Origin of the sequence: Pseudarthrobacter sp. BRE9 (assembly GCF_031844305.1) — a bacterium.
Taxonomy (GTDB): Bacteria; Actinomycetota; Actinomycetes; order Actinomycetales; family Micrococcaceae; genus Arthrobacter.
The window spans coordinates 1-57671 of sequence record NZ_JAUZUY010000003.1 but is presented as its reverse complement, the minus strand read 5'-3'; the positions used below and the strand labels follow the sequence as shown (position 1 = coordinate 57671).

The following is a 57671-nucleotide window of genomic DNA, read 5'->3' as shown; positions in this document are numbered from 1 at the left end:
TTCGGGTTTTGCGGCCGCACTATTTGGATAACTCTGGACAGGTTTGTTATGTCGTGGTGAATCCTGGCGGGGCTTATCTTGGGGCTGACCTCTTTGTGCTGGATGTGGAGGTGGGGGACGCTGCTTCTCTGTTGTTGACCACGCAGTCTGCGACGAAGGTGTATCGGACTCCCGGGTCTTTTGCTGAGCAGCGGATGACTGTGCGGCTGGGGGAGGGGGCGCGGCTGGAACTCGTGCCGGACCAGCTCATCGCCTACCGGGAGGCCAGCTACCGGCAGCGGACCTCCGTGACCCTCCGGCCGTCGTCGAGCCTCGTCATGGCCGAAGTGGTGACGCCCGGCTGGTCGCCCGACGGGGCCGCCTTCCGGTACGAGGAAGTCCGGTTGCGCAACGACATCCATGTTGAAACGGATCAGGACACCCAACTGCTGGCGCTCGACAACCTGCTGATCCGTCCGCCGCTCCACGACGTCACCGGGCTGGGCTTCATGGAGGGGTACAGCCACCTGGGCTCGCTGGTGGTGGTGGACGGGCGGGTGGACCAGGCGCTCGCCGATGAACTGCACGCGCTGACCGCCGGCCGCGAAGCACTGACCGGCATCTCCCTGACCCGCACCGTGTCCGGAAGTACCGGGCTGGTGCTGCGGAGCCTTTCCAACAGCACGGATGAACTGAACCTGCTGCTTCGATCCTGTACGAACCAGCTGCGCGAACGCTGGTACGGGCAGGGGCCGCTGGACCTGAGGAAGCACTGATGACGAACGTCGCCGCGCTCTACCGTGAGCGGGACGCCCTGCCGCTCCGGACCCGCCTGTTGTGGATGTTCGCTGCCGTGGCCGCACTCCATGCCGTCGCCGTCGTACTTGTTCTTTCCGGAACCGTCACCGCAGGGAGCCGGCCGCTGACCTTGGGACTGGCCCTCACCGCCTACCTTGCAGGCGTGAAGCACAGCTACGACTGGGACCATCTGGCCGCGATCGACAACTCCACCCGCAAATTCGTGGCACAACGCCAGGAGCCGGTGAGCGTTGGATTCGCCTTCAGCCTGGGCCACAGCTCGGTGGTGACCCTGGCAGGCGTGCTGGTGGTTGCCGGTGCATCCTTCGTGGGCGGGCTGATGCAGGAGGGTACTGCCGGAAATGTGGTCCTGGGCCTGGTCGGCGGTGGTGTGTCCGGGCTGTTCCTGCTGGCCATGGGCCTGTTCAACGGTTCTGCGTTCACGCGTTCGCTTTCTGCCTATCGGCGCTCCCGTCGCGGCGCCGCCGTCGATCCCGGGGACCTGGAGCCGCAGGGCCTGGTGGCGCGGCTCCTCGCCGGGCCATTGTCCGGGGTACGGCGGCCGCGGAATATCTTCGTAATTGGCTTCCTGTTCGGCCTGGGGTTCGATACCGCCACCACCATCGGGCTGCTGATGATGACGACGGCGGCATCGCTGGCCAGGGTGCCGCCCTTCGCCCTGCTTGCGCTGCCATTTGCCTTCGCTGCCGCCATGACATTGTGCGACTCGTTGAACGGGATGGCCATGATGCGGATGTACCGGTCAGCCCTGGACGACCCTCAGCGGAAGCTCGGCTTCAACGCGTTGGTCACGGGCATATCCGCACTCTCGGCGCTCTTCATCGCAGTGATTACTTTGGGCGGGTTCTTCCACGCCGCTTTTGCCCTCAACGACCCGCTCACTGCGTGGCTCGGATCCATCGACCTGGGTGACGCCGGCCTGCTGATGGTCGGACTGCTGCTCGCGGTGTGGGCCGCGGCGGCCCTGAGGCATCGGAAGGCAGGTTGACCTAGGCCGCGATCCCGCCCTTGGTCTTCCGGTGTTGCCGGTGCCTTGCCGGTGCGAGGCGCGAATGCGCGCCAGCGAGCACCTCGCTGCCGTCAGGCACCGTGCTGTCGGTATCCAGGTGGACGCCGTGCTCGATCAGGACGCTGGAACCTATCCGCGAGTGGCTGCCAATGTGCACCCGGTGGCCGATCACGGTGCCCCGGCCGATGCGCACGCCGTCCCCGATCACCGTCCGGTCACCGATGGTCGCGTCCCGGTCAATCCAGCTCCCGTGTCCAATCCGGCAGCCGGAACCTACCCTGGCGCCGTTTTCCACGTAACTCATGGCACCGATCCTGGCGCTGTCAGCCACCGTTGCTCCCGGTGCGATGAGTCCGCCGCCGTTGTCGTGGCGGGCATACCGGGTGACCTTCCCGGCGTCGTCCTCGAATGACACAAACTTTGCGGTCATACCATCCCTCATTAACGCCGCGGCTGTTTACCGCGCAGTAGGTTAACGGGCGGGAGCGCTTTGAGATTCCCGAAAGGGCCGGTGAAGGGGCGGAAGCTACGCCACCAGGTTGGCGGCGGCGGTGTCCATGTGTTCCAGGATGGTCTTGCGTGCAAGGGTGGCGTCGCCCGTGTCGACCGCTGCCACGATGTCCTTGTGGCGGTCCACGCTCATGTTGCTGACACCCTTCTCCAGGCCTGCGAACATGATGGACATCCGGATGGAGCCCTCCAGGGATTCCCAGGAGTGCAGCAGCGTTTCGTTTCCGGTGAGCCGGCAGAGGGTGCGGTGGAACTCAAGGTCGGACTCGATCCGTTCCTCGAGGCTGCCATTGGCTGCGGCGTCCATGGCGTCGATGGCCTTGTGCAGGGATTCTGTGACCTGCTGCCGGTCCGGCAATTCACACAGGGTCCGGGCGGCGAGGGACTCCAGGGCAGCGCGGACGGCGTAGATGTCCCGGATTTCCTTTTCGTCCAGGTGCCGGACCGACAGCCGGCCGCGGGGCCCCGCGGACAGAAGACCCTCCTGCTCAAGCTGGCGGAGGGCTTCGCGAAGGGTACCGCGGCTGATCTGCAGCATCTCGGACAGTTCGGTCTCCACCAGGTGCCGGCCCGGCTCGAGCTCGCCGCTGGTGATGGCGGTCCGCAGCGCGGCGAGTGCCTGCTCACGCAGGCTCTTCCTTTCCAGTCCCAGCAGCGGGGCGGTCAATCCGGCCATGGCTATGTCCTCAATGTCATAAGTCGACTGTTTACAGTCGGTAATGGTTCGATCTTACGGCAGAAAGCACGGCGCCGGCCGGGACCGGTGCCGTGCTTTCTGCATTTCTGGTTTCCCCTAGCCCAGTTCGGCGAGGACTTTGGCGACGATGCGGTCCACAGCCAGGCCGTAGCGGTCGTGCAGGGTAGGCAGCGCGCCGGCGTCCAGGAACTGGTCCGGCAGCGCCACGGGAACCACGCGCTTGCCCAGGCCGGCAGTCACGACGGCGGACGCAACGGTTTCGAACAGCCCGCCCACCACGGAATGGTTTTCCAGGGTGACGGCCAGGCGGTCGGTGTTGACCTCCGCGAGGACCGTCTCGGCGTCGAACGGCTTGATGGTGGGGGTGTGGACGACGGCGACGTCCACGTTGTGTGCCTCCAGCGCCTTGGCTGCCTGCAGGGCGCGCATGGTCATCAGGCCGGAGGAAATGAACACCACGTCGTTGCCGCCGCGCAGGACTTTGGCCTTGCCCAGCTCGAACGTGTAGTCGTACTCGTCCAGTACTGTGGGGACGTTGCCGCGCAGCAGGCGCAGGTAGGTGGGCCCCTCGCTCGCTGCGAGCTGGGGCACTGCCTGTTCGATGTCCACCGAGTCGCAGGGGTCCACGATGGTCAGGTTGGGCATGCCGCGGAAGATCGCCATGTCCTCGGTGGCCTGGTGGCTGGGGCCGTATCCGGTGGTCAGGCCGGGCAGGCCGCCCACGATGTTCACGTTCAGGTTAGGCTCGGCCGCGTCCAGGCACAGGAAGTCATAGGCACGGCGGGCTGCGAACACCGAGTAGGTGGAGGCGAAGGGAACCAGCCCGCTCTCAGCCAGGCCGGCGGCGGCACCGAACAGCAGCTGTTCGGCCATCCCCATCTGGAAGAACCGCTCCGGGAAGGCCTTGGCGAAGATGTGCATGTCCGTATACTTGCCCAGGTCCGCGGTGAGGCCAACGATCTTGTCGTTCTCCTGCGCGGCCTTGACCAGGGCGTGCCCGAACGGTGCGGAGGCCGTCTTCTGATCCGGGTCCGCGAAGGATGCGATCATGGCCGACGTCTTCAGCTTCGGCTTGGCCGCTGTTGTGGTGTCCGGAGCCTCGGTGGTGGTGCTCATGCTGAAGCCTTTCCTTCATAACCGGCGGTGAGCTGCTCGCGGCAGATCTGCCATTCGTGTTCTTCGATGCGCATGAAGTGCGCCTTTTCGCGGTTTTCCAGCAGCGGGACGCCGCGGCCCACCTTGGTGTCGCACAGGATCACGGAGGGACGTCCGACGGCGGCCGCCTGGGCAGCTGCGTTGTCGAACGCTGCCAGCAGCGCGCCGACGTCGTTCCCGTCCACCCGCTGGGTGTACCAGCCGAACGATTCCCACTTTTCGGTGACGGGCTCGGTGCGGAGCACCGTGTCGGTTTTGCCGTCCGCCTGCAGGGCGTTGATGTCCACCATCGCGGTGAGGTTGCCCAGCTGGTGGTGGTGGGCGCCCATGGCGGCTTCCCAGGTGGAGCCCTCGTCCAGCTCACCGTCTGAGAGGAAGTTGAACACCCGGGCACTGGAGCCCTGGTAGCGCAGTCCCAGGGCCATGCCGACGGCGATGGTCAGGCCGTGCCCCAGGGAACCGCCGGAGATTTCCATGCCGGGGGTGTAGGTGGACATGCCGGACATGGGCAGCCGCGAGTCGTCCGAGCCGTAGGTTTCCAGCTCCTCGACCGGGACGATCCCTGCCTCTGCCAGGGCGGCGTAGTGGCCGATGGCGTAGTGGCCGGTGGAGAGGAGGAACCGGTCGCGGTCCTCCCAGTGCGGGTCCTCGGCGCGGAAGTTCAGCTGGTCCCCGTAGACGGTGGCGAGCATGTCCGCGGCGCCCAGGGCCTGGCCCACGTATCCCTGGCCCTGCACCTCGCCCATGTTCAGGGCGTGGTGCCGGGTCCGGTAGGCGGCGGCGCTGATTTTGTCCACCCGTTCCGGGGTCACTGCGGTCTGCAGTATTCCTCCCTGCGGGGCGGCGTCCTGGACGGTATCTGTAGGCATTACTGGCTCCGTGATCGTTTGGTGCGTGACGTTATTCAGGCGTTGACGGTGTTGGGGGTGCTTTTGGTGGCTTCGTCAGCCAGCTCGCGCTCCCGCTTACCCCAGGTTTCCCGGGTGGCGATGGCGGCCCAGAGACCGATCAGGGCGTAGGTGCCGAAGAGCAGCGCCGGGCCCATCCAGCCGAAGCTGACGAACAGCAGGGTGGTGATGAACGGGGTGAAACCGGACACCATGGCGGAGATCTGGTAGGCCAGGCTGGCACCGGAGGCGCGGGTCTTGGCCTGGAAGAGCTCGGGGAACCAGGCGCCCTGGGCCCCGGCGAGGGAGTTCTGGCAGACCGCATAGGAGATCACGATGGTGAGGATGATGGCGATGAACAGGCCGGTGTTGACCAGCAGGAACATCGGGATCGCGAACAGGGCGGCAAAGGCTGTGGACCAGACGTACAGGGGACGGCGGCCAATGCGGTCAGTGAGGGCTGCCCAGGCCTGGGTGGCGAAGATCCCGATGGCCGAGGCGATGCAGAGGGCGATCAGGGTCTGGCTCTTGTCCGCCAGGTGCTGGCTGTTGATGTAGGAAATCATGTAGGTGATGGACACTGCATAGCCGGCGGTTTCGGCGATGCGCAGGCCGATGCCCTTAACGATGTTGCGCCAGTCCGTCTTGATGACCTCGACGATGGGGGCCTTCACGATGGCGCCGCTGTCCTTGACCTCGTCGAAGACGGGGGACTCCGGGACCTTGGAACGGATGATGAGGCCCACGATCACCAGCAGGATGCTGGCCAGGAACGGAATGCGCCAGGCAAGTTCGTTGCCGAGCTGGACGCTGAACAGGAAGGTCAGGTTGGCCAGCAGCAGGCCCACGGGGAATCCGGCCTGCACGATCCCGGTGTACTTGCCCTTGGCTTTCCAGGGCGCGTGCTCATAGCTCATCAGGATGGCACCGCCCCATTCGGCGCCGAAAGCCAGGCCCTGGACGATGCGGACGAAGACGAGCAGCGCGGGGGCCAGCAGCCCGACCGCGGCGTAGGTGGGAAGCAGGCCGATGGCGAAGGTGGCCAGGCCCATCAGGATCAGCGAGGCGACCAGGACGGGCTTGCGGCCCACCTTGTCGCCGAGGTGGCCGCCGATGATGCCGCCCAGGGGACGGGCCGCGAAGCCGACGCCCAGGGTGGCGAAGGAGGCAAGCGTGCCGGTGACGGGGTCGCTGCCCGGGAAGAATGCGGTGCCGAAGTACAGTGCGGCAGCGGTGCCGAAGCCGATGAAGTCATAGGTCTCAATGACGGCCCCCACGCCGGATCCGATGGCAACACGCCTGGCGTCCTTGGTGCCGTGGACCGGACCGCGCATGGTCAGAGCATCTTTGCTCATGGTGGTTCCCTTTCGAAGAGCGGCTGGAGGAAGTCCGCCGCTGTCGACTGTTAACAACTTGATAGCAACCAGTGTGACCCACATCATCTTTACTGTCAACAGTCGACTTTGAGAGTTGACTGTTGACAGTTGACGCAGCTATTGTGGTCTCCATCACTACTGCCCGGCACGAACCAGAGGATCAAAGATGTTCCATTCCAGACTCGGGTGCTCATCCATCAGCTTCCGGCACCAGGACCTGGGCACCGCCCTGCGCACCATGAAAGGGCTGGGTTTCGAGGAGATCGACCTGGGTGCCCTGCCGGGGGTGTGCGACCACGTTCCCTACGAACTGACCGAAGCAGCTGTTGAGGCCGTCTCCGCGGAGGTTCTCGCCTCGGGCCTCCGGGTCCGGTCCGTGAACGGCGACATCGGGGACCTCAACGCAGTCCTCGACGCCGGGGGCGAAGCCGCCCGGCAGCGCCACCTGGACGCCCTGCTCACCCTCACGGCAAACACCGGCGCCAAGGCGCTGGTCCTGCCCTGCGGTGCCCTGGACCACAACCCGGTCCGGAGCATCGGGGAGGACCTGGACCTCATCGCCGCGCAGCTTGTTGGTGCCGGCCGGCGCGCTGCTGAGTTCGGCGTCGAACTCTGGACCGAATCACTGCACTTCCTGCGGTTCTGCTGGAACCTGGAGCGTGCGGGGATGCTGGCTGACCGGCTGACGGGGTCGGGCGTCGGAATCGTCATGGACTTCAGCCACATCGTGGCGTCCGGCGAGGACATCCAGGCGTACCTGGACCGGCACCGTGGCCGCATCAGCCACGTCCACCTGCGCGACGCCGTGCCGGGCAACATCAACCTCAGCATCGGCAACGGCGACGCCGACTTCGCCGGCGGCCTGAAGCGGCTCGCCGCCGACGGCTACACCGGCCACTTCTCGCTGGAGCTGGAGACCCGGGACATCACCAACGACGAACGCCCGGCCGCCGCGGCCAAAGCGGCAAGCTTGATCACCGACCTTCTCTGATCGATCCATTGCTCCGTTACTGCCGTTATGGGCCCTCATGGCAGTTACGGAGCAGTCGATCCACCAAACAAGCGATCCACCCAAACAATTCAAGGAGCACCACCATGACCACCATCCACCGCACCGCCGTCCTCACCGGAGCAACCTCGGAACGCGGAATCGGCATCACCACCGCCCGCCGCTACGCCCGTGAAGGCTGGGGCATCGTCATCCTGGACCTCGACGGCGAGAAGTCCGCCAAGGTTGCGGCCGAAATCGGCAACGAATTCAACGTTCCTGCCTTCGGCCACGAGATCGACGTCGCCAACGAAGCGTCCGTGACCGCCGCCCAGGCCGCCGTCGCCGCCGAGGTGGCCGCCGGCAACCTCCCGCCCGTGGGTGCCCTGGCCAACATCGCCGGCATCACGTCACCGGTTCCGTTCCTGGAAACCACCCTTGAGCTGTGGCACAAGGTGATGGACGTCAACGCCACCGGCACCTACCTGGTGACCAAGGCTTTCCTGCCGAACATGATCCAGAACGGCTGGGGCCGCATCGTGAACATGTCCTCCGTGTCTGCCCAGCGCGGCGGCGGCGTCTTTGGCAAGGTTCCCTACTCCGCCGCCAAGGCAGCGATCCTGGGCTTCACCAAGGCCCTGGCCCGTGAGCTCGGCACCACGGGTGTCACCGTCAACGCCATCACCCCCGGCGCCGTGGACACCAACATTCGCGTGGGCAGCACCGAGGAGCAGGAGGCCGCCATCAACGCCGGCATTCCGCTGGGCCGCAACGCCACCACGGAGGAAGTGGCCTCCGTGATCACCTTCCTGTCTTCCGAGGACTCCGCCTACCTCACCGGCACCACCATCGACATCAACGGCGGCAGCCACATCCACTAGCAGCCCCAGCCACAAATGATGGGGCTACTGCTCGTTGTCGCCTCGCCGCCCACGATTCCTTCTCCGTGGAGCGTCCGACCCTGTCCAATGACTGCCAGGTGCTCACCATGAAGCCGTACCCCTATCCCGACTGGACGCGCTTGATCGGGGTTCCGGTCGAGATCCGGAAGGACTTCCAGGTTGTCCGGGCCGGGTTCGTGGATGACGCCATGCGGGAGCCGGCGGTGCTGTGGCTCGCCGCCGACGCGACTGGCGGCAGGGCATTGTTTGCCGCCGCCGAAGGCTATGAGGCATGGATTCGGCCGCAGGAGCTGGGCGGAAAGCTGTGCTTCAAAATGGCTTCCGCCCAGCTGCAGGTCCCGGCGCCGTCCGCTGGGCGGCGCCATCAGGCCTGAAATGTTTTGGGCCTAGCCGGCCAGTTTGGCCCGCAACCCTCCGATGATGACGTCCAGCCCGAACTCGAAGGCATGGCTCCCGCGTTCCGTTGACGGGCCGGCATGGCTGACGGCACGCTTCAGCGTGGGATAGCCTTCGGCAGGCGGATCCCAGACAACCTCCGGGGCGGCGAGGTCCAGTGCCGCGCCCAAGGCGAAACTGTCGATCGTCGAAATGGCCGACACCACATCCCTGCCCCGGAATCCGGCAGCCTCCAGCGCGAGCGCCAGGTCCTCATAAAGGGCAATGACCTCGGGGTCGGTAATGGACTGCAGCACCAGGAGGGGTGCCAGCCGCGGATGCCGGGCAAAGGCATCGCGATAGGCGCGGATGAGGACACGGAGGGCGGCTTCCCAGTCCTGGTGCTCTACCGGGGGATACGGCTCCTCCGTGATGATCCGGTGCCTTAGCAGCTCCAGGATCTCGTCGCGCCCACTTACATGGTTATAGATCGAGGACTGACTGACGCCGATCTTCCTGGCCAGCTTGGGGAAGCTGAAATCCCCACTCTCATCAACCAGTTCCAGCGCGGCCGTCGTAAGGGCCTCCACGGAAATCAGCGGGAGGGGCGGGCGGCCCATCGGTTCTCCTGACTGCAGCTCTCGGACATCGGGATCCAGCCTAGCTGCACGACATAAATTCCCCCTGCCCAAGAAAACTATTGTGCTCCGGACCACTTGGTCCCATACTAAACGAAAGCCTTTCGTTTAAGTGGGCTCCAAGAAAGGACCGAGCTGTGCCTGAGACCAAAACCAGACCAAAGACGCCGTCCGAAGACGGCGCACTCAAACGCAATGCCCTTGGCACCGGAGGTATCGCCTTCCTGGTGATCTCGGCGGCCGCACCCCTGACAGTGATGGCGGGCGTTGCCCCGGTGGCGATCGGAGTCGCGGGCATCGGCGCCCCGGCCGGTTACCTCCTGGCAGGCATCGTGCTGACCCTCTTCGCCATCGGATTCATGGCAATGACACGCCACGTCAAAGCCTCCGGCGGCTTCTACACCTATATTTCGATATCGCTGGGAAAGACCGTGGGGCTGGCGTCCGCCATCCTCGCCATCGTCTCCTACAACTGCCTCCAGATCGGCGTCTACGGGCTCTTCGCGGTACAGACGCACGACATGCTGCAGGTCCTCTTTGGGCTGGAGGTTCCCTGGCCCGCCATAGCCCTCATCGCCGTCGTGGCCGTCTGGTTCCTGGGATACCGGGGGATCGACGTCGGCGCCAAGGTACTCGGCGTCCTCCTGGTCGCCGAGACCGGCATCCTCGCCGTGATGGGGGTGGGCATCCTCGGCAGCGGAGGCGCGCACGGCATCAGCCTGGAGTCCTTCAACCCCGGACAGGCCTTTGGGCCGGGCGTCCTGGCGATCCTGGGCATCTGCTTCGCCGCCTTCATGGGCTTCGAGTCCACGGTCCTTTACCGCTCCGAAGCCCGCAACCCGGACAAATCCGTCCCGCGGGCGATGTATATCGCGGTGGCGTTCATGTCGGTCTTCTATGCATTCATCGTCTGGGCCGTCATCCAGGCCTTTGGTGATGACCAAGTGGTTGAAGCCGCCGGGGAACTGTCCGGCGGAATGTTCTTCCAGACCATCGCCCAGTATGTAGGTCCGTGGGCCGAAACCGCCATGTACCTGCTGATCGTGACCAGCGTGTACGCGTCACAACTGGCCTTCCACAACGCCATCAACCGCTACGTCTACATGCTCGCGAAGGACGGGGTCCTGCCGGCATTCCTTGGCCGCACGCACTACCGGTTCCGGTCGCCGCACCGCGCCGGGCAGCTGCAGACCCTGCTGGCCGCCGTCGTGATCACCATCTGTGCCATCCTCAACGCGGACCCCTACCAGCAGCTCCTGATCTGGGTTAACACTCCAGGGATCTTCGGAATCGTGGGTCTGCAGGGCCTGGTGTCCGTGGCCGCGTTCCTCTACCTGCGCCGCAACCCCGCTGCTGCCAACAAACTGATGGCGCCGCTCAGCCTTGTCTCGGCCATCCTGCTCTTCGGCGTCGTCCTGCTCATCGCACTGAACATTGAACTCCTCACTGCCGCGGACGCCGTGACCAACACCGTCCTGATCCTGGTCACGCCTGTGGTGTTCGCCGGAGGACTGCTGGCCGCCCGGTGGGTGCGCCGCCGTCGTCCTGCCACTTTCGACCGGATTGGAAGCTTTGAAGCACATGAATCCTGACCTGATCATCCTTGCCGGCACCGTGCACACCCTGGACGGGGAGCCCGGCAACCCCGCCCCGCAGGCGGTAGCCGTCCGAAATGGACGGATCCACGCGATCGGAACCCGGCAGGATGCGCAATCCTGGGGACCGGCCGAAGTGGTCGATTTCGGCGATGCGGTCCTCACGCCCGGCCTGGTGGACTGCCACGTCCACCCCGTCATGGGCCTGGACATGACACGCGGCTGCGACCTCTCCGGCATCACCGATCTGGCAGCCGTCCGGGCGCTGCTAAGAGCAGAAGCGGAGGCAACCCCCGCAGGGGAGTGGGTCCGCGGGTGGGGTCTGGACCCCAACGCTTTCGGATCGCTCCCGGTGCACCGGGAGCTGATCGACGACGTCGTGTCCGGCCGGCCCGCCCTGATCCGGCTGTTCGATGCCCATTCCGCCCTGGCCAACACCGCTGCGCTTGAAATCGCCGGAATCACCGGGCCCCGGCACTTCGACCAGGCTGCAGAAGTGGTGTGCGACGGCAGGGACAAGCCCACCGGGCTCCTGCTCGAGGCGGCGGCCCTGGACCTTGTCCTGAAGCACATGCCCCAGGAGACCTTCCAGGAACGGAAGCGGCGGCTGGGCGGACTCTTTGAGTCATTCTCCCGGGCGGGCCTGACGGGCATCCATGTCATGGACTGCGGCGAAGGAACCCTGGAACTCCTCTCAGCGCTCGAAGAGGACCTCGCCGGAACCGGGCGGGGGCTTCCGCTGCGAGTACGGGTTTCACCCTGGTGCATGCCGGGCAGCGACGAGGCCGAGTGGCAGCGGCTGGCCGTGCAGGTCGCCACCGCGCGGGGCGCCCGGTGGGAAGTGGCCGGGATCAAGCTGTTTGTTGACGGCACCGTGGACAACGGCACAGCGTGGCTTTTTGAGCCCGACAGCCATGGCCAGTCCGTTGCCCCCTTCTGGCCCAGGCCGGAGGAGTACAACCGGGCCATCAGGTTCTTCGCAGGCCAGGGCATCCCCACCGCGACCCATGCCATCGGTGACGCCGGAGTAGCGGCCGTGCTGGCAGCCTTCGAGGACCTCCCGGCGGACCTTCCGCCGGCACCGCACAGGATCGAGCACATCGAAACAGTCCCCGACGAACTCATCGAAAGGTTCGCCAGGTCCGGCCTGATCGCCAGCATGCAGCCCAGCCACTGCACCCACTACTCCCGGGCCGACCAGACCGACAACTGGTCAACCCGGCTGGGGAAAGAACGGGCGGACCACGGATGGCGTTCCGCGGACCTCCGGTCCGCAGGCGTAACGCTCGCGCTGGGCTCGGATTGGCCGGTTGCCCCCTTCGAACCCCTGCCAATCCTCGCCGACGCGCAGCTTCGACGGCGGTCCGGCCGCCCGGAGGAACAGCCGATCAGCCCTGCCCAGGCGCTCACCGCGCGCCAGGCCCTGGAGGGCTACACCTCCCACGCAGCCAGGGCTGCGGGAGAGTGGGCTGCGGCGGGTTCGATAACTGTTGGCAAACGTGCTGATTTCACGGTTTTCGACCTTGATCCCTTGTCTGCGGCCCCGGATGACCTGGCGGCGGGGCGCGTGCTGGCTACTGTCGTGGAGGGCCGGTTCCAGCATCTCGCCATTGGAGTCGCCGGCTAACGCACCGCCCCAGTCCCGGCGCCCACCCCCGTTTTCAGGGGGCGGTCGCCGGGAAAACAGGGCTGCAAATGGCTGCCGCGCGGCGCCGGCGTACTCCTAGACTGGGGTGATGATCACAGTCACCGGAAGTGTGGAAACCAAGCTGTCCGCGGAGAAGGCGTTTGCCTTCATGAGTGAGTTCGAGAACACCAGCAAGTGGGACCCCAACACCCCTGTCATGGACAAGCTCACCCCGGGCCCGGTGGCCGTGGGGCACAAATACCATGCCGAGTCCGAGTTCCGGGGAAAGCGGCAGACCCTCATCTACGAGGTCATCGAGCTGACCGACAACCACATCAAACTGCGCGGCGAGAACAAGACCGTGACGGCCTTCGATTCCGTCGATGTCAGCCCCAACGGGACCGGCTCCGTGGTCAAGTACACGGCCGAGTTCAGCATCAACGGGCCGGCCAAGATCATCCAGCCGCTCCTGAAACCCGCCTTCATGTCGCTCCGGGATCCGGCGCTCAACGGGATCCGGGACACGCTTAACTCGCTGGCAGCAGCCTGACGGCTTCGAAGAACTCCCGGACCTCCCGGCGGGGGTCGGCTTCCAGCCGGGACTCGCCGTCGAACACCATGGTGTTGCGCCGCCCGCCATACTCTGGCCAGGCAAGGTGCTTGATGTCAGGTGTTCCCGCCTGTGCGAAGGCCGCCCAAGCCCCGCTCATGGCATCGCTCAGGGACTGGGGCGCCTTGCCCCGCGTAAGGAAGGCCGCTTCCGGCGCGTCCAGGTGCCGGAAGACGAACGGGATGTCCAGGGCGTGGCAGGCTCCCAGCTTCCCGCCCATCGCCGGGCTGCGCCAGGTGAACAGGTAGGCGAAGTTCCTTCCGCCGGGAGCATCCTGGCGGGCGGCCAGCAGGCGGTTGCTGGGCTGGCGGTAGAGGGAATCAGCGATGGCCGCTTCCAGGAGTTCCTTGCCTCCCGGTTCCCTGCCCAACAGCCCGGAGAGCGCCTCAGCGTAGCCGGGGGCAGCATCAGGAGGAACCCCGGCGCCGGACAGCACGGCGGCGGCGCGGTCCGGGTAGCCCGGGTCCGCCGCGGAGTCCGGGCGCATCTCGACGGCGAACGACCCCTCGTTCAGGTTGGTGCCGATCAGCAGGTCAACCCCGCGGTTGACCCCGTTGCGGACCGCTTCCAGCGGTGGCACCGGCAGCGACGGCGTGCCCACCGTGGGCTGGAACGGCAGCGGAACCGCGAAGGACTCCGCCGCGACACGCTGTTCCAGGGCGGCCTGGGCTTCCAGGAGCCGCTCCACCGGGAGGGTCAGCAGTTCCCTTGCTGAGGAGCCGTCCAAACCGCACAGTTCAAGGAATGCGGCCGTGACCCCCGCCGAGTCCTCCAGCCGGCGGTAGCGTTCGGCCGTGCCGCTTTGCATAATGGCCCGGCGGAAGAGTCCTTCCGACGCCGGCATCCCCAGCAGGGTGCCGATGGCTGCGGCGCCTGCGGACTCGCCGAAAATGGTGACGTTGTGCGGGTCACCGCCGAAGGCGCCGATGTTGCGGCGGACCCAGCGCAGGGCTTCCAGCTGGTCCAGCAGTGCAAGGTTGGACGAGTCCCCGTAACCGGGCCCCAACAGGTCCGCCAGGTGCAGGAAACCCAGCGCACCCAGGCGGTAATTGACGGACACCAGCACGGCGCCCGCCGCAGCGGCGAGCCGGGCGCCGTCGTACATCGCATCACTGTTGGCCCCCATGAGGTAGGCGCCGCCGTGGATCCATACCATCACCGGCCTGGCCGGGCCATCTGTTCCCGGGGTCCAGATGTTCAGGTTGAGGCAGGCCTCTTCGCTCCAGGCGCGCGGCGTAGAGCCGGGAGGTGCGTGGGATTCGGGGTTCTGGGGCGCGGCCGGGCCAGGGGCGGTGCAGTCCAGCACTCCAGTCCAGGGCAACACCGGTACCGGCGGCCGGAAGCGGTTTGCGCCCGACGGCGGCGCAGCGTAGGGGATGCCAAGGAACCGCTGGATGGTGGTCCCGTCAGTCTCAAGGGAGCTGCCGCGGACGGATCCGGCCGGGGTGGGGAGGCACGTCATGGTTGACAGGTTACGACACGGGCGCGGGTAGGCTGGCATCACCGTTCGGCAGTGGGCGGCCACAGTCGTGTGGCTTTTAACCAATGTCCGGGAGGTAAGACGTGCTCAACGCCGGCGTCCCTGAAAACGAGGATTTCGCAGACGTTGCCCTGCATCTGCAGGAGTCATTCCTGCAGAACCCGGAGGTTGAGGCATTTCTCCAGGATCTCGCGGCCTACGCTGCGGACCGGCTTGGCGGGCAGGGGCACGTATGCTCCTGTGAAATCGCGGTGCTGCGGCCCAAGAAACCGGCTGCGGCTGCCGGCAGCAATTGCACTGCACAGCTCATATCGCAGCTGGAGTTCAGACTTGGTGATGGTCCGGGTGCCACGGCCATGCGGACAGCAAAGACCGTGCTGGTTCGCGACCTGCGGCGGGAAGAGCGCTGGCCGGAGTACGTCCAGGCTGTCCAGAAGCAGGGCTTCCGCTCGGTGTTGAGCATCCCCGCAGCGCTGGAGGGGGATGCCCAGGGTGTGATCACCTTCCACTGTTCGCAGCCTCTCACCCTTGGCAGCCAAGGTATCGCTGCCGCAGAAGCGTTCGTCCGGCAGGCCTCCAAAGGCCTGACGCTCGCCCTGCGGATGCTGAAGCTGGAAGAGACCAGGGACGGCATGAGCGCCGCCATGCAGACACGCACCGTGATCGACCTGGCAACCGGGGCCATCATGGCGCAGAACCGCTGCAGCCAGGCAGCGGCCTTCAAGCTGCTGCGGGACGCCTCCAGCACCCGGAACATGAAACTCCGGGACGTTGCTGCAGCCGTTGTCGCCTCAGTCGCCGGCGCCGCGGACACCTTCACCTATTTCGACGAGTAAGGGTCCTTCTCTTTCGGGTCACGCCGCTCCGGCTGCGCAGCACCGGTCAGGGCCTGCTGGTCCACCGCATCCATCGCACCGTCCTTGGCTTTGCTTGCAGTACTGAGCGTTTGGGGTTCGGAGCAGGCAGCATGGTGGATGGGAGAGGTTGGGGAAACTGCTGCGGGAGTGGACGTACGTTCCCGGGATTTTCCACCACGCGCAATGCCCGGTGCGGGACGCCGGGTTGCTCCACCAGGCGTTGAAGGAACTGCACCCGGAGCCTTTCGTCCAGCCCGCCGTAGGCGTAGCGTCTATCCAGCAGGTACGGTGGCACTCCGCCCTGGGGCGGGATCTGGGTGTCGGGATTGCCGCCTCGGTCTTGGGCCGTTGAAGGAGCGGGCATGGCTGGATGGAATGCTGATACTGCCGCCGGACCTGTTGGTGCCGGAACTGTCACCCTGGTGGAGGGATCCTGCTTCTGTATTTCCCTGGCCAATGGCGACATCCATCCCGAACATCCGCACGGCGCTTTCCACGAGGACACCAGGATCCTGTCGCGCTGGAACCTGACCGTGAATGACCAACCCCTTGAGCCGCTGACTGCGGAGACGAAAGAGCCGTACCGCGCACTGTTCATCGGCCGTGTTCCGCGCTCGGACGGGTACGCCGACAGCCCCCTGATCGTGGAGCGACTGCGGGAAGTGACTGCCGGAATCTTCGAGGAGATCACCCTCAGGAATTACTCCTCGGACCCCGCCGAGTGCAACATTTCCATCAACGTTGAATCGGATTTTGCGGATCTCTTCGAAGTAAAAGAGGCACGGATCCAGCGCCACTGGGTGGAATCCCGCCATCCTTTGGATGATTCCCTGACCATCAGGGCTGTGTGGCACAACGTCCTGAAGGCTGTCAGCGTGACCGGACGGGGCGCCATCGCCACCCCGCGCTCCCTCACGTACCAAGTGGTGGTTCCACCCCGCGGCGAATGGAGCACGCAGGTGAGCGTGGTGCCGGTTCCCGGCGGCCGGGCTGCGCAGGTGGCCCCGCCCTTCGAGCAGGCCGCGCGCGGCATGTCCCCGAATGACCGCCGACGGCAGGAATGGGTTGCAAAGATTCCCAAACTCCATATGGAAAACCGTTCCATCGAACGGACGCTGCGCCGCAGCTATGACGATCTCGGGGCGCTCCGGATCGAAGATCCCGCCCATCCTGACCGGATTGTGGTTGCCGCCGGTGCGCCGTGGTTCATGACGCTGTTTGGGCGTGATTCGCTCTGGGCTTCGGAAATGGCCCTTCCGGTAGACCCCAGCCTGGCCCTTGGAACACTGCAAACGTTGGCTGACCACCAGGGCAAGGCGGTGGATCCGATGAGCGAGGAGGAACCCGGAAAGATCCTGCACGAGGTCAGGCTGGGCGTCTCCAGCGGACTGGCCCTGGGCGGCAAGTCGGTGTACTACGGCAGCGTTGACGCTACTCCGCAGTTCGTCATGACGCTTGGATCGGTCAGCCGGTGGGGCTTTGCAAAGGACACCATCGCCGCTCTCCTGCCCTCCGCGGACCGGGCGCTGGACTGGGTTCGCGAATACGGCGACAAGGACGGCGACGGATTCGTCGAGTACTCCCGGCTCAATGACCAGGGCCTGATCAACCAAGGCTGGAAGGACTCGTGGGACGGCATCAATTTCGTCGACGGTGCGCTGGCAGAGCCTCCCATTGCGCTGTGCGAAGTGCAGGCCTTGGTCTATTCGGCGTTGCTGTCACGTGCGTGGATGGCATACGACGCCGGGGACGCACACCTGGCCGCGCGGCTTACCGGTGAGGCGGCGCGGCTCAAGAAAAAGTTCAACGACGAGTTCTGGCTGCCAGACCGTGGCTACTACGCCGTGGCGCTGGATGGCAAGAAGCGTCCGGTGGACGCCTGCGCCTCCAACATGGGGCAATGCCTGTGGCACGGCATCATCGATGATGACAAGGCGCCGCTCGTTGCGGAGCGGCTCATGTCGCCGGAGATGTTCAGCGGCTGGGGTGTCCGCACGCTGGCCACCGACATGGGGGCCTATAACCCCGCCAGCTACCACAATGGATCCGTGTGGCCGCACGACAACGCCATCATCGCTGCAGGCCTGCTGCGGTACGGCTTCGTGGAGGAGGCACAGCGGATTGCCACCGCCCTCCTGGAAGCAGCCGATTACTGCAACGGCCGGCTCCCGGAACTATTTTGTGGCTTCAGCCGCGAGCAGGTCAGCGAGCCCGTTCCGTATCCGACGGCATGCTCGCCGCAGGCGTGGGCGGCGACCACACCGATCATGTTGATCACCAGCCTCATGAGGTATGACGCCCATGTCTCGCGTGGGGGCTTCTGGATGGACCCGGTGCTCCCTGAAGCCTACGGTGACCTGCACATCACCAACGCACCGATGGCCGGGGGCCGGATGACCATCGACATCACCCGTTCCGAGCCGTCGGTGCAGGGACTGCCGGAGGGCATAACGTTGCATCGCGAACACCGGCCGTGGCTGACAGAACTGTTGGCGCAGGCCGGCCTGGAAAGTGAGTTTGGGCGGAGCCCCAAGTAACCAAGCGCGGCGCAGATCCCCCGAATCTTCTGGTGCCGCGAAAAAGTTTGCGGCGCGTCCGAGCCTAGCGAACGCGGTCCCGGCCCCGTTCCCCGGAGCTGGGAGTGGCCCGGACTTCGCAGGGAAGTCCGGGCCACTCAACGGCCTTAGGCGGGCTGCGGCGCTTCCGCCAGGGCATGCTGCCGGGCGTGGTTGCCCAGCCAGTGCGCGCTCTCCTTCGGCGTCCGTTCCTGGGTGGAGTGGTCGACGGCGATCAGGCCGAACTTGGGCCGGTAGCCGAAGATCCACTCGAAGTTGTCGAACGCCGTCCACGCGATGTAACCCCGGACATCGATGCCGTCGGCGAGGCAGGAGGCAACGCCGTCGACCGCTGCCTTCAGGTAGTCCACCCGCTGGCTGTCGTCCTCTGTGGCAAGGCCGTTCTCGGTGACCATCACAGGAATGCCCGCAATCCGGTGGGCCTCCCGGATGGTCGCCTCCAGAGCCTGTGGGTAGATCTCCTCACCCATCTGGTTGGTGGGCACGCCCTCCGGCGCCGGCGCGTGGCCGTCCGGGCCGTACACGGTGCGCCCGTAGGTCTGGATGCCCACGAAGTCGTCGCCACGGGAAGCTTCCAGGAAACGTTCATTGACGTCGCGGCGCACCCGGTCCGCGATTTCCTCACCGCCGTCGATGGCCTGGATGTCCGAATTCGCGAGGGTCCAGCCAACCTGCAGGTCCGGGCGGTGCGCCTTGATGGCGGCCGTGGCCGCCCGGTGTGCCGCCACCTTCACCTGGAACCCCGCCTCGGTGGAACAGAACTGGAAGGGGGCAACAGTGCTCGCCTCGACGCCAAGGCGTTCCGCGGCGGCAGCCCACATGGGCACCGAACCCCGGTTCTCCGGTGCTTCCCCGCCAATCCCGAAGGACTCCAGCAGCCAGGGAAGGTTGGGTTCGTTCAGGGTGCAGGCGACGCCGATCAGGTCACCCAGGTGCGCCATCACCCGGCCGCAGTAGCGGGCGAAGAGTTCCGGCGTCTCCGGGCCCTCCCAACCGCCCACCTGAAGCAGCCAGCGCGGCGAAGTGAAGTGATGGAAGGTGACCACCGGGGTGAGGCCATATTCGTGGCATGCCTCCAGCACCCGCTTGTAATGGTCCAGCTCCGCCACCGTGAAGTGGCCTTCCTCCGGCTCGATCCGCGCCCACTCAATGGAGAAGCGGTAACTGGTGAAGCCCAAGCCTGCGATCAGCGCGATGTCCTCCCGGTACCGGTGGTAATGGTCCACGGCATCCCCGGAGGGCTCGACGAAGATGGTCCCGGGCAGGTGCTCCAGGAACCAGGTATCACTGTTGACGTTGTTGCCTTCCACCTGATGGCCTGCGGTGGCCACGCCCCAAAGGAAGTCGCGGGGGAACGGGTTGGTCATGGGGTTCCTTTCGTGATGGACGCGTGAAGGCGTCCCAGGCTTCGCTGCCCTGCATCCATCCTGTCCGCCCGCGTGACCGCCGCCACAATACTTTTTCAATCAATGACATTGTCATGTTTGGTGCAGGCAGCCGCGGCCGATTCTGGAAGGGAGCCGGGCACCTCCGGCCCCACTGTTTTTCTTTCCGTTTGCAGTCATAGAAGAATGCGAAGGCGCACCACATGAAACTTCTGACCTCCACCGCACGCGGCAGCGCTGCCGTCCTGACCGGTGCCCTGTTGGTGGGCTCCCTGGCCGCCTGCGGCGGCGGGTCCAGCCAGGCAGCCGCCAAGGCCGATACCAGCAGCCTGACCCTGGCCATCGACAGCGACTCTGCCTCGTTCGGCTTCGACCCGCTGCGCGTGTCGGCGGCGCAGCGCCAGTTCTTCGAGGGCCTCTACGACAGCCTGATGACGCTCCAGCCGGACGGCTCCGCGGGCCCCGGCCTGGCCAAGGAGTTCAGCTACAACGCGGACAACACCGTCCTGACGCTGACCCTAAAGGACGGCGTCACCTTCACGGATGGCTCCAAGCTCGACGCCGACCTCGTCAAGGCCAACCTGGACCGCCGGTCCGACCCCGCGCTCAGCGCCTACTCGGCAGTCGCCAAGGGCGGCGCCCAGGAAATCACGTCCGTGGACGTGGTCAGCCCCACCCAGGTGGCACTGACCTTTGCCAAGCCGCAGCCCGGATTCGAGAAGAACCTGGCCTCCACCACCGGCATGATCGTGGGCAAGAACGGGGTTACGGACACCGCAACCCTGGCCGCCACGCCCGACGGCTCCGGACCGTACACCCTCGACCCCTCCACGGTGAAGGGCAACAAATACGTCCTGGTGAAGAACGACAAGAGCCCTGACGCTTCCAAGTTCGCCTTCAAGAAGGTTGTCTTCAGCGTGGTCCAGGACCCGCAGGCCCGTGCCAACGCCCTGGTCTCCGGCCAGGCGGACGTTGCCATGCTGACGTCCTCCACCGTTGACTTCGCCAAGTCGAAGGGCCTCGGGGTTTCCCAGATCGGCGGCACCGTCAACACGATGATCTCCTTTGACAAGACCGGCAAGACCGCGCCGGCCTTCGGACAGGAGAAGGTCCGCCAGGCGATCCAGTACGCCATCAACCGCCAGGCCCTGGTGGACGCCCTCCACAAGGGTGACATCCCCGCTTGGAACGCGCTGCCCAAGGATTCGGCAGGCTTCACCAAGGACCTGGAGACCAAGTTCGCCTACAGCCCGGAGAAGGCCAAGAGCCTGCTGGCAGAGGCCGGCTACCCGAACGGCTTTGAGTTCACCATCATTGCCAGCGCCCAGACCCAAACGGACCTGCAGGCCGTCCAGAAGGACCTCGCCGCCGTCGGCATCACCATGAACGTCAAGATGGCCGCCTCCACTGATGAGGCATTCGCCGCCGTCGCCACCACGCCGCTGGGTTACGCGCCGCTGAACTGGGACAACCCCGTCGGGGTTATGTACGGGGCCATTCTGAACGGCTTCACCAACGTCCAGAAGGCCACCGACGACCAGCTGAGCGCCGCCACCGGCGAGCTGGCCGCCGCGAAGGACGACGCCGCCGTCAAGGCAGCCGCCACCAAGCTGAACACCCGCCTGATGGAGTCCGGTTGGATGATTCCGCTGTACGAGGCGCTGACGAACCAGGGCTACAACACCAAGAAGGTGTCCCAGGTGAAGTTCGCCGGCACCAACGCCTACCCGCTCCTCTCGTCCTACACGCCGGCCGGCTAATACCCGTACCTATCCGGCGGGTCCTCCCCAAACAGGAGGGCCCGCCGGGACGGTACCTGACCGATGGAGGTCACCATGGCACTATTCATCACCAAGCGCCTGCTGATGGCGCTGGCCACCGTGCTGGTGGTTGCGGTGCTCGCATTCCTGTTGGTGCACGCAATGCCGGGCAGCCCGGGGGCCGTGTCCCTCGGCGCCGGCGCCTCCCAGCAAGCCATCGACGAGGTCAACCAGCGGCTGGGCTGGAACGATCCGCTGTTCACCCAGTTCTTCACCTGGCTCGGTTCCGCGGTCCAGGGTGACCTGGGCATCTCGCTGATCGATGGCCGCTCCGTCAGCGCCGACCTTGCCAGCCGCCTGCCGGTCACTGCCTCGCTTGCCGCGGGGGCCACCGTCCTCAGCGCGGTCCTCGGCATCGCCCTGGGCGTCACGGCCGCCGTCCGCGGCGGCCTGCTGGACCAGGTGATCGGCGGCTTCGTGGGCCTCCTCGTTGCCTTGCCGGCGTTCTGGGTGGGTGTCCTTTTCGTGTACCTGTTCGCCGTCCAGTCCTCCGTCTTCCCGGCCACCGGCTACGTGCCGTTCGAGGTTTCACCGCAGGACTGGGCCCTGTCCCTGGCGCTGCCGGTGATCACCCTCGCCGTCGGCGGCGCGGCCTTCATTGCCCGCCAGACCCGGGCCTCCATGCTGGAGGCGCTGCAGCAGGAACACATCCGCACGCTGCGGGCCACGGCCACCCCCACTTGGAAAATCCTCTACATCCACGCCCTGCGCTACGCCAGTCTGCCCATCGTGGCCGGCATCGCCCTGCAGTTCATCGGCCTTTTCGGCGGTTCCGTCATCGCCGAGCAGCTGTTCGCCATGCCCGGACTGGGCCAGGCCGTCCAGACCTCCGTCAGCACCCATGATGCCCCCGCCGTCCAGGGCGTGGTGGTGATCGCCACCGTGGTGGTGGTCGCCGTCAACCTGGTGCTGGAGCTGGCCACCAAGTTCCTCGACCCGAAGTTGCGTGCCTCATGATCCCAACAGTTGCCCCGGCCCCCGCTGACGCGGACCAGGCAGGAAGTACGACGCCGGCAGCAGAGCCAGCGCGCAGCGCCGGCAAGGCGGCCATCACCAAATTCTCCCGGCACCGGCTGTTCACCTCACCGGGCGCCGTGGCAGGGCTCACGTGGCTTGCGGTGCTTGTCACCGCGTCGCTGACCGCGCCTTTGTGGCTGCCCTTCAAGACCGAGGACCAGGATTTCACCGCAGTCCTCTCCGGCCCCACCGCCGCCCACTGGCTGGGCACGGACGAACTGGGCCGCGACATCCTCAGCCGCATCTTCGCCGCCGCAGCCGGCACCCTGGGGACGTCGATGCTCACGGTGATTGTCGGCGTCGGACTCGGCACCATCCTGGCCATGCTGGCTGCCGGTGCCGGCGAACGGACCGAAGGCGTCATCAGCAGGGTCACCGAAATCATGATGTCCCTGCCGGGAACCGTGATCATCCTGGCGGTCATTGGCGCCGTGGGAACCAACATCCCGGTGGTCATGGCAATCCTGGGCATCCTGATGTCCGCCGGCATCTACCGGGTGATCCTGGGCCAGGCCAAGTCCCTGCAGTCCCAGCTCTATGTCGATGCAGCCAAGGTGGACGGCGTCGGCCCGCTGCGGATCAGCCTCCGCCACGTCCTGCCGGGGCTGGCCAACACCATCGTGGTCCAGGCCGCGCTCATCTTCGCCGTGGGCATGCTCATCCAGGCCGGCCTGGCGTTCATCGGATTCGGGCCGCCCATCCCGCAGCCCAGCTGGGGCGGCATGATCCAGGGCGCCTCCCAGCATGTCTATGACTCGCCCTGGATGATGGTGCCCACCGGCGCCGTGCTGGCGCTGACCGTCCTGTCCGCCAACGCCATCGGCAACGCCCTGGGCAAGGCACCCAATGCCGCCGCCCCGCACCTGCCCTCCGCCGCCGCACGGCGGCAGCGCACCAAGGCCGTCGCCGCCATCGCCGCAGCTGCCCCCGCTCCTGCCACGGGGGACACCGCCCCGACCGGCACGCTCAGCGTCCGCAACCTGTCCGTCGGCGTCGACAGTGCAGGTGCAGGCAACGGCGTCCGCCTGGTCACCGACGTCTCCTTCGAGGTCCAGCCCGGCACCGTCCTTGGCCTGGTGGGGGAGTCCGGCTGCGGCAAGACTATGACGGCACTGTCCCTGTTGGGCCTGCTTCCCTCGGGCGTCAGCGTCACCGGCGGCCAGATCCTGTGGAACGGAATGTCCCTGGCTGCGGTGGCAGACAGGGACATGGAGGCGGTCCGCGGCCGTGAAATCGCCCTGATCAGCCAGGAACCCATGCGCGCCCTGGACCCGATGTTCACCGTGGGGTATCAGCTCACCGCGACCATCCGCCGGCTCCGCGGCATGGGCCGGGCCGAGGCCCGCCAGGAGGCGCAGGGCCTGCTGGAAAAGGTGGGCATCGTGGACGCCGCCCGGATCCTGAAGACCTACCCGCACCAGATCAGCGGCGGCATGGCCCAGCGCGTGGCCATTGCCCTGGCGCTCTCCGGCCAGCCGAAACTGCTGGTGGCGGACGAACCCACCACCGCACTGGACGTGACGGTCCAGGCCGAAATCCTGTCCCTGCTCCGGACGCTGGTGAAGGACACCGGCATGTCCGTGGTGATGGTCACCCACGACCTCGGCGTGGTGGCGGACATCTGCGACCAGGTGGCCGTCATGTACGCCGGCCAGGTGGTGGAGAACGGCAGGACCCAGGCCGTCCTGGACCACCCCCGCCACCCTTACACCCTGGCCCTCCTGGCGGCCGACCCGCACGCCAACCACGCAGACGACATGCCGGAACGGCTTGCCACCATCAGCGGGCAGGTGCCGCAGTCCAAGGACTGGCCCACCGGCTGCCGCTTCGCCGCCCGCTGCCAGTTCGCCGGCTCCGCCTGCATGGAACCCGTTCCGCTGCTGCACTCCGGCACCGGCGAAGGCCTGGTGCGGTGCGTCAAGGCGGACCAGCTGGCCGTCGAGGGCATGGACTGGCTGGCCACGGACGTGCCTGCCGCCCGCACCCTGCAGGTCACTCCCAGGCAGAACCCGCCCACTCGCAGCAGCATTGTTGAAAAGGACCCGGCATGAGCACCGCAGTCACCGAACGCCGCGATTCCACGCCGCCCTCCGCCACCCCCATGCTTGAGGTCAAGGACCTGGTAGTCCGCTACGGCCGGGGCCGGAAGGCAGCCGCCGCACCGGCCGCCGTCGACCACGTCAGCTTCAGCATCGCCCCCGGTGAGACGGTGGGCCTGGTGGGGGAGTCGGGCTCCGGAAAGTCCACTATCGGCAAGGCCATCCTCGGCCTGCAGAAGGTCTCCGCCGGCACCATCACTTACCAGGGCAAGGACATCACCTCCGCGGGCGCCGCCCAGCGCCGGGCCTTAGGAAGCGAACTGCGGGCCGTCTTCCAGGACCCCAATTCCTCACTGAACCCGCGCAACACCATTGGCACCTCCCTGGCTGAGCCGCTGCGGCTCCGCGGGGTGTCCGCGGCGGAGGCGCGCACCAGGGCCGGGGACATGCTGGAACGTGTGGGGCTTCCGCGCGGGGCCGTGGACCGGTACCCCAGCCAGTTCTCCGGCGGGCAGCGCCAGCGCATCTCGGTGGCCCGCGCCCTGATCTGCGACCCCCAACTGGTGGTCTGTGACGAAGCCGTCAGCGCCCTGGACCTGTCCACCCAGGCGCAGGTGCTCAACCTGCTGGCAGACCTCCGCGACGAACGGGGCCTCAGCTACCTGTTCATCGCGCACGACATCGCCGTGGTCCAGTTCCTGGCCCAGCGTGTGGTGGTGCTGTACCGCGGGCAGGTCATGGAAAGCGGGCCTGCGGCCGCGGTCACCGAAAACCCTAAGCACCCCTTCACCCAGGCACTCGTGGCAGCGTCCCCGGTGCCCCGGCCGGCGGAGCAGGCCGCACGCCGTGAAGCCCGCGAATCGCTGGGCGTCCGCACCGGAGCGGCCGCTGTCCCCGGGCCCGGCGGCTGCCCCTTCCGGCTCCGCTGCCCGCTGGCCACCGAACTGTGTGCCACAGAGCGGCCCACGCTGCGGCGCGTGGGCGCTGCCGACGTCGCCTGCCACTACGCCTGACCAGCGCTCCAAACTGCCTTTGAGCAGCCTCAACCTTCCAGCCTTCCTACAGAACGGAACCCTCCTTCATGACCTCCACCCCCTGGCTTGCCGCCATGATCGCCCCCGCGCAGGACTTCGACGGCGCCCCGCTGCTCCGCAAGGAGTTCACGCTCGACGAGGGGCACGGTGGCGTGCTGAAGGCGACGCTGCGGGCCACGGCCTTCGGCGTCTACGAGGCGTTCATCAACGGTGCCCCGGTGGGTGACGACGTGCTGAGCCCCGGCTGGAGCTCCTACGAGTGGCGGCTGCGCTACCGCAGCTACGACGTCACCTCCCTGGTGGGTCCGTCCACGGTAGTTGGGGTTGAACTGGGCAACGGCTGGTACCGGGGACGGCTCGCCTGGCACGGCATGTCCAACCTGTACGGCAGCGAACTGGGGTTCTTTGGACAGCTGGACATTGAATTCGAGGACGGTTACGTCCAGTCCGTTGCTTCCGACACCAGCTGGCAGGCGGGCCCCTCCGGCACCACCTTCAACGACCTCTACGACGGCCAGACCATCGACGCCCGCCGCCGCCAGCAGGGCTGGGCGGAGCCCGGTTTTGCCCCTGGCGCTGACTGGACGGGCGTGCGGGAGCTGCCGTTCGACGCCGACCGGCTGGCTGAGCCGGTGGGCCCGCCCGTGGTGCGTGCCGGCGTCGTCCGTCCCGTGGAAATCTTCACCTCACCGGCCGGAAAGACGCTGGTGGACTTCGGCCAGAACCTGGTGGGCTGGCTGCGGTTCACCGTGCAGGGTGCGGCCGGACAAGCAATCACCGCGCGGCACGCGGAGGTCCTGGAAAACGGCGAACTCGGAACCCGTCCGCTGCGCTCCGCCAAGGCAACGGACACCTTCCTCCTCTCCGGCGGCCAGGACTTCTTCGAACCCACCAAGACGTTCCACGGCTTCCGCTACGCCGAAATCACCGGCTGGCCTGGTGAGCCCACGGAGGATGACCTCGAGGCCGTGGTGGTCCACTCCGACCTGGAGCGCATCGGCACCTTCGAATGCTCCAACGCACTGGTGAACCAGCTGCACCGCAACATCGTGTGGGGCCTGCGGGGCAACTTCCTGGACCTGCCGACCGACTGCCCGCAGCGCGACGAGCGGCTCGGCTGGACCGGCGACATCGCCGTCTTCGCCCCCACCGCCGCTTACCTGTACGACGTCAAGGGCTTCCTGCAGGACTGGCTGCTGGACCTTGCCGCGGAACAGAAGGAGCAGGACGGCCTGGTTCCCATCACCGTGCCGGATGCTTTGAAATACTGCCCGCAGCCGCCCGAGTTCCCGGCACCGGAATCGTCCGCGTTGTGGAGCGAGGCGTCCGTGTGGGTGCCGTGGGCGCTGTGGGAGGCGTACGGGGACCTGGGCGTGCTGCGGAATCAGTTCGAATCTATGGCTGCCCATTCCCGGCGGGTGGAGGGGTTGCTGTCATCGAGCGGGCTGTGGGACTCAGGCTTCCAGTTCGGCGACTGGCTGGACCCGGACGCCGCGCCGGACCAGCCGTGGGCGGCCAAGGCGGACACCGGCGTGGTGGCCACCGCCTGCATGTACCGGACCGCGCGGATCACCGCGCAGGCTGCTGGACTGCTGGCAAAGCCCGACGACGAGGCCTACTTTGAGGCGCTCGCCGCCCGGGTGCGCGCCTCCTTCGCCGAGCACTACGTGGCGGCGGACGGCACCATCCGCAGCGACTGCACCACCGTTTACGCCCTGGCCATCGCCTTCGATGTCCTGGCCACTCCGGAGCTGCGCGAGTTCGCCGGCAACCGGCTTGCCGAGCTGGTCCGGGACAACGGCTACCGTGTGTCCACCGGGTTCGCCGGGACGCCGTTCATCACCCACGCGCTCACCGACACCGGGCATATGGACGAGGCCTACCGGCTGCTCCTGGAGGAAGGCTGCCCGTCCTGGCTGTACCCGGTAACCATGGGCGCCACCACCGTCTGGGAACGCTGGGATTCCATGCTTCCGGACGGCACCATCAACCCCGGCGAGATGACCAGCTTCAACCACTACGCCCTGGGGGCCGTGGCGGACTGGATGCACAAGGCCATCGGCGGTATCCGGCCGCTGGCGCCGGGCTACGCCAAGGTGCTCGTCGCCCCGCAGCCCGGTGATGGCATCGACTGGGCCAGGACGTCCTTGAAGACTCCGCACGGTGAGGTCCGGGCGGAGTGGAGGCTCGACGGCGGCGCGTTCAGGCTCGAGGCGACGGTACCCGACGGGGTGGCGGCCGACGTCGTCCTTCCGGACGGCGAGCGGCACACCGTTGGGGGCGGCACGCACAGCTTCTCTGCGCCAGCCGCGTTGGCCGTCCCGGCAGGGGCATAGCAGTGTCCGCCTTGACCGAGCTGCTCGTGGTGGATAACGACTATGGCGGCGATCCGGACGGGCTGGTGGCACTGGCCCACATCCTTTTGCGGTGCGGCCCGGACGTGACGATGCTGGTGACGAGTTCGCCCTTGGATCCGGAACTGGCTGAAGCAGCCGGTGCTGATCCCGCAACTACAGCCAGCCAGGGCGCTGAACTCGTTGAGGAGCTCCTGGAGCTGATGGGGATCAACGATGTCCGGGTCATCACCGGTGCCGAGGCCCCCGGGACCAGCGAGGGTCAGGTCAGCGCTGCGGCGCGAGCAATTGTGGAAACCTCCGCGCGCTTTGAGCGGACCACGATTCTCTGCGGAGGACCATTGACCAACGTCGCTGCCGCGCTTCGACTGGACCCGGCGCTCGCGGATAGGGCGGCCCTGGTATGGGTGGGCGGCATCCTGGCCGACGCGGAGCGCGGCGAATACAACTCGGACACTGACGCCGCCTCGGCCACGGAGGTGGTGGCCTCGAAGATGCCCCTGGTCCGGATTCCTTACGAGGAGTACATGCGAATGACCGTTGGCGTGGACGCGGTGAAGAACGAGCTTGCGGCCGCATCGCGGGTTGGTTCCTGGCTGGCGGAGCGGCTGCTCGACGTCCCGCCGTTCGTGCAGCGGGGCAGCACGCTGACCCTGGGCGACAGTGTCCTGGTGCCGTTTGGGCCGGGCCCCGGAACCGCTGGGATCACTGGGGCCTGGGGAAGCGTCGTCCATCACCAAGTGGACAGCGCCGGATTGTGGAGGGACCTCATACGTCAGCTGGTGGCGGTGCGTTAGCCGGACCATTTTCTTAGGACCGTATAGGGGGTTTCACCTCTGGATCGCATTGTTGGCAGCGTGGTACTTTGACCGTCTTACGCCGTGTACAGCAGCCATCCAGGAGGAGTGCAGGCTCATGAGTGATACCAATTCCGCCGGAAACGTGGACGTCGTGGACATCCTGACCAGCGACCACCAGGACATGATTGCGCTCATCGGACAGATCAAGGGCACGGCCGGGGAAAGCCAGCGCAGGGACCTGGCGGACACCCTGATCGCGGAGGTCATGCGCCACGCCGTTGCCGAGGAAATGTACGTCTACCCGGCCATTGAGGACCACGTGCCCAACGGCAAGGACGAAGTGGAGCACGACAAGAAGGAGCATGACGACATCGTCAAGCTCATGAAGCGGCTGGAGAAGGTGGAACCTGCGGAGGCCGGCTTCATGGACCTGGTCAATGAGCTCGAGGCGCAGCTGAGCCACCATGCCAACGATGAGGAGTCCGAACAGTTCCCGAAGCTCCGCCTGCACATTCCCCGTGAGAAACTCGTCGACATGGGCGAAAAGGTCGAGAGGGCGAAAAAGCTGGCGCCGACCAGGCCGCACCCGAGCGCACCGCATTCCGAGCTGTTCCACAAGACCGTGGGGCCAGGCGTGGGCATGGTGGACCGGATCCTGGACAAGCTCACTGGCAGGCACACGGACTCCTAGGCCTGTCCGGGGCTTCGTGCCCCGGGACCGGGCGCGTTTCGCCGGCGCCGCTGTTCGGATCTGCGAGGATGGGCGAAAGAACCTTTTCCAGGAGGACTTATGCCCTACACCGTGGATTTCAAGAACGTGTCCACCCTTGGTTTGGAATCGTCGCCGGTGGCGGAGGCGCTGGCCGGACTGCGCGCCAACGAGGCTCGCTATTACAAGAATAAGTATGACCACGACTTCACCGTCACTCCGGCCGGGGATGCTCCGGACGTGGTCGAATACGTGCACAACATCCTGTCCTCCGAGCGCGACCTGGTGATTGGCTCCAAACCCCTCGAGGTCTCGGCCTTCGAAGTGGACGGGCTGCGGATGACGTACGTGTTCTACGAGTCCGGGCTGTCCATCAACGTCGTGTACGCCATCGAGGACGGGGGCAAGCGGGCGGTCGGGTTCAAGCTCTCTGACGGAATGGACGTTCCGGAGGAGCTGGCGTCCAGCTTCAAGTTCGCTCGCCAGAAGTCCAAGCTTGCGGGCACCATCCGCGGTTCCTATTTTGTGATCAAGGGCCAGTACTAAGAAGGCCTTCCAACGAATGAAATCCTCCCGGGCGACGTCCTGATTCGCACGGGAGGATGACTGGATGCACTCCAACCCCATCCTTTCGGGCTTTAATCCGGACCCCAGCATCGTCAGTACCCCGGACGGCTACTACATTGCGACGTCGTCCTTTGAGTACCTTCCAGCGCTTCCCATTTATCACAGCCAGGACCTGGACAGCTGGGAGCTTGTGGGCCACGTGGCCATGCGGGAGGAGCAGGTCCAGCTCGCCGACGTTCCCACGCCCGGAGGTGTCTGGGCGCCGACGCTTCGATACCGGGACGGGATCTTCTACCTGATTGTTACCGTGTTCCTTGGGGGCCGCGGCTGTGTGGTCTTCACAGCCACGGACGCCGCCGGACCCTGGAGCGACGGTGCCGTCATAGAAGCCGTCGACGGCATCGACCCTGACCTGGCCTGGGACGACGACGGGACCGCCTACGTGACATTTGCCCGGCATCCCGATGCGATCCGGCAGGTCCGGGTAGACCTTGCGACCGGGACGGCGCTCGAAGAACCCCGGCCCCTGTGGTCCGGCAGTGGCCTGTATGCGCCCGAAGGCCCGCACCTCTACCTCCGGGGCGGCTGGTGGTACCTGCTGGCGGCCGAAGGGGGAACCGACCGCGGCCACGCCGTTACGGTGGCACGTTCCCGCCGCCCGGACGGGCCGTTCGAACCGGCACCACACAATCCGGTCCTCACGGCCTCCGGAACAGGTTCGCCCGTCCAGAACACCGGGCACGCAGACTTGTTTGAGCTTCCCGACGGCGGGACGGCCATGGTCCTGTTGGGTGTCCGTCCGGTGGGCCTCACCCAGGCGTTCTCACCTTTGGGGCGGGAGACGTTCCTGGCCGCAGTGGACTGGATTGACGACTGGCCCCACGCCCGCATGCCCCAAGTGGAGGGGACGCGTTCCGAGAAGGTTGAGTACGACTTTTCATCTGGCGATGGCCTGGAGGATCCGGCCTGGATCAGTATCCGCAGGATGCCCGCACAATTTTCGGCACCCACTTCGAAGGGACTCCTCATCAGGGGCGAGGGGGCAACGCTGAGCTCATCCAGGCCCACCTTCCTGGCGCAGCGGCAGCGTCACCTCGGGATGGAATTCCGGGCCGTCCTCGACATCAGCTCCGGGACGGGCGGCATCGCCGTGCGCAACGCCGAGGACAACTGGTTCGGCATTGAGGCCAGGCAGGAAGGGGCCGCTGTCAGAATCACGGCGCGGGCCGTCGTGGCGAGCCTTGACCGCACCTGGGAGGTGACAGTTCCGGACGGCGAGGTCGAGCTGGCAATCGTGGCCTCGCCGCCACCGGCGGACTTCAGCGCCGGGGCCGTGGGCGGTGACAGGATCCGCCTGATGGTCAGGACTGGAGCACGTGATTCCGGGGGAGAGGGTGAGGCCGAAGACGTGCTGCTGACCGAACTCGACGGCAGGCACTGGGCCTTTGAAACGGCCAAGGCGTTTACCGGGCGGGCGTTCGGTGTCTTCGCCGTCGACGGGGAAGTCCTGCTGCGGCGCCTGTCCTATTGCGGGAAGGACTAACTGCGGCTTCTGACCGGTGGAGGCAGGTTCGGGGCTTGAACGGCAGCGTGCCTTGTCAGGTGCTAGCTGTTTTCAGGCTCCGCGATAAACCGCATGAGGGTATCCATGAGGTGGAGCGCTTTGCGTTCGGGGTCAAGGAGGAACTGGATCCGGAGTCCGTCGATCATGGCCAGGACCATGGTCACCTTGTCATCGGCGCTGAGTTCCTCGCTGTCCTGGGCGGTGGCCAGGCGCGTGCTGGTGAAGTGCTGGCGCATCCGTTCCCGGCGGGCGATGAAGAATTCGTGCGCCGGGTGCTGGGGGTTGGTGGCCGCTATCGTGATGGCGAGCCAGTTCCGCAACTGTTCAGGATGGGCAAAATCTTCCTGAAGGATGCTGCTCAGCACCTTTTCCCGCGGGACCTTGGAGTCAATGATCCGGCGGGCGAGTTCCTCGTCGTCGGTGTCGCGCTGCGCGAGGGCGGCCAGGAGAAGATCGTCCTTGGTGGCGAAATGGCGGAGCAACGCAGCGTGGGTCACGTTCGCACGGGCAGCGATATCCCGTAGGGATGCCCGTTCATAGCCGTGCTCGGCAAAGCTTGCTGACGCTGCCCTGACGATCTCCGCCCGGCGGGCAGGAGTCGTTGCATACGGGCCGCGTCGCCGTTGGCCGGCCTTTTTCCCGGTCTCTTGCCCGGCAGTGGTGGTCACGAACATCGTCTCTTTTCTGCGGCTTGCCTTTTCTTCACGCGGCTATTGCCAATTGTAACCACTCTGGCTACTATTTCTCGAAGAGTAACCACAGTGGTTACTATTGGCTTGCTTTCGACGCAGTTGTCGCACGGCGCCTGCATGCAGCGCTGGAAGCCATTCAATTAAGGAGTCATAGGTGACTACGAACGAACACGAGGGTTCTGGTTTCGTTGGGGGCGTCGCGGCCGCCCAGCCGGTACCGGGTAATCAGAATCCCGGTGAAGCCGCCGATGGTGTGGCGAGCGTTGCGGACGAACCCCAGTCGCCTGTGAGCAGGAGCTATATCCTCTGGCTGATGCTGGCGAGCTTCGGAGCGTCGATCGCCATGATGGTGCCGCTTTCGTACGGCATCGCGGTGCGGATCAGCGAGTTGGCCCCGGGCCACGAAGAGGTGCTTGGCTACATCACCGGTACGGCCCAGCTGATCTACCTGGTCATCAGCCCGATGGTGGGTATCTGGAGCGACCGCATGCGGTCCCGTTGGGGCCGCCGTACTCCGTTCATCTTCCTCGGCACGGGGATCGGCCTGGCAGGGCTGGTGGTGATGGGCCTTGCCCCGGACCTGCTGATCGTAGGGGCGGGCTGGGTGCTGGGCATGTCAGGCTGGTCCATTTCCGGTGCGGCGATCCAGAACCTGATGGCGGACAAGTTGCCGGACCAGCAGCGCGGGCGCGTTTCAGCCCTGACCTCGCTCATGACCCAGATCGCGCCCGTCCTGGGTATCGGGGTGGCCTACGCCGTTTCGTCGAACACCCTGCTGGTCTTCGTTGTCCCGGGTCTTATCGGCGCCGTCCTGCTGGCACTGCTTCCGATCATCAAGCCCGAGGGCAGTTCGAAAGAACTTGCCGTCAGTTCGGAGGTTACTGCCAAATCGGTGATCGCCAGCTACGGCTTCAACGTCCGCAAGTACCCTGACTTCGCATGGAACTGGCTGGGCCGCTTCGTGTTCTTCATCGGCCTGTACTTCAACACCACGTTCGGCACGTTCTTCTACGCACAGCGCCTCAACCTTCCCGTCCGGGAAGTAGCCGGGGTGGTCGCCACCATCGGCATGCTCGGCGTCGTCGCGGCCGCAGCGGGCGCGCTCCTCGGCGGATTCCTGTCCGACAAACTGCGCCGCCGGCGCCTGTTCGTGCTGATCTCCGCACTCCTCTTTGTCGGAGGGGCACTGGCAGAGGCAACCGCGTGGTCCCTTCCCCAGCTGATCATCGGCGCCGTGCTCATGCAGACCGCCATCGCCGTCTTCGCCACAGTCGACCAGGCAATCATTTTCGCGATCCTGCCCAACCGCAGTGAAACCGGGCGCTACATGGCAGTCGTGGCCTTCGCGCAGAAGATCCCGAGCGCCCTGGCACCGCTCATCGCTTCCCTGATTATCACCATCGGCGCCACCGGAGCAGAGAAGAACTACACGCTCCTCTACCTCACCGGCGCCGTCCTGGCCCTCCTGGGCGGCACCGTCATCGCGGTCAAGGTCAAGGCAGTCCGCTGAACGGGCCCCACGAAGGAAGAAGGACCGACATGGGCGGATCGCCCTACCATCTGGCCGTCGACGGCGGCGGAGACCAGTTCCCCGTCACGGGGCCTGCCCCCAGGCTGTCATGGAAGACTCCGGCGGATACCACCGCTCCCTACGAACTCGAAGCAACCATCGACGGCGCGCTCCAGCCCGCCGTGACGACGGACCAGCGGCTGTACGTACCCTGGCCGTGGCAGGCTCTGCGCAGCGGGCAACGGATCCAATGGCGGGTCCGCGCGGCAGACTCGGATGACTGGTCCGAGTGGTCTGCGTTCGAAGCCGGACTGTGGGACGCGGACTGGACCGCGTCCTGGATTACCCCTGTTGAAGAGGAAGACCCGGGCTACGGCCGCCGGCCCGCCTACCTCCTCAGCACCCACTTCGAGCTGCCGGCCGCCGTGACATCGGCCCGGCTCTACGCCACGGCACTCGGCGTCTACACCGCGGCGATCAACGGCGAACGGGCCGGTACCGCGGAACTGTCCCCCGGGTCGACGTCGTACGACCAAACGCTCTACGCGCAGGCCTTCGACGTGACGTCCTCACTGGTGCCGGGACAAAACCGGGTGGATCTTGAGCTGTCCGACGGCTGGTACCGCGGCCAGGTGGGCGCCTTCCGGCTGCCCGCCGGCTGGGGCACCACCCTGGGAGCACGTGCAGAACTGCACATCGAGCTCAGCGACGGAACCCGCCAGGTTATCCGCACGGACGGCACCTGGACGAGCACTCCGTCGACGACGACCCGCGCCGACCTGATGGACGGGCAAAGCGTTGACTTCGGCAAGCCTGCTGAACCGACGGTAAAAGTACTCGTGGACCAGGTCGAGGCGCCGCCTATCGACTGGTCGCCTGCTCCGCCGGTCCGTGTCATCGACTCCCGCGCGCCGGAACAGATCTACAAGGTCAGGCCGGGCGTTTGGGTGGCAGATTTCGGCCAGAACGCGTCCGGGTGGATCCGGCTCGAAGACCTCGGACCAGAGGGCACACGCACGGTCATCGAGTACGGCGAACACCTCGGCCCGGACGGGGACCTCTCAACCTCCCACCTCGATTCCCACCGGCCGGGAGAACCGGCAAGGATCTTCTCCCAGCGTGATGAAGTGACAGCAGGACCAGCAGCCGCAGTCTTCGAGCCGCGCCACACGGTTCATGGCTTCCAGTACGCCCGCATCAGCCGCGACGGAACCGCCTTGGACCCCTCGGCGCTGACCATGCAGGTGGTCCATACCGACCTTCGTCGCACCGGTGAATTCTCCTGCAGCAATGAGGACCTCAACCGGCTGCACAGCATCGGCGAATGGAGCTTCCTGGGGAACGCGGTAGATGTCCCCACCGATTGCCCCACCCGGGAACGGGTGGCCTGGACGGGCGACTACCAGGTCTTCATCTCTACGGCTACCAGGCTGCGGGACGTGCTCGGATTCAGCCGGAAATGGCTGCGCTCAGTCCGCGACGACCAGCTCGACGATGGACGGATCGCCAACTTCTCGCCCGACGGCCGCCGCATCAAGAACAACCTGGATGACCAGTTTGCGATGATGACCGGATCCGCCGGGTGGGGAGACGCGATCGTCGCCGTTCCCTGGGCCCTTTACGAGGAGTACGGGGATGAGGCGGTACTCGCCGAGAACTGGAACGCAATGGACCGATGGGTCCAATGGGCCCTCGACAAGGCCCGCACCACCCGCCACCACGCCCGCGCCCGGCAATCTCCCGAGCCGGAACCCTTCGAACAGTACCTGTGGGATGGCACCTTCCACTGGGGCGAATGGACCGAGCCGAAAAAGCGCGACGCCGACGGGAAACTGATCGACCCCGTCCAGGACAACCCAATGGCCTGGTTCATGGAAGACAAGGGCGAAGTGGGGACGGCGTACCTCTACCGCTCGGCGGCGACGCTCTCCCGTGCGGCCCATGTCCTGGGCCGCATTGCAGAGGCAGCCAAGTATGCGGACATCGCGGAGTCCATCCGGCTGGCATGGCAGGCCGCCTACCTTCATCCGGATGGCACCACCGTCGCCGACACCCAGGCCAGCTATGTCCGGGCGCTCTCCTTTGGCCTCCTGCCGGAGGATGTCCGCGGGCCAGCCGCGGACCGGCTCGTCGAGCTGATCCGGGACGCGGACACACATCTGGGAACAGGGTTCCTCTCCACAGGGGACCTCCTGCCGGTTCTCGTTGAGGCCGGCCGCGAGGACGTCGCCTATGAGCTGCTCCTGCAGCGCAGCGCGCCGTCGTGGCTGTACATGGTGGACAAGGCCGCAACCACCATCTGGGAATCCTGGGAAGGCATCGACCACGAGGGAAACGCCCACGACTCCCTCAACCACTACAGCAAGGGAACAGTCCTCCGGTTCCTCCACGAATACACGCTAGGACTGCGGCAGGATTCGGGGTCGGTGGCCTGGCGGTCCGTCGTCATCGCTCCAACCCCTGGCCCGGACCTGACCTGGGCGAGAGGGTCGCACGAAACACCCAACGGAACCATCAAGGTCCACTGGCAGCTCGACGGCGACGAACTCCGGATCGACGCCGTTATCCCGGCCGAAACCACCGCCCGGATCGTCTTCCCCGACGGAACCGAATACACCGCTGGCCCGGGTAGATACCGGGCGGCAAGATCCATTCCTTCCGCCAACACCCACCTAACGTACGCAACTTAGAGGACCAAAATGACTACTTTCCCCGACGGCTTCCTCTGGGGCGCCGCAACTGCCGGCCACCAGATTGAAGGCAACAACGTCAACAGCGACTGGTGGGCCCGCGAGCTCACCATGCCCGGTATGGAACTCTCCGGTGACGCCTGCGACAGCTACCACCGCTACCGCGAGGACATCGCCCTCCTCGCCGATGCCGGCCTGACGTCCTACCGGTTCAGCCTCGAGTGGTCCCGGATCGAACCGGTTGCCGGGCACTTTTCCAAGGCGGAGCTGGCCCACTACCGCCGCATGATCGAGTACTGCTTCGAGCGTAACGTGATCCCTGTCGTCACCCTGCAGCACTTCACCACACCTCAGTGGTTTGCGAACGACGGCGGCTGGCTGGCTCCGGATGCGTCCGAAAAGTTCCAGCGCTACGTCACCGCAGCCACGGACATCCTGGACGGGGTGGAATGGGTGGTCACCATGAACGAACCCAACATGCAGGCGGCCATCATGACGGCCATGCGCCGCATGCAGCAAAACCAGGGTGCCCAGTGGCAGAGCCCCACCGTCGAGGCCGAGGGGGAGAAGAAGCAGACACACAGCGACTTCCTCACCTACGCGGATCCCGAAATCGGGCGCACCTTCACTGCCATCCACCACGCCGCCCGTGACATTGTCCGGGCCCGCACCAGCGCCAAGGTCGGCTGGACCATCGCCGCCGGCGCACTCACTCCGGCCCCCGGTGGGGAGGAAAAGCTCCTTGAGATCCGGTACGGCAAAGAGGACGTCTACTGGGAAGGGAGCCGCGGTGATGACTTCGTCGGCGTCCAGGCCTACTCCAGCCAGGAAGTGGACGCCAACGGCCTCGTCCCGCACCCGCCGCACCCCGACAACACGCTTGTGGGTACCGCCTACCGCCCGGACGCGCTCAGCATGGCTGTCCGCCACGCCTGGGACGTCACCGGTGGTGTTCCGGTCCTCATCACTGAGAACGGCATTGCCACCGCGGATGACGAACAGAGGATCCGCTACACTACCGAAGCGCTCGCCGGCCTGCAGCAGAACATCGCTGGGGGCATCGACGTGCGTGGGTACCTGCACTGGTCACTCCTGGACAACTTCGAGTGGGGACACTGGGAGCCCACGTTCGGCCTGATCGCCGTTGACAGGGACACTTTCGTCCGGACTCCGAAGCCGAGCCTTGCCTGGCTGGGCGGGGTGGCCCAACACAACGCACTGGGCGCCGGGGTCCTCTCGTGACGGCCGCCTTCGCCGACGTCTCCGCCGCACCCCTCACTGAGCTCCTGTCCCTGGCCGGACGGAAGGCGGTGGTTACGGGTGGGGCCCAGGGGCTCGGCAAGGCCATCGCGCTCCGGCTGGCAGAAGCGGGCGCCGACATCCTCATCGGCGACATCAACGCCGAAAGGGCACAGGCCGCGGCTGACGAAATCAGCGATCGCTCTCCAGTGCGGGCGCTCGGCCTCGCCATGGACGTCACTGACTCAGAATCCGTCCGCGCCGCCGCTTCATCCGCGGCCAGGGAGTTTGGCGGCATCGACATCTGGGTGAACAACGCCGGCATCTTCCCCAGCGTTCCAGTCCTCGACACACCGGATAACACGTGGGAGCAGGTCTTCGCCGTGAACACCCGCGGTGTCTTCAACGGTTCCCGGGAAGCCGCCCGGCATATGTCCGGCGGCAAACGGGGCGGGGTCATCATCAACATCGTCTCCACCGCCGGATTCACCGGGACGGCTCCCGGGCTCTCCGCCTATGTCGGATCCAAGCACGCTGTCCGGGGCATGACGAAGCAAATGGCCCTTGAGTTCGCTCCCCTCGGGATCCGCGTTCTTGGGGTAGCACCCACCTTCGTGCCTACGGAAGGCAACATGGCCGCGGCCGCAGTCCACCCGGCAACGGAAGAATCCGGCCGGGCCATGACGGTAATGACCAACAGCCTCATCGGCCGGATCGGAACCCCCGACGACATTGCACGCGTCGTCCTTTTCTGCGCGAGCGACCTGTCCACAATCATGACCGGAAGCACCCTCCTCGCCGACGCAGGGCAGACCATCTGATCCCAGCGCCGTGCAGAGAAGCCGCCTATCCTGCTGCTAGATGGTCACGTTCAGTGCTGCCCTGTAGCCTGCCGCGGCGGAGCCGGTCATGGTGGCCAGCTGGTAGATGCCGCCGTCGTCCCCGAAGACGTTGTCTGACTTCAGCGTGGTCCGGGCCATGTTGGTGACACTCTTTTCGTATCCGGGGGTTGCGTAGACGTCGTCACACGCCGCCTTGGTCAGGGCAATCTGCGAGACGGCGAGCACCTGGCCGGCGGCGGTGGCATTGGACATGGACTCGAAGGCTTCGAAGTGGATGTGCGGCCAGCGCCCGGAGTAGGCACCGGGGAAGATGGACGAAAAAGTGACCTGGCCGTTGGCGTCCGCCTCCTGGACCCCGCGCAGGTAGTTTTCGTTCCGCAGGCTCGAATCGTACAGCGAGTATTTGCCGTCCCGGTCACAATGCCAGGCGTAGACCGCCGCGCCGGCAAGCGGTGTGCAGCCGTTGGAGTTGTCCAGCAGGGTCAGGGTAAACGCCAGCGGCACGCCTACTGCCGTGGCCGATCCGGTGCCGAAGCTGGAGGTGATGTCCCGGCGCACCACGCCGGAAGCTTCCAGGACGTTGGGTCCGTTGGAGCCGTCACCCGGGTACGGCCCGGCGGTTTCCTGCGGAATCTCCACGCCACATTCGGCGATGGCACGGGTCGGGGTGGGCGCAGCGGTGGCCGGGGACGACGCCGAAGAAGCCGCCGCAGCGGAAGGAGTGGCCGTTGCGGTTGCTTCCGCCGTTGACGTGGCCGCTGTGCTGGATGCGCCGGGGGAACCGGGGGTGCAGGCGGCCAGGGCGATGGCGGCACCGCCGGCACCAAAGAACATGCCGAGGGAGCGGCGGCTCATCATCGTCGACAGGTCGAATTCGAGGCCGCGGTCGTGGTCCGGGTGCGGCTGGTGGGCGTCGCCGTGAAGCTCATGGGGTTTCTGCGAATTGGTCATCTCCCCATCAAAAGCCACAGCACTATGGTCCGCATAGGCGCTTTCTGTGAGCGGCCTGTGAGGCGTTGGCCCAAACATCGACTCCCCGGGCTGACCGCTCCGCCCTACCCCTGGGAGTGCGTCCGCGCCTCGGCGCTGACGGCAGCCCGGTGCCCCAGGTTCCGCGAGACGGCGCGGGCGGCCGCACGGACAGCCGGGGCCAGCACGTTCGGGGGCGTGGACCCGTCCGGAACCACGATGGACAGGGACGCCACCACGGAGCCCTGGGCATCGAAAATAGGGGACGCCACGGAGACGGTCCGGGACGGGACGGTACGGCGGATCATCGCGATGCCGGTGCGCCGCACATCCGAAAGTGTCCTGCGCAGCTGGCCTTCAGGCATCTCGGGCACACCCGGCTCATTTTCCGGCGGGCGCTTCAGGATGGTTTCCTGGAACTGCTGGTCCGCCCCGGCCAAAAGAACGAGGCCAATGGCGGTGGAACGCAGCGGCGCCCGTCCACCCACCCGGTACGCCACCTCGGTGGCGTCCTTCGCGGACAGCCGCTCGATCAGCACCGCCTGCTCGTTGTCCCGCACCGCCAGCAGGACGTGGTGCCGGGTCACTTCGAAAAGGTCCTCCAGGTACGGAAGCGCAATCTCCCGCACCCCGTGTCCACGCGGGGACAACGACGCCACTTCCCACAGCCGGACCCCCACCACGTACCGGCCGTCGTCGAGCCTTTCCAGCGCACCCCAGGCCACCAGCCGCGCGATCAGCCGCAGCGCCGTTGGCGCGGGCATGTCCGCGTAGCGCGCCAGCTCGGACAGGGTCAGTGCGCGGCGCCGGTCGGAAAAGACCGCCAGCAGGCTCAGTGCCCGGTCGATGACGGGTTCGCCCTGTTTGGGCCGTTTTCCGCGGGCTGGCGGGATGTCCGTTTCCGGAGTGACAGTCATGGCAGAAAATTCCTAGCGCCGTTGGCAGTACTGATGGCTTGCAGTGAGCTGAACCACAATACTATTCCAACCATTGAAAGAACCCTGTGGAGGGGAAGTGGCGGCCAACGAAGCTGGAACTTCCAGCAACCGCACTCCAGGAGTCCTGCCGCATGACCGCCCCCACCCGGCTTCGGGCCGAGCACTTGTCCGAGGCAATGGGACTGACCACCACCGTGCCGCGGCTCAGCTGGACCCCGCCCGCCGGAACCACCGCCCAGACCGCGTACCGCATCACCGCGGGCAACGGCTGGGACACCGGCAAGGTTGAGGCGGGCACCTGCAGCGGCATCCGCTACAGCGGCCCGGCGCTCGGATCGAGGGAGCGGTTCGAGTGGCGCGTCCGCACCTGGAACACCGACGAACACGGCACCGAAACAACAAGCGACTGGTCCGAACCGATGCCCGTGGAGCTGGGCCTGCTGCACACGGCGGACTGGACCGCGCAGTGGATCGGGCCCGACGAGCCGGAGATTCCGTCCCCGGGGGAGCGGCCCGGCTACGCCCTCACCAAGACCTTCACCCTGCCCGCGGCCCCGCACAGGGCCCGCGCCTACGCCACCGCCAACGGCATCTACGAGCTCTTCATCAACGGCCACCGTGTGGGCGACCAGCAGCTCACTCCCGGCTCCACCAGCTACAACACGACGCTCCAGGTCCAGGCCTACGACGTCACCGGTCTGCTCCGCGATGGCAGCAACACCATCCGCGGGGTCCTTACCGACGGCTGGTACCGCGGCACCTTCGGATACACGCGCGACGCCGATATGTACGGTACGCACACAGCCTTCCTGGCGCAGCTCGAATTGGAGTCCGCGGCGGGCAAGCAGGTCATCGGTACCGACAGCTCGTGGATGGTGTCCGCCACGGAGATCCTCGGCGCCGACCTCATGGCCGGCCAGCGCGTCGATTTCAGTACGGCCGACGGCGGGAGCCCGCCCCAGCCGGGAAACAGCGGCACTGGTGCCTGCGCACCGAAGCCGCATCACGCCGTCGTCCGCCCCGGCAGCTTTGCCGCACTGACCGGACCCCTCGCGCCGCCCACCCGGGTGACGCAGGAGCTTGCCCCGGTGCGCATCACGCGGCTGGCCAACGGCAACCAGGTGGTGGACTTCGGCCAGAACATCCACGGCTGGGTCCGGCTCATGAAGCTCGGGGTGCCGGGCGAATCCGTCACCCTGGAATACGGCGAATGGCTTGGGGAGGACGGCGACGTCACCCGGGACCACCTGCGTCCCCTCGACTTCCGGACGCCGGGTGCCTTCCGTGAGGCGGGCCAGGTGGACACGGTCATCGCCGCGGGTGCCGAGGGCGAAGTCTTCGAACCCCGGCATTCCACCCACGGCTTCCAGTTCGTCTCCGTGCAGGGCCTGGAGGAGGATTTGCAGCCGGCGGACATTACCGGCTGCCTGGTCCGGACCGACCTGGAGCGGATCGGTACCTTCCACTGCAGCGATGAACGGCTGAACAAGCTCCACGACATTGTTGAATGGAGCTTCCGGGGCAACTCCTGCGAGGTCCCCACCGATTGCCCGCAGCGCGAAAAGGCCGGCTGGACCGGGGACTGGCAGCTGTTTGTCCCCACCGCCGCCTACCTCTACGACGTGACCGGGTTCTCCCGGAAGTGGCTGCGCGATGTCCGCGCCGACCAATGGGACAACGGAGTCATCGCCAACATCTCGCCGTCGCCAGGCCCAGCCGTCACTTCGACTGAGTTCATGGGTTTCACCAACGGGTCCGGCGGCTGGGGCGATGCCGTGGTCATGGTGCCCTGGGAGATCTACGTCGCCTCCGGGGACGCCGGGATCCTCGCCGAGAACTGGGAGGCGATGCAGCGCTGGCTGCGCTTTGTCCGGACCACCGCCGAAACGCAGCGCCACGCCGCCCGCGCCGCAGCACGCCCCGTCCCTGCGCCGCACGAGCAGTACCTGTGGGACACCGGCTTCCACTTTGGTGAATGGATGGAGCCGGCCGGGCCGGAACCTGACTTGTTCGCCGCCCGCACAGCTGACCACGGGATCGTGGCCACCGCCTACTACCGGCACACCACCCATCTGATGGCCCGCATCGCTGCCGTCCTGGCCCTGGATGCGGAGGCCGCCGAGCTGGCGGAACTTTCGCACCGGATCCGGCACGCGTGGGAGACGGAATACCTTAACTCCTTGGGCCGCGTCACTCCAGCCAGCCAGGCCAACTGCGTCCGCGCGCTCGCCTTCGAACTGGTCACCCCCGGTCACCGCCCCGCCGTCACCACGCAGCTAACCGGACTCGTCCAGGAGGCCGGCACCCACCTCGGGACAGGGTTCCTAGCCACGCCCTACCTGCTCCCGGTCCTGGCCGACAACGGCGAACTGGACCTCGCCTACCAGCTCCTGATGCAGGACTCGGAACCGTCGTGGCTCACCATGGTGGACCGCGGAGCCACCACCATGTGGGAGCTGTGGAACGGCATCGACGCCAACGGCACCCCGCACCAGTCGCTGAACCACTACAGCAAGGGCGCCGTGGTTTCCTTCCTGCACCGCTACACGGCGGGGCTGCGGCAGGCTCCCGGAAGCGCGGGCTGGGAGCACATCATCATTGAGCCGCGCCCCGGCGCGGGCCTGACGTCCGCGTCCACATCGCATCACGGGCCGCGGGGCCTGATCGGGGTGCAATGGACTGTGTCAGGCGGGGCAGCGCTGGAGGGGATACAGGACGGCGACGTGCTGACGCTCACTGCCACGATCCCCGCCGGCACCACCGCGGAGGTGCGGCTGCCCGGGGAACCCGCCGCCGTCGTCGGGCCCGGACACCATACTTTCCTCGCCGGGACCGGCGCGGACACCGCACAACCTCAACTGATGAGGAGCACACTATGACAGTGGACAACGCTACCGACGTAATGGACCCGACCCGGCCTGATATTTCGCAGCCCGGAGGCAGGAAGGTTCCGCCGTTCCCCGTCTTCGATGCGCCCGGGACCGGCGAGCAGGTCTCGGACGCCTCCTCGGTGCACCGCGAGGTCACCTATGCCAGGGCCATCGGGTTCCGGCCGCTGAAGATGGACATCTGGCTGCCCCGCAACGCGGCCGGGCCCACACCGCTGGTCCTCTGGGTGCACGGCGGCGCGTTCCAGCTGGGCGACCGCCGGGAACTGCCGCCCACGTTCGCGCCCGACTCCGTGTTCCGGCTGCTCAACCAGGCCGGCATTGCCTGCGCCACGGCGGACTACCGGCACTCCCTGGAAGCGGCGTTCCCGGCACAGCTCCACGACCTCAAAGCCGCGGTCCGCTACCTCCGCGAATTCGCCGGCGACCTCAACATCGACCCGGACCGGTTCGGAGCCTGGGGCGAATCCGCCGGCGGGCACCTGGTGGCACTCCTGGGCCTCACCGGCAACCGCGACGACCTGGAGGGCGGACTCGGTGTGCAGGGGCACCCAAGCAGCGTCAGCGCCGTCGTCGACTTCTACGGCGTTTCCTCGCTGGTGGGCATTCCCCCCATCAGCACCCCCGACGGGCTCTTTCCCGCTGCCCTGACTGCCGCTGTCCCGCCGGGAATGTCGCTGCAGCCGGAGAACATGCTGGTGGGCGGCTCGGATGATCCCGGACTGCTGGCCGCGGCCAGCCCCGTCAGCTACGTGACCGCTGATGCCGCACCGTTCCTCCTGGTCCACGGCGATTCGGATGGCCTGGTCCCGCACTCGCAGACCGACCTCCTGGCCGCCGCGCTCGCCGACGCCGGAGTGGAACATGACGTCGTAACCATCACGGGCGGCGACCACTGCTTCTTTGGTGCCGAGGACCAGTTGGACACCATCCTGGCCACCGCCGTCGACTACTTCTCGAGGAAGCTGGGAACGCCATGACATCCTGGACGGAACCAGCCACGGCTTCCGCCGGGCTTTCGCAGGCTGCGCAGGGGGAGACGGCCGCCGGTTTCGCCGAGTACCTGGCCAGCCCGGAAGGGCCCCAGTTCCTGAACCCTGACGCGGTGCGCTCGCCGGGCCCGGACGTCCCCATTCGCACGGTGACGGCCGACGGGCGCCACGGCCCGGTGGCCATCCGGATCTACGGTGAACCGGCCGGCACGGACAGCCCGGCCCTGGTGTGGCTGCACGGCGGCGGATTCGTCAGCGGCAGCGTGGATATTCCGGAATCGGACTACCTGGCACGGGTGCTCGCGGACCAGGGCACGCCGGTGCTGTCCGTGGACTACCGCCTGGCCCGCGACGGGGTGTCGTTCCCCATCCCGCACGACGACGCACTGGCCGGGTGGTTCTGGGCCCGGGAGAACGCCGAATCCCTGGGCCTGGATCCGGACCTGCTCTGCCTGGGCGGTGCGGGCGCCGGAGGCAACCTGGCCGTGGGTGCCGCGCTCTACCTGATTGACGCAGGCAAGCCGCTGCCCGCCAAGCTCCTGCTGGCCTACCCGTTCCTGCACGCGGAACTTCCGCCACCGGCCGGGGGACTGGACCCGGAGGTCATGGCCGGGCTGCCCAGGCACCTGCGGTTCACCGTGGAGGACTGCATCCGGACGGCGGAGAACTACGTGGGCGGGCCTGTCAGCATGGCATCATCCTACGCGATGCCCGGCTACGCTGACCCTGCCGGGCTTCCGCCCACAGCTCTCCTGGCGTGCGAGTACGACGACGCCCGCGGCTCCACCGAGCTGTTTGCCTCCGCCTTGGAGCGGGCAGGGGTTCCGGTGTCGTTCTTCCTCGCCCAAGGCGCGGTCCACGGCCACCTCAACCACACAGCCGGCCTCCCCGAGGGGCAGGCGGCCCTGGATTTCCTGGCCCGGGAGCTGGCAGCGGTACGGCCGGCATAGCTGGGGAGGGGTTCTACGCCCTAACCCGGAATGCCTGGATTTCCCCAGCGAGTTCGGGCGCAAGCCGGACGGCGGTCTCCTCCACATATGCGGCGGCGGTGGCCGCCAGCGAGTTGTACAGGGTGACAAAAATCCGTCGCGCCTCGAACAGCGGAAATTCGCGGGGCAGGAGTTCCGGCGGCAGCCCGGGGTCCTCCCAGGGGAACGCCCGCCACGCATCGATAACCTCGGTCCGCAGCCTGAAGGCCTCCGCGCCGCTGAGCTGTTGTGGGTCGAGCGTCCGGGCTTTCTGGCCGTAGGTGTCGATGAATGGCCCGTACTGCCGCCGGACATCCTCCAAGTCCCATGCAGCAATCAGCGGCCGGCCGCGCAGCTCCGCCTCGGGTGTGCGGAAGATGGCATAGTTTTCCACCCCCAGGTGCCGGCAGGAGTCCTCCAGTTCGTCCGCGGTGTCCCACGCCGAAACCCATACGGCTCCGTACAGCGGGGCGAAGCCCAGCCATTTGAGCCGGCTCCGCAGCAGGTCGCGCATTTCCCGGGAGCTCTCCGGCACTGTGAATGCCACTACCGTCCACATCCCGTCCCACCGGCGCTCTTCGGAGCCGAAACCGCCGATTTGGCCCACACCGACGTCCAGGCGGGCCTTCGCTTCCGGCGTGAACCGGTAGCGGGACGTGCGCCCGGCATTCGACTGCTCCAGGACGTCCCGCCCGGCCAGACGGCTCAATGCGGTTGACGTCGCAGAGGAGCTGAGGCCAAGGGACCCTGCCAGCGACACAATCAGGCGGGACGGCAGCCAGGCGGCGGAACCCCGCCAATAGTCCGCAAGCATGGTCACCACCAGATGCTGGGACGCCGACCCCTTCAGCGGCCGCGGGAAATTGACCTGTTCGGCGGCAATCCGGGCGGAGGCGGGGCCGCCGGGGGAGGTAGGGGGCTCTGAGGTCACGGTCCATCTTCTCAGGCCGGGCGCCCGTGGCACGATATGTTTTGCAGTTTTATTGACGCTCGTGCCAAAAAGCGCATAGCATCTATGTAGTGATCCGGCCCACAACAGTGCGCCGGCGCGACCGTCCCCCGGCAGGCGCCTGCTAACCCCATAATTTCCAGGAGATCCGCAATGACCGCAGGTCCCAGTCCGGTGACGCCGTTGTCCCCGGACGCACTACCAGTTCCCGCATCAACCGAACAGGGCACGAAAAACGCCCGCCGGGCCGCCGTTGCAAGTTTCATCGGCAGCACCCTCGAGTACTACGACTTCTTCATCTACGGCTCAGCCTCGGCCTTGATCTTCAACAAGATCTTCTTCCCGGGCATCGACCCCGGCCTGGGCATGGTCCTTTCCATGGCCACCATTGGCATCGGCTACGTGGTGCGGCCCCTGGCTGCCGGGGTGATTGGCCACTTCGGTGACCGGATCGGCCGCCGGCAGATGCTCGTGCTGACGCTGGTCCTCATGGGAGTAGCGACGTTCCTGATCGGCTGCCTTCCTCCGGCGTCCGCCATCGGTGCCGCCGCGCCCGTCCTTCTGGTCCTTCTGCGCGCACTGCAGGGAGCCTCGGCAGCCGGTGAGTCCGTGGGCGCCGTCACCATGACCATGGAACACGCCCCCACCCACAAGCGGGCCTTCTACGCCAGCTGGGTCAATACAGGCGCGGTGGCGGGCATCATGCTGGCATCGCTGGCCTTCCTCGCGGTGTCGCTCCTGCCGCAGGAGGACCTCCTCGCGTGGGGATGGCGCCTGCCGTTCCTTGCCAGCATCCTGGTTGTCTCTGTGGGCCTGTACATCCGGCTGCGCCTCCCGGAATCGGAGGTGTTCGAGGCCGCCAAGGACGAGAGCCAGAACCACGAACTCCCTATCAAGGTGGTCCTGCGGGACCACTGGGCCACCATCCTCAAGGTGATCCTCTTTGGTCTCTGGAGCGTGGTTTCCTCGGTTTTTTCCGCCTTCGGGCTGGCCTACGCCGGCAAGCTCGGGGTCCCGGCGGCCGTCATGCTGACCGTCACCATCGTCACTGCAGCCCTGGGCATCATCGTCCAGCCGTACGCAGGCATCCTGGCGGACCGGATCGGACGCAAGCCGGTGTTCATCACCGGCAACATCGTCTGTGCAGCGGCAGTCTTTGCCTTCTTCTGGTCCATCAGTGCCGGTTCCATCCCGCTGATCTTCGCCACGGCCATCCTCTTCATGACGGTTGGCTACGGCATGGTCAACCCGCTTGGCCCATCCATGACGGCGGAAATGTTCGAAACCAGGATCCGTTACACGGGAGCAGCCACTGCCTCCCAACTGGGGCTTGTCGTCACGGGCTTTGCGCCTGCCATTGCCGCCGCGATCGTCCAGCCCGGCCCGGACGGCTGGTTGCCCGTTGCCGCCTTCACGGCCGCCTGCTGCCTTGTCTCCGCCGTCGTGACCGCCGTGTGGGTCAAGGAGACCTACCGGACCAGGACTGAAGACCTCGGCAAGCGGCCCGTCCAGGCCGCCTCAGCAACAACCCAGCCCTAACCCAACGAAAGGCATGCACGTGCGCTACCCGGTCGTCGTCGAAGGCGATGTTGAAGCAACCATGACCGACGGAACCGTCCTGCGGTCCACCGTCTACCGGCCTGAAGCGCCGGGTGAAACCTTCCCGGTGCTGCTGACCCGCACACCCTATGGGCGGGACCTGGCGGTCAACTCGGCCTACTTCAACCCCGTTACGGTCGCGGCGGCCGGGTATGTGGTGGTGATGCAGGACTGCCGCGGAAGGTTCGGCTCCGAAGGCATCTTCGAGCCGTCCGTCAATGAAGCGTCCGACGGCGCCGCGACCGTTGAGTGGGCGGTGCACCTTCCATGGTCCAACGGTTTGGTGGGCATGTGGGGCCGCTCCTACTTCGCGGAGACACAATGGCGCGCCGCCCGGCAGGCCCCCGCAGGCCTCAAAGCCCTGGCGCTGGGCGTTTCCGCCGGCGGCAACGCCAATAACGGCGCTCTGTACCGTGGCGGCGCCCACGAGTTCGGCAGCCGGCTCGCCTGGGGCCACGCTTCAATCTCGCTGAATGAACTGATGCGTGAACATGGTGATGATCCCGAGCGGCGCGAAAAGGAATTCCAGGAATGGCTTGCCCTGGACGCCGGATTTGCCGACGGTTCCTGCTATGGCGTCCTGCCGCTGCGGGACCTGGAACCCGGGCTCGGTACCTTCCTGCGCAACCACGTGACGCCATCCGCGGGGGAGGGGCCGGGCAGCGGCTTCTGCCGGCTGTGGGATGCCGCCTCCGCGGCTGCCGTGCCGATGCCGACCCTGCACATCGGCGGCTGGTTCGACATTTTTTCCCCTAACACGCTGGACCAATACCGCCGCCAGGCGGCCCTCAGCCTTACCCAGCCGGGCGTGGAACCCCGCCTCATCATGGGGCCCTGGACGCACACCAACCTCTCCGGCGGGTACGCGGACATCCACTTCGGCGCCGCTGCTTCCGCCGGAATTGTCGATGGCCGCGGAGACATTTCGTCCCTCCACACTGCTTGGTTCGACGCCGTCCTCAAGGGTGACGAACAGGCCATCGCCGCGGTCCCCAAAGTGCTGGTGTATTTCCTGGGCGAGAACCGCTGGCGGGGTTTTGATGAACTGCCAGCCCCCTCACGGCACAAGTCGTGGTTCCTTTCCCCCGAGGGGGCGCTGCTTGACCACGCCACGGAGGACGGCGCCGTCGACTATGTATACGACCCCCTGGATCCGGTGCCCGCCACGGGAGGAGCCACCATGCTTGCCGGAGCCTTCCCCGCGGGTCCCGCCCGCCAGGACGCCGTTGAGGCGCGAACTGACGTCGCCGTCTTCACTTCAGATCCATTCACAGAACGCACCACCATCTTCGGCGCGGTGACCGCCACAATCTTCGCATCGTCCAGTGCCGTGGATACCGACTGGGTGGTCCGACTCTGCAAGGTCTCCGGGGACGGGGTTTCATTGGGAATCGCAGACGGGATTGTCCGGGCGTCCTGGCGCGAGGCCTATGCGGAGACCGGCCTGTTCAAGGAAGGGCATCCCCAGTCGCCCATCGAGCCGGGGAAAGTCTACGAGTACACGGTTAGCCTGTGGGAAACGGCGCTGACCTTTGCGCCGGGGGAGCGGCTGCGCTTGCAGGTGACCTCCAGCTGCCACCCGCGCTGGGACCGGAACCTGAACACCGGCAAGCTGGCCTACGAGTCGGGAGCTGCCGTGACCGCCAAACAGAGCATCCATGTGGGCACCTCCTACCCCAGCCGCCTAACGGTGGGGATACTGTGACAATGCCCGTTCCGGCGCGCCTGGAGTTCCTGATGGAGCTAAACGTGGCGGTGGAACCGCCCATTGATGTTGGTCCCGCCCCCACCGGCCACCGCAGGATCGTCCCGATCACGGGTGGAACGATGGTTGGCCCCACATTCAGCGGCAAGGTGCTGCCTGGCGGCGCCGATTTCCAGGTCCTCCACAGCCCGGAACTGACCGAACTCGATGCCCGCTACATCGTCGAAACCGATGACGGGGCATTGATCCATGTGCACAACAGCGCGATCCGCCACGGCTCGGCAAGCGACATTGCACGATTGAACCGCGGCGAAAGGGTGGATCCGGCCGCCATCTACTTCCGCTGCTCCCTGAGGTTGTCCACTGCCTCCGACGAGTGGGCATGGCTGAACCACATTGTCGCCGTGGGCACTGGGGAGCGGTTCCCCGATTTCGTGAGGATTGCAGTCTTCATCGTCCGCTAGCTTGCCGGCATGGCAGGGGCGAGCTGCCGGCGGTCCAGCGGACGTAACGCTTTCGGCGTCCGCCGGCGCTGCCGGCAACGCACTTAGCCGGGACTCGGGCTGCTTTCGACCACCGAAGCGTGGCTGCTGGACCAGATGTCACCCATCTCCTCGGTGGACTGCTCCACGATCCGGCTCATGGCGGCGTGCGCGGCGGCAGCCTGCCCACGCTGGATCGCGCTGGCCACGTCCACGTGCAGCTGCAGCGCCTCATGGTCCGGAAGATGGGGCATCAGGCCGTGCTGGGTCCGTCCGGCCAGCACTTCCGCCACGAGTTTGTGCAGCTGCGAAAACATGAGGTTGCCCGAGGCGTTGAGGACCGCGGCATGGAACTCGATGTCCAGGCGCAGGAAATCGTCCTGGTCTCCCCGCTGCCCGGCGGCCCACAGCCGGGCAGCCATGGAAACAAGGTCGCTGGCCTCATCCAGTGAGGCGCGTTCAGCGGCAAGCCGGGCTGCCTGCGGTTCAATGGCGCCGCGCAGCTCGTTCAGTGCCCGCAACTGCTCCAGCCGCTTGGCCGATGCCAGCCGCCACCGGATCACCTGCGGGTCATAGAGGTTCCAGCTGGCCTCGGGTTGAACCACGGTGCCCAGGCGCCGGCGCGATTCCAGCATGCCCATGGAGGACAGGACGCGGGTGGCCTCCCGGATCACGGAGCGGGACACCTTGTGCTGCGCCTCCAGCTCATCCAGCCGCAGGATCGAATTCGGTGCCAGAGTTCCCTCGGCGATGGCGAGCCCCAGGTTCTCGACCAGCGACGAATGCAGGTCAGGGGACAACGCCGCCTTTGGGATGGTCATGAATAAATCATATGGGGGGATAGCCAGGTCTTGTATATGTCTGCCTTATTTGTTTATGCTCGCTAAACACAACAGACGTAAAGTGGCGTCTGTCACCTGCCCGCGAAGCTGCGGGCCCTAAAGGCAAAGGGAGTCGTAATGAAGCGGCGTTCAATTGTGAAGTACGCGGCAGTTGCCGCAGCGATGTCGCTGGGGCTGACCGCCTGCAGCGGCGGCGGAGGCGGCAGCGACCAGGCGAAGGAGTCAGGGACCGTCCGCGTCACCCTGGCCAACCACGTCTGGACCGAGGGCATCAAGGCCGCCATTCCGGAGTTCGAGAAGTCCAGCGGGCTCAAGGTGGAGCTGACCCAGCTCGGCGAGGACCAGCTTTCGGACCAGTACAACGTCAAGCTCAACGCAGGCAGCGACGAGATCGACGTCATGATGTACCGCCCGCTGCAGGAAGGCAAGGCGTTCGCCAAAAACGCCTACCTGGCGGACCTCACCAAGAACGTCTCATCTGACTCCGGCTGGGACTGGAAGGACTACCAGGAGGGCCCGGTCAAGGCCACCACCGTTGACGGCAAGGTGGTTGGCGTTCCGATCATCACCGAACGCGAAGTCCTCTACTACCGCAAGGACCTGCTCCAGGCCGCAGGGCTCCAGGTGCCCAAGACCATGGAGGAACTCGAAGCGGCAGCCAAGGCCATCAAGGCTTCCTCCCCTGACACCGCCGGCTTCGTGGCCCGCACCGGCAAGTCCACCGCGGTGACCCAGTTCTCCAGCTTCCTGTACAGCTTCGGCGGCGATTTCATGGACGCCAGCGGCAAGGCCTCCGTCAACACCGATGCAGCCAAGAAGGCCTACGCCTACTACGGCGGCCTGATCCGCAACTACGGTCCCGCCAACGTCAGCACCGACATGAGCTGGCCGGAAGCGATGGCCATCTTCACCCAGGGCGGTGCCGCCTTCTACACCGAGGCTGATTCGCTCTACAAGAACGCCACGGACCCCGCCAAATCCAAGGTCGCGGACAAGGTGGGATTTGCTCCGCTGCCCGCCGGACCTGCCGGTTCCAAGCCGTACAACATTCCCTCCTGGGCCCTGGGCGTGAACCAGAACTCCAGCAACCAGGACAACGCCTGGAAGTTCATCCAGTGGGCAACCAGCAAGGAGCGGACCCTGGCCGCACAGAAGGCCGGCGTCCCGGGTCCGCGCACGTCCGTCTGGTCCAACCCTGACGGAACCGCCACCTACCCGAAGGACCTCGCCGACGCCATCTCCGCCAGCGCCAAGAACGGCGTAGGCCACGACCGGCCCGAGGTTGTCACGGTAGGCAAGGCACGTGAAATCGTGGGGGCCCCGATCGTCGCCTCCATCACCGGGGCGGATCCCGCTGCCGCGGCCAACGACGCCCAGACTGCTTTCCAGACCTTCCTGGACAGCGAAAAGAAGTAGGACGCCGGGCGCCCACGCGCCCAAACATCCCGCCGGGACGGCCCAAGGCCGTCCCGGCGCGGCCCACTTCACCGGCTCCCTTCGCCGGCCCACTTCACCCCCAACTCCTTAGGTGAAACCATGTCTGTCTTGAATCCTCCCCGCAGCACCCGCACCCGCCGGCCCAGCGGGCCCGTCGGTGCCGGGGGGAACTTCTCCGCCTGGGCCAACCGGCACCGCAAGTGGCTCTTCGCCGCACCGGCCATGATCTTCGTCGGCGTCCTGATCATCTTTCCGCTGGCCTGGACCCTGTACCTCAGCCTCACCGACTCCCAGGGCTCCGTCCGGGCCGCCACGGATTTCATCGGGCTGCAGAACTACATCACGGTCCTGAGCGATACCGAGCGTTTCTGGCCCGCCGTAGGCCGCACCCTGGCCTTCACCGGCGTCGCGCTGGCCTTCGAAGTGGTGCTGGGGATGGGCGTGGCGCTGCTCCTGTGGCGGCCCTTCCGTGGTGAAAAGTGGGTCCGCGTGGCCATCCTCCTGCCGCTGGTGGCCACCCCGGTGGCGGTCGGCATGATGTGGCGGCTGATCTTCGATCCCAACATCGGCTTCGCCAACCAGCTCCTGGGCGTGGTCGGCATTCCGCCCCAGCCGTGGCTGTCCGGGCAGGACACCGCCCTGGGCACCACCATCTTCATGGACGTGTGGCAGTGGACCCCCATGGTGGTCCTGATCCTGCTGGCCGGCCTGACCTCGCTCTCCGATGAACCGGACGAGGCCGCCCGCGTGGACGGTGCCAACGCCTTCCAGCGGTTCTTCTTCATCACCCTGCCCCTCATGATGCCCACCGTGATCGTGGCCATCCTGCTGCGCGGCATCGATGCCCTGAAGACCTTCGACATCCTCTACGCCACCAAGGGCAAGGGCGGCGGCTCGTTCCACGAAGTGGAGACCCTGAACGTCTACGCCTACGGACTGAGCTTCGACTACAACCAGTACGGGCTCTCCTCGGCGGTGCTGATCCTGTTCTTCATGATCATCATCGGCTCCATGTGGCTGCTCACCATGCGCAAGAAAGCGGTAAGCAAATGACCGTCATGACAGATTCCGCCGCCACCGCCGCGAAAAACCCGGGCAGGCGCCGCCGCAAGCCCCTGGCCACCCGCGCCTACAAGGTTTTCCGGGTTGTCGCCCTCATCCTCGTGGTGCTGTTCCTGCTAGCGCCGCTGTTCTGGATGCTCCTGGCGTCGCTGAAGACCAACGTGGACATCTACGACACCGGCAAGGCCATACTGTTCTCGCCCACCTTCGAGAACTACGCCAACGTGCTGCAGCGCAACAACTACTTCGTGTTCATCTTCAACAGCTTCTGGGTGGCCTTCGTCTCCACTGCGCTGTCCATCGTCCTGGGCGTCCCGGCCGCCTACGCCATGAGCCGGTTCACCATGCACCGCTCCGCGCTGGTGGTCCTGATGGCCCGCGTCATACCCGGCGTCTCACTCCTGGTGCCCTGGTACTACGTCTTCTCCAACCTGCGCATGGTGGGAAAGTTCGAGGTGCTGATCCTCAGCCACATGTTCGTCGCACTCCCGCTGATCGTCTACATCATGATGAGCTACTTCGACTCACTGCCCCTGGAGCTGGAGGAATCAGCCGAGGTGGACGGGCTCACGCCGATCGGTGCCTTCCGGCTGATCACGCTTCCGCTCGCGGTGTCCGGCATCGCCACGGCGGGCATCCTGTCCTTCATCTTCTCGTGGAACAACTTCATGTTCGCCCTGGTTCTCTCGGGCGCCAAGACCAAGACCCTGCCGGTGGCGATCTTCGACTTCGTCTCCTACGCCAGCATCGACTGGGGCGGGCTGATGGCCGCGGCAACCGTTGTCACCATCCCCATCATGATCATTGCGCTCTTCACGCAGAAGTACATCGTCTCCGGCCTGACCGCCGGCGCCACCAAGGGTTAGGACCGCCGCGTGACCGTCATCAGCCGGATCGAAACATTCCTTGTTCCACCCCGCTGGCTCTTCGTCCGGGTCGAGACCGAAAGCGGCATCGTGGGGTGGGGCGAGGCCACCTGCGAGGGCCGCAGCGAGACGGTGCGCGCCGCCGTCGGACAACTCTCGGAACTGCTCATCGGACGGGACGCCCTCCGGATCGAAGACCACTGGCAGGTCATGACCAAGGGGTCCTTCTACCGGGGCGGCCCCATCCTTGCCAGCGCCGTGTCCGGCCTGGACCAGGCCCTCTGGGACATCGCGGGCAAGCATTTCAACACCCCCGTGCACCAGCTCCTGGGCGGCCACGTCCGTGACCGGATCCGGATGTACGGCTGGGTGGGCGGCGACGAGCCGAACGAAGTGGCGGACCAGATCAGCGCCCAGCTGGACGTGGGCCTCACCGCCGTCAAAATGAACGCCAGCGGACGAATGAGCCCGGTGGCATCAGTCGCGGAAATCGACGGCGTCATCCGCCGCGTTGCCGCAGCCCGGCAGGTCCTGGGCGACCACCGGGACGTCGCCGTCGACTTCCACGGCCGGTTCAGCCTGGCCAACGCCCGGCGCGTGGCCCCGTTGCTGGAACCGTTCCGGCCCTTCTTCCTTGAAGAGCCGGTGGTTCCGGAAAACACCCACCTGCTCCGGGAGTTCACCGCCTCCACCACCACCCCGGTATCCACGGGGGAGCGGCTGTACAACCGGCAGGAGTTCCTGCCGGCACTGCAGGCAGGCATTGCCGTGGCCCAGCCGGACCTCTCCCACGCCGGCGGCATCACGGAAGTCCGGAAGATCGCCGCGCTGGCTGAAGTCTATGAAGTGCAGCTGGCGCCGCACTGCCCGCTGGGGCCCCTGGCACTGGCCGCCTGCCTCCAGGTGGGCTTCGCGACGCCCAACTTCCTCATCCAGGAACAAAGCATCGGCATCCACTACAACCAGGGCGCCGAAGTCCTCGACTACGTGGTGGACAAGACCCCCTTCAAGTTCGTTGACGGCCACATCGAGCGGCTCACCGGGCCGGGGCTGGGCATCGAAATCGACGAGGCCGTGGTACGTGCCGCCGACAAGCGCGGCCATGCCTGGCGCGGCCCGGTGTGGCGCCACCCCGACGGATCCTTCGCAGAATGGTGAACCCATGACTTTCGACAATTCAGCTGTTACCTCCTCCAGCCTGCTGGCCGGCATCCGGCAGGCGCGGCTTGTCGGGATCGTCCGCGGGAACGACGGCGGTGTTGCCGCCAAGGCGGCGCTGGCGGCGATGGAGGAAGGCTTCCGGTACGTGGAGATCGCGCTCACCACGCCCAACGCGCTGGAGGCAATCCGCGAAGTCCGCGCGGCTGCCCCGGACGGGTGCTTCGTCGGCGCCGGCACCGTGCTGAGCCAGGCCGACGTCGAACAGGTCACCGCAGCCGGCAGCCAGTTCATCGTCACGCCTTCCCTTGCCCCGTCGATCCGTGAGGCGGCCAGCGCCGGCATCCCGGTCCTGGCCGGGGCGCTGACTCCCAGCGAGGCGTACGAGGCGATGGAACGCGGGGCCACCGCCATCAAACTTTTTCCGGCATCAATCGGCGGCCCCGGCTACCTGAAAGCTGTCCGCGACCCGTTCCCGGACATCCCCTTCATCGCCGTGGGCGGCGTGGGCCTCAGCGAAGCCACCGGTTACTGGGAGGCCGGCGCCATCGCCGTTGGCCTGGGCGGGCCGTTGTTCGGCTCGGCTGCCTCCGGCGGCGACCTCGCGGAAATGCGGGAGCGGGCCCGGAGTTTCCTGGGCCTCGCCGCCGAGTTCGCAGCCCGTGACGGAAGCGGAACCCAGGCATGACCGGTGGTGCCGCACCCGGCCCGACCGGGCACGCGCCGGCCCCGCACGAGGTGGGCCTGCTGACGTTCGGCGAGTCCATGGTCTCGCTCCGGTCCGCCGGCCCGCTGGCGAACGGCGGCGTCCTGAACATGCAGGTGGCCGGGGCGGAATCGAACGTTGCCATCGGCGTCGCACGCCTGGGCCATACGGCGGCCTGGGCCGGGGTGGTGGGCGCGGACCCGCACGGCGAGTTCATCCTGAAGCAACTGCGGGGCGAGGGCGTGCAGCTGCACCACAGCGTGGATCCGGAGCGGAGCACCGGGGTGATGTTCCTGGAGCAGCGCACCGCCGACCTCAGCAGGGCCTTCTACTACCGTGCCGGATCGGCGGGGTCCACCATTTCACGCGCCCAGGTTTCGGCGGCCCTGGATGGCGGCGCCCGGATCCTGCACCTGACCGGCATCACCCCGGCGCTCAGCCCGGAAGCGCGGGATGTGGTGGAATACGCCGCAAAGCGGGCCGCGGCTGACGGAGTGATGGTCTCCCTGGATGTGAACTACCGCAGCAAGCTCTGGTCCCGGGACCAGGCGAGGGCAGTGCTTGGCCCGCTGGCCCGGCACGCCGCCATCGTCATAGCGTCCGACGACGAACTGGACCTGGTCGCCCCACCCGAGGACGGGAGCGGGGCGGCAGCGCCTACAGAAGCTGAGTCGCATGCGGCCGCGTGCCTGTTGGACCTGGGGGTCAGTGAAGTGGTGGTGAAGCGCGGCGCCGCGGGAGCGGCCGTCCACACAGCTGAAGGCCTTCTCGAAACCCCGGCCATCGCCGTGACGGCCGTGGACACCGTGGGGGCCGGTGACGCGTTCACCGCCGGCTACCTTTCGGCCCTGCTCGACGGCGGCGACGTCGCCGCCCGCCTGCACCGCGGCATCCTGGCCGGCGCCTTCGCCGTCAGCACCCGCGGCGACTGGGAAGGCCTGCCCCGCCGCGGGGAACTTGCACTGCTCGACGCCGCCCTGGGCAGCACCCAGCGCTGACACCTTGTCCCACTCACCAAAATTCCCTTCGACCCGAAAGCCAACCATGAAGATCATTGCCGCCGATGTTTTCGTTACCAGTCCGTCCCGGAATTTTGTGACGCTCCGGATTACTACTGAGGATGGTGTGACGGGTATTGGTGATGCGACGTTGAATGGGCGGGAGTTGGCTGTTGCGGCGTATTTGAAGGAGCATGTGGCGCAGCTGTTGATTGGCAAGGACGCGCATCGGATTGAGGATACGTGGCAGTTCCTGTACCGGTCGGCGTATTGGCGGCGGGGTCCGGTGACGATGGCGGCGATCGCTGCGGTGGATATGGCGTTGTGGGATATCAAGGGCAAGGTGGCCGGGCTCCCGGTGTACCAGCTGCTGGGCGGTGCGTCCCGGAACGGCCTGCGCGCGTACGGGCACGCCTCGGGCGCTGACATTGAGTCGCTGTTTGATTCGGTGCGGGAGCATTTGGAGCTCGGGTACAAGTCGATCCGGATCCAGACGGCGGTGCCGGGGATCAAGGCCGTGTACGGGGTCGCGGCGCAGGCGCAGGCGTCGGGGGAGCGGTATGACTACGAACCGGCCGGGCGGGGCGCGTTCCCGGTGGAGGAGGACTGGGACACTCGGGCGTATTTGCGGCACCTGCCGACGGTGTTTGAGGCGGTCCGGAACGAGTTCGGCCCGGAGATCCCTTTGTTGCATGACGGGCATCACCGGATGACGCCGATCCAGGCCGCGAAGCTGGGGAAGGCGTTGGAGCCGTATGACCTGTTTTGGC

The 57671-nt window shown here is 66.5% G+C and carries 48 protein-coding genes and 1 pseudogene (1 of these 49 running past the window's edge); 36 read left to right on the top strand and 13 right to left on the bottom strand.

All coding sequences use genetic code 11. The features are described from left to right. Positions 1–755 carry the 3' portion of an urease accessory protein UreD gene (locus Q9R31_RS08345; protein WP_311262256.1) on the top strand. 202 nt of this gene lie to the left of the window's left edge, so the window shows 755 of its 957 coding nt (coding positions 203–957); its start codon lies off the left edge, out of view; its stop codon occupies positions 753–755. Further along, on the top strand, positions 755–1786 hold the full coding sequence (locus tag Q9R31_RS08340; RefSeq protein ID WP_311262255.1) for a nickel transporter: 1032 nt from the start codon (positions 755–757) through the stop codon (positions 1784–1786). The genes Q9R31_RS08345 and Q9R31_RS08340 overlap by 1 nt, the downstream gene beginning before the upstream one ends. Before the next feature lies 1 nt (position 1787). On the opposite strand, the gene Q9R31_RS08335 is transcribed toward Q9R31_RS08340, so the two are convergent. From Q9R31_RS08335 to Q9R31_RS08315, 5 genes are all read right to left on the bottom strand, one after another. Continuing rightward, a complete protein-coding gene (locus Q9R31_RS08335; RefSeq protein ID WP_311262254.1) occupies positions 1788–2237 on the bottom strand; it encodes a DapH/DapD/GlmU-related protein in 450 nt (149 codons plus the stop codon). Positions 2238–2333: 96 nt separating this feature from the next. Next, on the bottom strand, positions 2334–2993 hold the full coding sequence (locus Q9R31_RS08330; RefSeq protein ID WP_311262253.1) for a GntR family transcriptional regulator: 660 nt from the start codon (positions 2991–2993) through the stop codon (positions 2334–2336). Between the two features lie 117 nt (positions 2994–3110). Continuing rightward, positions 3111–4130, bottom strand: coding sequence for a transketolase C-terminal domain-containing protein (locus Q9R31_RS08325; RefSeq protein ID WP_311262252.1), 1020 nt, complete (start codon positions 4128–4130; stop codon positions 3111–3113). After that, positions 4127–5038, bottom strand: a complete 912-nt coding sequence (locus Q9R31_RS08320) for a transketolase (RefSeq protein ID WP_311262251.1) — start codon at positions 5036–5038, stop codon at positions 4127–4129. Before Q9R31_RS08320 ends, Q9R31_RS08325 begins: the two co-directional genes overlap by 4 nt. 35 nt (positions 5039–5073) lie before the next feature. Then, positions 5074–6411, bottom strand: coding sequence for an MFS transporter (locus tag Q9R31_RS08315; RefSeq protein ID WP_311262250.1), 1338 nt, complete (start codon positions 6409–6411; stop codon positions 5074–5076). Positions 6412–6598: 187 nt separating this feature from the next. On the opposite strand from Q9R31_RS08315, the gene Q9R31_RS08310 reads away from it, so the two are divergent. The 3 genes from Q9R31_RS08310 to Q9R31_RS08300 all read left to right on the top strand — a co-directional run bounded on the left by Q9R31_RS08310 (position 6599) and on the right by Q9R31_RS08300 (position 8696). Then, positions 6599–7423, top strand: coding sequence for a sugar phosphate isomerase/epimerase (locus Q9R31_RS08310; protein ID WP_311262249.1), 825 nt, complete (start codon positions 6599–6601; stop codon positions 7421–7423). 104 nt (positions 7424–7527) lie between these two features. Next, positions 7528–8301, top strand: coding sequence for an SDR family NAD(P)-dependent oxidoreductase (locus Q9R31_RS08305; RefSeq protein WP_311262248.1), 774 nt, complete (start codon positions 7528–7530; stop codon positions 8299–8301). Between the two features lie 65 nt (positions 8302–8366). Further along, entirely contained in the window at positions 8367–8696 is a 330-nt protein-coding gene (locus Q9R31_RS08300) for a hypothetical protein (RefSeq protein WP_311262247.1), read from the top strand. Between the two features lie 12 nt (positions 8697–8708). Here the strand turns inward: Q9R31_RS08300 and Q9R31_RS08295 are convergent, their stop codons facing one another. Further along, positions 8709–9317, bottom strand: coding sequence for a TetR/AcrR family transcriptional regulator (locus tag Q9R31_RS08295; RefSeq protein ID WP_311262246.1), 609 nt, complete (start codon positions 9315–9317; stop codon positions 8709–8711). A gap of 155 nt (positions 9318–9472) precedes the next feature. Here Q9R31_RS08295 and Q9R31_RS08290 point away from each other — a divergent pair, with 155 nt between their 5' ends. The 3 genes from Q9R31_RS08290 (at position 9473) to Q9R31_RS08280 (ending at position 13107) form a co-directional block, all read left to right on the top strand. Then, positions 9473–10927, top strand: a complete 1455-nt coding sequence (locus Q9R31_RS08290) for an APC family permease (protein ID WP_311262245.1) — start codon at positions 9473–9475, stop codon at positions 10925–10927. Then, entirely contained in the window at positions 10917–12557 is a 1641-nt protein-coding gene (locus Q9R31_RS08285) for an amidohydrolase (RefSeq protein WP_311262244.1), read from the top strand. Before Q9R31_RS08290 ends, Q9R31_RS08285 begins: the two co-directional genes overlap by 11 nt. A gap of 109 nt (positions 12558–12666) precedes the next feature. Next, positions 12667–13107: an SRPBCC family protein gene (locus tag Q9R31_RS08280; RefSeq protein WP_311262243.1), complete on the top strand. Its 441-nt coding sequence runs from the start codon at positions 12667–12669 to the stop codon at positions 13105–13107. Here Q9R31_RS08280 and Q9R31_RS08275 read toward each other — a convergent pair. Then, positions 13085–14629, bottom strand: coding sequence for a carboxylesterase family protein (locus tag Q9R31_RS08275; protein ID WP_311262242.1), 1545 nt, complete (start codon positions 14627–14629; stop codon positions 13085–13087). The genes Q9R31_RS08280 and Q9R31_RS08275 overlap by 23 nt on opposite strands. A 101-nt stretch (positions 14630–14730) precedes the next feature. Here Q9R31_RS08275 and Q9R31_RS08270 point away from each other — a divergent pair, with 101 nt between their 5' ends. Next, the gene (locus Q9R31_RS08270) at positions 14731–15483 is read left to right on the top strand and encodes a GAF and ANTAR domain-containing protein (protein ID WP_311262241.1); all 753 of its coding nucleotides are present in this window, start codon (positions 14731–14733) and stop codon (positions 15481–15483) included. Positions 15484–15866: 383 nt separating this feature from the next. Next, positions 15867–18041, top strand: coding sequence for a glycogen debranching N-terminal domain-containing protein (locus tag Q9R31_RS08265; RefSeq protein ID WP_311262240.1), 2175 nt, complete (start codon positions 15867–15869; stop codon positions 18039–18041). Between the two features lie 146 nt (positions 18042–18187). Here the strand turns inward: Q9R31_RS08265 and Q9R31_RS08260 are convergent, their stop codons facing one another. Beyond that, positions 18188–19447 carry a family 1 glycosylhydrolase gene (locus tag Q9R31_RS08260; protein WP_311262239.1) on the bottom strand — a complete coding sequence of 420 codons (1260 nt, stop codon included), beginning with the start codon at positions 19445–19447 and terminating at the stop codon, positions 18188–18190. 221 nt (positions 19448–19668) lie between these two features. Here Q9R31_RS08260 and Q9R31_RS08255 point away from each other — a divergent pair, with 221 nt between their 5' ends. The 9 genes from Q9R31_RS08255 to Q9R31_RS08215 all read left to right on the top strand — a co-directional run bounded on the left by Q9R31_RS08255 (position 19669) and on the right by Q9R31_RS08215 (position 31348). Next, complete coding sequence (locus tag Q9R31_RS08255) at positions 19669–21225, top strand: ABC transporter substrate-binding protein (RefSeq protein ID WP_311262238.1); 1557 nt, start codon at positions 19669–19671, stop codon at positions 21223–21225. A 63-nt stretch (positions 21226–21288) separates the two neighbouring features. After that, positions 21289–22242, top strand: coding sequence for an ABC transporter permease (locus Q9R31_RS08250; protein WP_311262237.1), 954 nt, complete (start codon positions 21289–21291; stop codon positions 22240–22242). Continuing rightward, positions 22239–24353, top strand: a complete 2115-nt coding sequence (locus Q9R31_RS08245; protein WP_311262236.1) for a dipeptide/oligopeptide/nickel ABC transporter permease/ATP-binding protein — start codon at positions 22239–22241, stop codon at positions 24351–24353. The genes Q9R31_RS08250 and Q9R31_RS08245 overlap by 4 nt, the downstream gene beginning before the upstream one ends. Beyond that, entirely contained in the window at positions 24350–25354 is a 1005-nt protein-coding gene (locus tag Q9R31_RS08240) for an ABC transporter ATP-binding protein (protein ID WP_311262235.1), read from the top strand. The genes Q9R31_RS08245 and Q9R31_RS08240 overlap by 4 nt, the downstream gene beginning before the upstream one ends. Before the next feature lie 68 nt (positions 25355–25422). Further along, positions 25423–27711, top strand: a complete 2289-nt coding sequence (locus tag Q9R31_RS08235) for a family 78 glycoside hydrolase catalytic domain (RefSeq protein WP_311262234.1) — start codon at positions 25423–25425, stop codon at positions 27709–27711. Positions 27712–27713: 2 nt separating this feature from the next. Further along, a complete protein-coding gene (locus tag Q9R31_RS08230) occupies positions 27714–28526 on the top strand; it encodes a nucleoside hydrolase (protein WP_311262233.1) in 813 nt (270 codons plus the stop codon). Between the two features lie 118 nt (positions 28527–28644). After that, entirely contained in the window at positions 28645–29220 is a 576-nt protein-coding gene (locus Q9R31_RS08225) for a hemerythrin domain-containing protein (RefSeq protein WP_311262232.1), read from the top strand. A 99-nt stretch (positions 29221–29319) separates the two neighbouring features. Beyond that, a complete protein-coding gene (locus tag Q9R31_RS08220; RefSeq protein WP_311262231.1) occupies positions 29320–29784 on the top strand; it encodes a phage tail protein in 465 nt (154 codons plus the stop codon). Between the two features lie 64 nt (positions 29785–29848). Next, a complete protein-coding gene (locus Q9R31_RS08215; RefSeq protein WP_311262230.1) occupies positions 29849–31348 on the top strand; it encodes a family 43 glycosylhydrolase in 1500 nt (499 codons plus the stop codon). A gap of 62 nt (positions 31349–31410) precedes the next feature. Here the strand turns inward: Q9R31_RS08215 and Q9R31_RS08210 are convergent, their stop codons facing one another. After that, entirely contained in the window at positions 31411–32037 is a 627-nt protein-coding gene (locus Q9R31_RS08210) for a TetR/AcrR family transcriptional regulator (RefSeq protein ID WP_311262229.1), read from the bottom strand. Positions 32038–32215: 178 nt separating this feature from the next. Between Q9R31_RS08210 and Q9R31_RS08205 the strand changes: the two genes are divergently transcribed. Genes Q9R31_RS08205 through Q9R31_RS08190 form a run of 4 tightly spaced genes read left to right on the top strand, consistent with a single transcriptional unit; the run spans position 32216 to position 38321 of the window. Continuing rightward, positions 32216–33571 (top strand): MFS transporter, encoded by a 1356-nt coding sequence (locus Q9R31_RS08205; RefSeq protein ID WP_311262228.1) that lies wholly within the window; start codon positions 32216–32218, stop codon positions 33569–33571. A gap of 29 nt (positions 33572–33600) precedes the next feature. Next, positions 33601–36261 (top strand): family 78 glycoside hydrolase catalytic domain, encoded by a 2661-nt coding sequence (locus Q9R31_RS08200; RefSeq protein WP_311262227.1) that lies wholly within the window; start codon positions 33601–33603, stop codon positions 36259–36261. Between the two features lie 9 nt (positions 36262–36270). Beyond that, complete coding sequence (locus tag Q9R31_RS08195) at positions 36271–37503, top strand: family 1 glycosylhydrolase (protein WP_311262226.1); 1233 nt, start codon at positions 36271–36273, stop codon at positions 37501–37503. After that, a complete protein-coding gene (locus Q9R31_RS08190; protein ID WP_311262225.1) occupies positions 37500–38321 on the top strand; it encodes a glucose 1-dehydrogenase in 822 nt (273 codons plus the stop codon). The genes Q9R31_RS08195 and Q9R31_RS08190 overlap by 4 nt, the downstream gene beginning before the upstream one ends. 36 nt (positions 38322–38357) lie before the next feature. Here the strand turns inward: Q9R31_RS08190 and Q9R31_RS08185 are convergent, their stop codons facing one another. Both Q9R31_RS08185 and Q9R31_RS08180 read right to left on the bottom strand, forming a co-directional pair. Beyond that, entirely contained in the window at positions 38358–39293 is a 936-nt protein-coding gene (locus tag Q9R31_RS08185; protein ID WP_311262224.1) for an intradiol ring-cleavage dioxygenase, read from the bottom strand. 104 nt (positions 39294–39397) lie between these two features. Then, positions 39398–40228: an IclR family transcriptional regulator gene (locus Q9R31_RS08180; protein ID WP_311262223.1), complete on the bottom strand. Its 831-nt coding sequence runs from the start codon at positions 40226–40228 to the stop codon at positions 39398–39400. Between the two features lie 152 nt (positions 40229–40380). Here Q9R31_RS08180 and Q9R31_RS08175 point away from each other — a divergent pair, with 152 nt between their 5' ends. From Q9R31_RS08175 to Q9R31_RS08165, 3 genes are read left to right on the top strand one after another with little or no spacing between them, the layout of a single operon-like run. Next, complete coding sequence (locus tag Q9R31_RS08175) at positions 40381–43128, top strand: family 78 glycoside hydrolase catalytic domain (RefSeq protein ID WP_311262222.1); 2748 nt, start codon at positions 40381–40383, stop codon at positions 43126–43128. Then, complete coding sequence (locus Q9R31_RS08170; RefSeq protein WP_311262221.1) at positions 43125–44117, top strand: alpha/beta hydrolase; 993 nt, start codon at positions 43125–43127, stop codon at positions 44115–44117. Before Q9R31_RS08175 ends, Q9R31_RS08170 begins: the two co-directional genes overlap by 4 nt. After that, the gene (locus tag Q9R31_RS08165) at positions 44114–45079 is read left to right on the top strand and encodes an alpha/beta hydrolase (protein WP_311262220.1); all 966 of its coding nucleotides are present in this window, start codon (positions 44114–44116) and stop codon (positions 45077–45079) included. The genes Q9R31_RS08170 and Q9R31_RS08165 overlap by 4 nt, the downstream gene beginning before the upstream one ends. Positions 45080–45092: 13 nt before the next feature. On the opposite strand, the gene Q9R31_RS08160 is transcribed toward Q9R31_RS08165, so the two are convergent. After that, a complete protein-coding gene (locus tag Q9R31_RS08160) occupies positions 45093–46028 on the bottom strand; it encodes a PaaX family transcriptional regulator C-terminal domain-containing protein (RefSeq protein WP_311262219.1) in 936 nt (311 codons plus the stop codon). A 171-nt stretch (positions 46029–46199) separates the two neighbouring features. On the opposite strand from Q9R31_RS08160, the gene Q9R31_RS08155 reads away from it, so the two are divergent. From Q9R31_RS08155 to Q9R31_RS08145, 3 genes are read left to right on the top strand one after another with little or no spacing between them, the layout of a single operon-like run. Continuing rightward, the gene (locus Q9R31_RS08155; RefSeq protein WP_311262218.1) at positions 46200–47585 is read left to right on the top strand and encodes an MFS transporter; all 1386 of its coding nucleotides are present in this window, start codon (positions 46200–46202) and stop codon (positions 47583–47585) included. Positions 47586–47604: 19 nt separating this feature from the next. Next, positions 47605–49350 (top strand): CocE/NonD family hydrolase, encoded by a 1746-nt coding sequence (locus Q9R31_RS08150; protein WP_397428222.1) that lies wholly within the window; start codon positions 47605–47607, stop codon positions 49348–49350. A gap of 2 nt (positions 49351–49352) precedes the next feature. Next, a complete protein-coding gene (locus Q9R31_RS08145; protein WP_311262216.1) occupies positions 49353–49814 on the top strand; it encodes a DUF3237 domain-containing protein in 462 nt (153 codons plus the stop codon). Between the two features lie 83 nt (positions 49815–49897). Here the strand turns inward: Q9R31_RS08145 and Q9R31_RS08140 are convergent, their stop codons facing one another. Beyond that, positions 49898–50653: an FCD domain-containing protein gene (locus Q9R31_RS08140; RefSeq protein ID WP_311262215.1), complete on the bottom strand. Its 756-nt coding sequence runs from the start codon at positions 50651–50653 to the stop codon at positions 49898–49900. Positions 50654–50791: 138 nt separating this feature from the next. Between Q9R31_RS08140 and Q9R31_RS08135 the strand changes: the two genes are divergently transcribed. The 7 genes and pseudogenes from Q9R31_RS08135 to Q9R31_RS08105 form a co-directional block, all read left to right on the top strand. Further along, positions 50792–52090, top strand: a complete 1299-nt coding sequence (locus tag Q9R31_RS08135; RefSeq protein ID WP_311262214.1) for a sugar ABC transporter substrate-binding protein — start codon at positions 50792–50794, stop codon at positions 52088–52090. Between the two features lie 120 nt (positions 52091–52210). Further along, a complete protein-coding gene (locus tag Q9R31_RS08130; RefSeq protein ID WP_311262213.1) occupies positions 52211–53164 on the top strand; it encodes a sugar ABC transporter permease in 954 nt (317 codons plus the stop codon). After that, positions 53161–54039: a carbohydrate ABC transporter permease gene (locus Q9R31_RS08125; protein ID WP_311262212.1), complete on the top strand. Its 879-nt coding sequence runs from the start codon at positions 53161–53163 to the stop codon at positions 54037–54039. The genes Q9R31_RS08130 and Q9R31_RS08125 overlap by 4 nt, the downstream gene beginning before the upstream one ends. 9 nt (positions 54040–54048) lie before the next feature. Further along, positions 54049–55197: a galactonate dehydratase gene (gene dgoD / locus Q9R31_RS08120; protein ID WP_311262211.1), complete on the top strand. Its 1149-nt coding sequence runs from the start codon at positions 54049–54051 to the stop codon at positions 55195–55197. A 4-nt stretch (positions 55198–55201) separates the two neighbouring features. Continuing rightward, positions 55202–55885, top strand: a complete 684-nt coding sequence (locus Q9R31_RS08115; protein WP_311262210.1) for a bifunctional 4-hydroxy-2-oxoglutarate aldolase/2-dehydro-3-deoxy-phosphogluconate aldolase — start codon at positions 55202–55204, stop codon at positions 55883–55885. Beyond that, positions 55882–56901 (top strand): sugar kinase, encoded by a 1020-nt coding sequence (locus Q9R31_RS08110; protein WP_311262209.1) that lies wholly within the window; start codon positions 55882–55884, stop codon positions 56899–56901. Before Q9R31_RS08115 ends, Q9R31_RS08110 begins: the two co-directional genes overlap by 4 nt. A 46-nt stretch (positions 56902–56947) precedes the next feature. Further along, a pseudogene (locus Q9R31_RS08105) lies at positions 56948–57671 on the top strand (bifunctional D-altronate/D-mannonate dehydratase); the annotation flags it as partial.

Excerpts from the sequence above, each read along its gene's own strand:
- Q9R31_RS08115 (WP_311262210.1), top strand. The coding sequence starts at position 55,202 with ATGACTTTCGACAATTCAGCTGTTACCTCCTCCAGCCTGCTGGCCGGC.
- Q9R31_RS08310 (WP_311262249.1), top strand. The coding sequence starts at position 6,599 with ATGTTCCATTCCAGACTCGGGTGCTCATCCATCAGCTTCCGGCACCAG.
- Q9R31_RS08315 (WP_311262250.1), bottom strand. The coding sequence starts at position 6,411 with ATGAGCAAAGATGCTCTGACCATGCGCGGTCCGGTCCACGGCACCAAG.
- Q9R31_RS08255 (WP_311262238.1), top strand. The coding sequence starts at position 19,669 with ATGAAACTTCTGACCTCCACCGCACGCGGCAGCGCTGCCGTCCTGACC.
- Q9R31_RS08135 (WP_311262214.1), top strand. The coding sequence starts at position 50,792 with ATGAAGCGGCGTTCAATTGTGAAGTACGCGGCAGTTGCCGCAGCGATG.
- Q9R31_RS08145 (WP_311262216.1), top strand. The coding sequence starts at position 49,353 with ATGCCCGTTCCGGCGCGCCTGGAGTTCCTGATGGAGCTAAACGTGGCG.
- Q9R31_RS08265 (WP_311262240.1), top strand. The coding sequence starts at position 15,867 with ATGGCTGGATGGAATGCTGATACTGCCGCCGGACCTGTTGGTGCCGGA.
- Q9R31_RS08220 (WP_311262231.1), top strand. The coding sequence starts at position 29,320 with ATGCCCTACACCGTGGATTTCAAGAACGTGTCCACCCTTGGTTTGGAA.
- Q9R31_RS08140 (WP_311262215.1), bottom strand. The coding sequence starts at position 50,653 with ATGACCATCCCAAAGGCGGCGTTGTCCCCTGACCTGCATTCGTCGCTG.
- Q9R31_RS08305 (WP_311262248.1), top strand. The coding sequence starts at position 7,528 with ATGACCACCATCCACCGCACCGCCGTCCTCACCGGAGCAACCTCGGAA.
- Q9R31_RS08215 (WP_311262230.1), top strand. The coding sequence starts at position 29,849 with ATGCACTCCAACCCCATCCTTTCGGGCTTTAATCCGGACCCCAGCATC.
- Q9R31_RS08295 (WP_311262246.1), bottom strand. The coding sequence starts at position 9,317 with ATGGGCCGCCCGCCCCTCCCGCTGATTTCCGTGGAGGCCCTTACGACG.
- Q9R31_RS08330 (WP_311262253.1), bottom strand. The coding sequence starts at position 2,993 with ATGGCCGGATTGACCGCCCCGCTGCTGGGACTGGAAAGGAAGAGCCTG.
- Q9R31_RS08130 (WP_311262213.1), top strand. The coding sequence starts at position 52,211 with ATGTCTGTCTTGAATCCTCCCCGCAGCACCCGCACCCGCCGGCCCAGC.
- Q9R31_RS08285 (WP_311262244.1), top strand. The coding sequence starts at position 10,917 with ATGAATCCTGACCTGATCATCCTTGCCGGCACCGTGCACACCCTGGAC.
- Q9R31_RS08225 (WP_311262232.1), top strand. The coding sequence starts at position 28,645 with ATGAGTGATACCAATTCCGCCGGAAACGTGGACGTCGTGGACATCCTG.
- Q9R31_RS08170 (WP_311262221.1), top strand. The coding sequence starts at position 43,125 with ATGACAGTGGACAACGCTACCGACGTAATGGACCCGACCCGGCCTGAT.
- Q9R31_RS08250 (WP_311262237.1), top strand. The coding sequence starts at position 21,289 with ATGGAGGTCACCATGGCACTATTCATCACCAAGCGCCTGCTGATGGCG.
- Q9R31_RS08180 (WP_311262223.1), bottom strand. The coding sequence starts at position 40,228 with ATGACTGTCACTCCGGAAACGGACATCCCGCCAGCCCGCGGAAAACGG.
- Q9R31_RS08335 (WP_311262254.1), bottom strand. The coding sequence starts at position 2,237 with ATGACCGCAAAGTTTGTGTCATTCGAGGACGACGCCGGGAAGGTCACC.
- Q9R31_RS08200 (WP_311262227.1), top strand. The coding sequence starts at position 33,601 with ATGGGCGGATCGCCCTACCATCTGGCCGTCGACGGCGGCGGAGACCAG.
- Q9R31_RS08155 (WP_311262218.1), top strand. The coding sequence starts at position 46,200 with ATGACCGCAGGTCCCAGTCCGGTGACGCCGTTGTCCCCGGACGCACTA.
- Q9R31_RS08110 (WP_311262209.1), top strand. The coding sequence starts at position 55,882 with ATGACCGGTGGTGCCGCACCCGGCCCGACCGGGCACGCGCCGGCCCCG.
- Q9R31_RS08245 (WP_311262236.1), top strand. The coding sequence starts at position 22,239 with ATGATCCCAACAGTTGCCCCGGCCCCCGCTGACGCGGACCAGGCAGGA.
- Q9R31_RS08260 (WP_311262239.1), bottom strand. The coding sequence starts at position 19,447 with ATGACCAACCCGTTCCCCCGCGACTTCCTTTGGGGCGTGGCCACCGCA.
- Q9R31_RS08240 (WP_311262235.1), top strand. The coding sequence starts at position 24,350 with ATGAGCACCGCAGTCACCGAACGCCGCGATTCCACGCCGCCCTCCGCC.
- Q9R31_RS08325 (WP_311262252.1), bottom strand. The coding sequence starts at position 4,130 with ATGAGCACCACCACCGAGGCTCCGGACACCACAACAGCGGCCAAGCCG.
- Q9R31_RS08185 (WP_311262224.1), bottom strand. The coding sequence starts at position 39,293 with ATGACCAATTCGCAGAAACCCCATGAGCTTCACGGCGACGCCCACCAG.
- Q9R31_RS08175 (WP_311262222.1), top strand. The coding sequence starts at position 40,381 with ATGACCGCCCCCACCCGGCTTCGGGCCGAGCACTTGTCCGAGGCAATG.
- Q9R31_RS08340 (WP_311262255.1), top strand. The coding sequence starts at position 755 with ATGACGAACGTCGCCGCGCTCTACCGTGAGCGGGACGCCCTGCCGCTC.
- Q9R31_RS08280 (WP_311262243.1), top strand. The coding sequence starts at position 12,667 with ATGATCACAGTCACCGGAAGTGTGGAAACCAAGCTGTCCGCGGAGAAG.
- Q9R31_RS08125 (WP_311262212.1), top strand. The coding sequence starts at position 53,161 with ATGACCGTCATGACAGATTCCGCCGCCACCGCCGCGAAAAACCCGGGC.
- Q9R31_RS08165 (WP_311262220.1), top strand. The coding sequence starts at position 44,114 with ATGACATCCTGGACGGAACCAGCCACGGCTTCCGCCGGGCTTTCGCAG.
- Q9R31_RS08235 (WP_311262234.1), top strand. The coding sequence starts at position 25,423 with ATGACCTCCACCCCCTGGCTTGCCGCCATGATCGCCCCCGCGCAGGAC.
- Q9R31_RS08275 (WP_311262242.1), bottom strand. The coding sequence starts at position 14,629 with ATGACGTGCCTCCCCACCCCGGCCGGATCCGTCCGCGGCAGCTCCCTT.
- Q9R31_RS08320 (WP_311262251.1), bottom strand. The coding sequence starts at position 5,038 with ATGCCTACAGATACCGTCCAGGACGCCGCCCCGCAGGGAGGAATACTG.
- Q9R31_RS08195 (WP_311262226.1), top strand. The coding sequence starts at position 36,271 with ATGACTACTTTCCCCGACGGCTTCCTCTGGGGCGCCGCAACTGCCGGC.